We start from the raw sequence: 56,523 nt of genomic DNA, 5'->3' as shown, positions 1-56,523 counted from the left end.
GGGGAGTCATCGTCGGCCTCGATTCACTCATCGACATCGGCCTGCGGACTCCGCTCGTGCGATCTTCGGCGCCGGTCGACGAAGGCGGCGTGCCGGGTCAGGTCGCCCGCACCACGGGCGCATGAGCGCCCGGATCGGCGTGGCCGTCATGGCGGCACTGCTGGCGCTCTACATCCTGCTCGTCGGGCAGCGGGCGTGGCTGCTGCTCGGCTCACAGCAGCCCGCCGGCATCGTCATGGGGATCGCGCTCGTCGTTCTGCCGCTCATCGCCGCGTGGGCGATCTGGCGTGAGATCCGCTTCGGTATGCGCGCCTCTGCCCTGGCGGCTCGCCTCGAAGACGAGGGCGGCCTGCCCTCAGACGAGCTCGATGTCCGCCCGAGCGGCCGTCCCCAGCGCGATCAGGTCGACGAGCTCTTCCCCGCGTATCGCGCCGACGTCGAGGCTCACCCGGATGATTGGCGTGCGTGGTTTCGCGTGGGACTGGCCTACGACGGCGCGGGAGACCGCCGCCGCGCGCGGCAGGCGATTCGCACCGCGATCGCGCTCGAGCGCGGCCGCTAGGCGGCAACCGCTGCAGCGACGGCGTCCTCGACCGTGGGGTGTGTGAACGTGAAGCCGGATGTCTGCAGGGCCAGCGGCACCACGTTCATGTCGCCCGTCAGCAGGGATCGTGTCGCGTCGCGACCGAGGACGAGTGAGATCGCCCACTCCGGCGCACGCAACAGATAGGGCCGGTTCATCCGCCGTGCAAGCGCGAAGCCGAGATCGTTCGCGGTGGCGCGGGCAGGTCCCGTGAGGTTGACCGGACCTGCCAGGTCAGAGTCGATGACGTGCCGGATCGCGCGCACCTCGTCGGCGAGGGAGATCCACGGCCATACCTGCGTGCCTCGGCCGATCGGGCCGGAGACTCCGAGGTTCGTGAGAAGCATGAGCGGCTTCAGCACACCTTCGGGATGCACGATCGGCGCGGTGCGCAAGAGGGCGACGCGGCCGGGTGCGCGCTGCGCCGCGGACTCCCACTCACCGCAGAGGTCCGAGAGGAACTCATCACCGCGCGGCGAGTCCTCGGTGAGGACCGCTCCGGGGGCGGAAGGGTAGTAGCCGACGGCGGATGCCGACACGAACGCGGGGCCCTCGGGGCCCAGTTCGCCGAGCGCCGCGGTGAGAGTCTGGGTCGGGGTGAGTCGTGACCAGAGCAGCTCGCGCTTGTACCGGGCTGTCCATGGGAAGCGGCCGATGCTGGCTCCGTTCAGACCCACGACTGCTCGGGCGCCGCGCAGGATCGCCGGATTGAGGGGCGCGTTGCCTGGATCCCAGGCCCGCTCGTCAGCCGCTTCGGCCGGTCGACGTACGAGCCGGGTGACTGCGATCCCGTCGGCGCGAAGAGAGTCGACGAGCGCGCGACCGATCAACCCGGATGCCCCGGCGACGACCACTCGATCGGTGACCTCTACGAGGGTCTCAGGCAAGCGTCGCCTCGACCGTGATCTCGATGCCGCTGGGGGCGGCCGAGACGGGACCGCCGGTCTTGGCCTCCGCGGCGATCCGAGCGAAGTCATCTGCCGCAAGGCCCGGCATGACTGCGTCGACGCGGAGAGCGACGTCGCCCGCGCCGTCGGCGAGGTTGCCTTTCCAGCTCGTGCTCGCTTCGCTCGTGACGCTCATGGGCCCTCCTGTGCGGATCGGCGGAATCGACGGCGGCGCGCGCTCGCCTCTCGTTGAGCCTAGACCGCAGTCACCGACAGGGGAACAGGTGTCGTGAGGACGATCAGACCGGGGCGCGCACGGCTGTCACGCGCGCGAGCTCGAGCTCGATGACGTCGCGCCGAGGCGTGCCGCCGAAGCGGGTCTGGACGACGCCGTCGCCGTCGACGATGAGGGTGGTCGGCGTCTGCAGCACGTGGAAGTGCTGGGCGATGTCCGGGCGGTGGGTCAGGTCGACGTCGAGATGCAGCACGCCGTCGTTGTTGTCGGCGATCGCACTCAGCGTGCGATGGACGCCGGGGCACCGCGCGCACATCTCAGTACTGAACTGCAGCAGGGTTGCGCGCTCACCGAGCGCCGCGGCGCCCAGCCGCTGCGGTTGCACGATTTCGCTCGGATCCTGGTGACGAGGACGATTCTGCCGCCAGCGGAGGGAGGCGCCGATGCCGATCGTGACCACGAGCAATGCAGCGAGGATGAGGACGGCATCCGACAGGGTCATAGCGTGGCAGTCTATCCGCCCGGGTGCGCCTGGCCCTGATCCCGGCCTTAGATGACGTCACGTTTCCTCTGGCAGAAGCGTGGCGCGGGTAGTCTGACCTGCGTGAGCGCCGTCGAGGTCATCCCCACCCCTTACGAGGATCTGCTGGCCGACGTCCTTGAGCACGGTGTGCACAAGGACGACCGCACCGGGACGGGCACCACGAGTGTGTTCGGCAGGCAGATCCGCTTCGACCTGGCCGACGGCTTCCCGCTCATCACGACCAAGCGTGTGCACATGAAGTCGATCGCGTATGAGCTCCTCTGGTTCCTCCGGGGCGAATCGAACGTCGCCTGGCTTCAGGAACACGGCGTGACGATCTGGGACGAATGGGCCGATGACGCCGGCGAGCTCGGACCTGTGTATGGGGTGCAGTGGCGTTCCTGGCCGACGCCGTCCGGGGGACAGATCGATCAGATCAGCGATGTGATCGCGCAGATCCGTGCGACCCCGGATTCACGCCGTCTCATCGTCTCTGCGTGGAACCCGGCAGACATTCCGCACATGGCGCTCGCCCCCTGCCATGCCCTGTTCCAGTTCTACGTCTCGGGTGGCAGGCTCTCGTGCCAGCTCTATCAGCGCAGTGCCGACATGTTCCTCGGCGTGCCCTTCAACATCGCCTCCTACGCCCTGCTCACGCTGATGATCGCGCAGCAGACCGGTCTCGAGCCGGGGGAGTTCGTCTGGACCGGTGGCGATTGCCACATCTATGACAACCACGTCGAGCAGGTGCGGGAACAGCTCTCACGGGACGCGTTCCCCTCCCCGCGGCTGCGGTTCGCGCGGACGCCGGATTCGATCTTCGACTACGCGTTCGAGGACATCCTCGTCGAGGACTACCAGCACCATCCCGCCATTCGCGGGGACGTCGCGGTATGACCCGGGTCGGTCTCATCTGGGCGGAAGCCCGCGGGGGCGTCATCGGCGCGCGCGGCGGGATGCCGTGGCATGTCCCGGAGGACATGGCCCACTTCAAGGACGTGACGACCGGGCATCCCGTGATCATGGGGCGTCGCACGTGGGAATCGTTTCCGCCGCATTTCCGGCCGCTGCCGCATCGCCGCAACATCGTGGTGACTTCCGCGGATTCCTGGGCGTCCGACGGCGCGGAGCGCACGGCATCCCTCGACGAGGCGCTGGCGCTCGTGGCCGATGACGAGTCCGCCTGGGTCATCGGCGGTGGGCGGCTGTATGAGTCGGCGATCGGTCGGGCCGATGTGCTGGAGGTCACGGAGTTGGATATCGAGGTCGCCGGCGATACCCACGCGCCGAGGCGTGACGGCTGGGAACCGGTGGAGGCGACCGAATGGGCGCTCTCCCGGACCGGGGTGACGTACCGCTTCCTGACGCTCGTCCGCCCTTGACGACGCGGAACCGGGGTAGGCGGGAACCGGTAGCCTGGGATCATGACGCATACGGGAAACCCATTCGGACAGGTTCTCGTCGCGCTCGTCACCCCGATGACGGCCGATGGCGAGGTCGATTGGGCCGCCGTTGAGAAGCACATGGACGACGTCATCACCGCCGGTGCGGACGGCATCGTGGTCACGGGCACGACCGGCGAGACCTCGACCCTCACCGACCCCGAGAAGCTCAGACTCGTCGAGGTCGGCAAGGCGGTCGCCGGCGGTCGCGCGAAGATCATCACGGGCGGCGGGTCGAACGAGACGGCCCACGCGATCGAGCTCTATCGGGCGAGCGAGAAAGCCGGCGCCGACGGCATCATGATCGTCACGCCGTACTACAACAAGCCCACCCAGGCCGGCATCCTGACGCACTTCCGGCTCGTCGCCGACGCGACCGACCTCCCCGTCATCCTGTATGACATCCCGGGCCGCACGGGCGTCCCCATCAAGTACGAGACGATCCTGCGCCTTGCGAAGCACCCCAATATCCTGGCGATCAAGGATGCCAAGGGTGACTTCAGCGAGGTCAGCCGGGTGCTCAACCAGACCGACCTCATGTACTTCTCCGGCGACGATGCCAATGCGCTCCCGCACATGGCGATCGGTGCGACCGGACTCGTCGGGGTGACCGGGAACATCTCCGCGGCCCCCTATCGGGCGATGGTCGACGCCGTGAATCGCGGCGACCTCGCCGCGGCCACGGCGGCGCACCGGAGCGTCGAACCACTCGTCCGTGCCGTCATGACCCACGTCCCGGCGACCGTGAGCGTGAAGTACATCCTCCACGGCCTCGGCCGCATTTCGAGCCCCCGCGTCCGTCTGCCCCTCGTGGGACCGGAGGAATGGGAAGCCGCACTCATCGAGGATGAGCTGGCGCTCGTGACCAACGTCGACGGTGCAGACTTCTCGAATTTCCGGCCCGACCGCAACGCCGCCGCCGGCGGCGCATTGCCCAAGGTCCACGGCACGACCCGCTGAGACCATCCACTGAACGAACGAGCGGATGCCGTGCGCCTCCGCGAAAGGCATACGATGCCCCCGACTGTGTACGATCCGCCCACTCTCGAGTCTGGAACGCTGCGGGTCATCCCGCTCGGTGGCCTCGGCGAGATCGGCCGAAACATGACCGTCTTCGAGAGCGAAGGCAAGCTCTTGATCGTCGACTGCGGCGTGCTCTTCCCGGAAGAGCACCAGCCCGGCGTCGACCTGATCCTTCCTGATTTCGAGCCGATCAAGGGGCGCCTCGACGACGTCGTCGGACTCGTGCTGACGCACGGCCACGAAGACCACATCGGCGCGGTGCCTTACCTTCTCAAGCTCAAGAGCGACATCCCGCTCATCGGCTCGCAGCTGACGCTGGCCCTCGTCGAGGCGAAGCTCAAGGAACACCGCATCAAGGCCTACACGCTCACGGTCGCTGAGGGCGAAACGGAGCAGCTCGGCCCGTTCGACCTCGAGTTCATCGCGGTGAATCACTCGATTCCCGACGCGCTCGCCGTCGCGATCCACACGTCGGGCGGCACCGCGCTGGCCACGGGCGACTTCAAGATGGATCAGCTGCCGCTCGACGGACGCCTCACGGACCTGCGCGCGTTCGCCCGCCTGGGTGAACGGGGCGTCGATCTCTTCCTGGTCGACTCGACCAACGCCGATGTCCCGGGCTTCACACCGCTGGAGCGGGCGATCGGGCCGGTGCTCGACCAGGTGATCGCGAAGGCTCCGCGCCGCGTGATCGTCGCGAGCTTCTCCAGTCACGTCCACCGCGTCCAGCAGGTCATCGACGCGGCCGCTGCGAACGGCCGCCGTGTCGCCTTCCTGGGGCGCAGCATGGTGCGAAACATGACGATCGCCGCCGACCTCGGCTATCTGACGGTGCCCGATGGGGTGCTGATCGACTACAAAAAGGCCAAGGATCTACCCGACGACCGGATCGTCTATATGTCGACCGGTTCCCAGGGTGAGCCGATGGCGGTGCTTTCCCGCATGGCGAACATGGACCACGCGATCGAGGTCGGTATCGGCGACACCGTGATCCTCGCGTCGAGCCTGATCCCCGGCAACGAGAATGCGGTCTATCGCGTGATCGACGGACTCACGAAGCTGGGCGCGAACGTTGTGCACAAGGGCAACGCGAAGGTGCACGTGTCCGGTCACGCCGCCGCCGGCGAGCTGCTGTACTGCTACAACATCCTCCAGCCCCGCAACGTACTCCCCGTTCATGGGGAGTACCGGCACCTGACCGCGAACGCGAAGCTCGCGCAGGCCACCGGCATCCCCCCCGAGCGGACGATCCTGGCCGAGAACGGCACAGTGATCGATCTCAAGGACGGCACCGCTGCGGTCGTGGGGCAGCTTGACCTCGGTTTCGTCTATGTCGACGGTTCGACCGTCGGCGAGATCACGGATGCCGACCTCAAGGACCGCCGCATCCTCGGCGAGGAGGGGTTCATCTCGGTCATCGTCGTCGTCGATTCCGCGACCGGCCGCATCATCACCGGACCCGAGATCCACGCACGAGGATTCGCCGAACACGACAACGTCTTCGAGGCGGTCAAGCCCAAGATCGCCGCCGCGCTGACCGAGGCGGCTCAGTCGGGCGTGCGTGACCCGCATGCGCTGTCTCAGGTCGTGCGCCGTACGATCGGGCACTGGGTGAACCAGTCTCTCCGTCGCCGGCCGATGATCGTCCCTCTCGTCATCGAGGCGTAGCACCGGCGCGGTAGCCTCTGAGCATGCCCGCTTCGTTCAGCATCCGCCCCGCCGTGCAGGCGGACGGCGCGTTCCTCGCGGACATGATCGTGGAGGCTGTCAACTGGCGTCAGGGTGGCGCTCGCCCCCGGTTCGATGTGATCGCCGATCCCGATTACCGCCGCTACCTGGCCGGGTGGATGCGCCCGAGCGACGCCGGATTCGTGGCGGTTGACGGACACGACGAGTCGGTCGGTGCCGCCTGGTACCGGATGCTGCCCCGTACCGACCCCGGGTTCGCCCACGTCGGCACGGGAGTGCCGGAGCTCATCATCGGTGTGCGGCCGATCTGGCGCGCGCACGGCGTGGGCCGGGCGCTCCTGCAGCGGCTGTGTGATCTCGCGCGAGCGCAAGGCTTCGCGCGCATCAGCCTTTCCGTCGAGCGGGGCAACTTCGCCTACACGCTCTACCGCACCGAAGGCTTCGCGGTGACTCAGCCCGGCGTCGGCCGCGACACCATGGTCAAGCGCTTGCGTTGAGGCCGCGGCCAGCCGCTCGCCCACGAAGGGCCGCGTCAATCCGAGGATTCCCGGCCTTCTGCGCCTACCGTGGGGTAATGGCCAGGAGCACGCCCACGCCCACGAACGCCCGCGGGTCCGCGAAGGGAACCGCGTCGCGCGCCCGCAAGATCGAACCGGCCCCGAAGCGCTACGTCGACGAGGTCGACAAGCCGCCTGTCGCCGTCCGCGCGTGGCTCGGCTTGGCCCACGTGACCGGGGGGATGTTCCGCGCGTTCGGATTCGAAGACCTCGAGAAGGATCAGCGACGAGACGGATTTCCGTTTCTGCTGGTCCTCTTGGCGGTGGCCGGTGGAATCGTCGAGTGGTTCTTGATCGGCACGGATGCCGGCACCAGCATCAGCGCCTACACCGTGGGCGCGCTCGTCGGGCGCGAGGCGTTCGTCGTCCCCGTGCTGCTGTTCCTTGTGGCCGGCTGGTTGTTCCGGCATCCGCCCTCTGTGCACGACAACGGCCGCATCGGGATCGGTGTCGCGCTGTTCGTCCTCGCGATCGCGGGCTTCTGCCACCTCGCCGGCGGTCGTCCGCAGCCGAAGACCGGCCTGCCGGCCCTCAGCGACGCCGGCGGACTGTTCGGCTGGATGGGAGGAGAGCCGCTCGCGGCGCTACTGACGCCCGTCGGTGCATACATCGTGCTTTCGGTCGTCACGTTCTTCAGCGTTCTCATCATCACCAAGACCCCGCCCGGTCGCATCGGGAGCCGACTCGGCGAACTGTACGCGTGGATGTTCGGCGCCGAGCGCGGGGTCGCTTTCGCGGACGGGACGGTCGGATTCGCTCCGGGGGAACCGGGGGAACCGGGGGCCCATGAACCCGCACTGCCCTGGTGGCGACGCAACAAGACCGGTCGCGAGGAGGACGCCGACGGAGCTCTCGGCTCGGATGATCTGACGGCACTCCTCGACCCCCACGGCGTGGGCGGGTTCGATCAAGCGATCGCGGCGATTCCCGCGCCGCTCCTCGATGCGCCCACGGAGATCATCGACCCGGCGGTCATCGCAAACGCCAAGAAGGCTGCGCGCAGGACCGACACCGCACTCCGCGAAGACAGCGGCGAGATCGTTCTCGATGACGGCGTCCTCCCCGGACTCTCCGCTCTCGGCGACGACCACGACGGGCGACCGCCGATCGCTCCGTACCGGTTGCCGTCAGTGGGTGCGCTCGCGCAGGGCACGCCGCCGAAGGCGCGCTCGGAAGCCAACGATCGCGTGGTGGCGGCGATCATGAGTGTCTTCGAGCAGTTCTCCGTCGATGCGCGGGTGACCGGCTTCTCGCGCGGTCCGACCGTCACGCAGTATGAGATCTCGCTGGGGCTGGGCGTCAAGGTGGAGCGCATCACGGCGCTCACCAACAACATCGCGTATGCCGTTGCCTCGAACGAAGTCCGCATCCTCGCCCCCATCCCCGGCAAGAGCGCGATCGGGGTCGAGATCCCCAATGCCGACCGTGAAATCGTGACGCTCGGAGACGTGCTGCGTTCTCCGGCCGCGGCTGCCCAGACGCACCCCATGACGATCGGGGTCGGCAAGGATGTCGGCGGCGGGTTCGTGACGGCCAACCTCGCCAAGATGCCTCACCTGCTCGTGGCCGGGTCGACCGGCTCGGGCAAATCGAGCTTCGTGAACTCGATGATCACGAGCCTTCTGATGCGCGCGAAGCCGTCGGAAGTGCGGATGGTGCTGATCGACCCCAAACGGGTCGAGCTCACGAACTATGCCGGTGTCCCGCATTTGATCACCCCCATCATCACGAACCCGAAGAAGGCCGCCGAAGCGCTGCAGTGGGTCGTGAAGGAGATGGACATGCGCTACGACGACCTCGCTTCGTTCGGCTTCCGGCATATCGACGATTTCAACCGTGCCGTCGTGGCCGGCGAGATCAATCTTCCCGTCGGCAGCGAAAGAGTGCTCAAGCCGTATCCTTACCTCCTCGTCGTCGTCGACGAGCTCGCCGACCTGATGATGGTGGCGCCCCGCGATGTCGAAGACTCGATCGTCCGGATCACGCAGCTCGCGCGTGCGAGCGGCATCCACCTGGTGCTCGCGACCCAGCGCCCGTCGGTCGACGTCGTGACGGGCCTCATCAAGGCGAACGTCCCGTCGCGTCTCGCATTCGCCGTGACCAGCGTGACCGATTCACGCGTCATCCTCGACCAGCCGGGCGCCGATCGGCTGATCGGACAGGGGGATGGGCTGTTCCTGCCGATGGGCACGTCCAAGGCGATTCGCGTGCAGGGCGCGTGGGTGTCCGAGGGTGAGATCGAGAAGGTCGTCACCCACGTCAAGAACCAGGCGCGTCCCGACTACCGCACGGATGTGGCCGCCGTGGTCGAGAAGAAGGAGGTCGACGCGGACATCGGCGACGATCTCGACCTCCTGCTCGCGGCGGCGGAGCAGATCATCTCGACACAGTTCGGTTCGACGTCGATGCTGCAGCGCAAGCTCCGCGTCGGGTTCGCCAAGGCGGGACGCCTGATGGATCTGCTCGAGTCGCGCGAGATCGTCGGCCCCTCCGAGGGATCGAAGGCGCGTGATGTCCTCGTGACGCCCGATCAGCTGCCCGAGGTGCTCGCGCGCTTGCGCGGGGACGGGCCCGTCGCGGATGTCCGGGCCCCGAGCCCGCCCAAGGGCGGCACGGATGCCGTTGACGCCCAGTTCGACGGCTATGAGGTCGTCGACGGCGGTTCCGGCGACGAAGACGCCTGGGGACTGACAGGCCGGGACTAGGTAGGCTCGACGCGTGGCGATCCCGAGACAGCTCCCCAACGCGATCACGGTCGCACGCATCCTGTGCGCCCCTGTCTTCCTCTGGATGCTGCTCGCCGACGATGGCGCCGGCGGCGCTCTCCGGTGGTGGGCGGCAGTGCTGTTCATCGTCGCGATCGCGACGGACGGGATCGACGGGTACCTCGCTCGTGCGCACCACATCGTCACCGATCTCGGCAAGCTCCTGGACCCGATCGCCGACAAGGTGCTCACCGGGTGCGCTTTCGTCGGGCTGTCGATCCTCGCCGAGCTGCCCTGGTGGGTCACGATCCTCGTGCTGGTGCGCGAGATCGGCATCACCGTGCATCGTCTCCTGGTAGCCAGTACGCATGTCGTCGCGGCGGCGTGGATGGGCAAGCTCAAGACCGTCGCGCAGGCCGTCGCGCTCTCCCTCGCACTGTTGCCTTTCGGAATCGTCGTGGGGGAGTGGATCCACACGGTGAACACCGTCGCGATGTGGATCGCGGTGATCTTGACGATCGCCAGTGGTATCGACTATGTGCTCACTGAGGTGCGGGCCGCTCGGTCACGGGGACGCGTCTCGTGAGCGCGCGTCCGGGGCTGCCCGAGCTGTCCGATGAGCTGGAGAACACTCTCGTCTCCACGAGCCGCCGTACCGAGCCTGAGCGCCTTGTAGACCGCCTGAAGGATCTGGGCTGGACCGTCGCCGTCGCCGAGTCCCTCACCGGGGGACTCGTGACGGCGTCCCTCGTTTCGGTCGCGGGCGCGTCGCAGGTCCTCAGGGGTGGTGTCGTCGCGTACGCCACCGACGTCAAGGAGGGTGTCCTCGGCGTGGATCCCACGCTGCTCGAGGCGCACGGGCCGGTTCATCCGCGCGTCGCAAGACAGATGGCGGAGGGCGTGCGTCGGGTCCTCGGCCGCGACGGCGTGCCGGCGGATGTCGGGATCGCGACGACGGGAATCGCCGGCCCTCTTTCGCCGGATGGACAGCCCGTCGGCACCGTTCATCTCGCCGTCTCGACGCCGTTGGGTTCACGAGTCGAATCGCTGGAGCTCGGTGGGGATCGCGACTCGATCCGCGCCGAGGCTGCCGGTCGCGCCATCCGCTTGGCGCTGGACGCGCTGTGATCCTTGATGTCAGTGGGAATACCGGCTGTGACAACTGGGTTACGTATGAGCGATTCCCAACCATTCCACAGCGCCCGGAGGATATTGTGACCAGCAAGTCCGGTACTGTTGTCCACCCGGGACGCGGAGACACACTCGGAGGAGGGGGCCCGACATGATCCTGGTTCGTCAAGAAATCGGTGAAGTCCTGCGCGACTTCCGCCTGCAGAAGGGGCGCACCCTTCGCCAGGTCGCCGGCCGCGCCAGCGTGGCCCTCGGATATCTGAGCGAGGTCGAGCGCGGTCAGAAGGAAGCGTCGAGCGAGATCCTCGCGTCGGTCGCCGACGCGTTGGACGTGCCTATCTCGATCATCATGCGCGAGGTCGGCGACCGGCTCTCCGTGCTCGAAGGCCTCCAGGTGTTCCCGGATGTCGTGCCGGACGATCTGGCGACGCTCGAGGAAGACCTCATCCACCCCGAACTCTCGTTGCGCTGATGTGCGCCTGAGCGAATTCGGTCGAGCGGTCGCCGACGAGTTCGGCCCGCGCGGGGATTCGCTGGTCGAGGATCTGGCTTTGGCGCCGCTCGGGTACCGAACAGCCGCGCGGGCCTTGAGCGATGGTGTTCCGCCGCGCGATGTGTGGATGGCGCTGTGCGACGCCACGGACGTGTCGCCCGCTCGTCGGCACGGCGTCGGTCTGATCGACGCGAACAAGAACACACTCTGAGGTCGTGACGCGGCGTGTCGCTTTCGTATTTCTGTTCGACGCGCGCGTAGTCTCCTGCACAAGAGGCGTTTGCGAGACGTTCTCCACTGTTCGGACGGGAATCCCGATCGATGTCGGAACCCTTTCGTAGCGTGGACAGCGTCAACGGACATCCCACGTCTTGTCGCTGAATCCGCCCCGTCGGGGCGGAACGCGACAGCCTACAGGCGGCAGAACCACGAGCACGAAGGAGCACGTCATGCCCTCACCCGCAGACCGCGAGAAGGCCCTCGAGTCGGCCCTCGCTCAGATCGACCGTCAGTTCGGAAAGGGCTCGGTCATGCGACTGGGCAGCGATGATCGCGCCCCCGTCGCCGTCATCCCGACCGGCTCCATCGCTCTCGACGTCGCACTCGGCGTCGGCGGCCTGCCCCGCGGGCGCATCATCGAGATCTACGGCCCCGAGTCCTCGGGCAAGACGACGCTCACGCTGCACGCGATCGCCAACGTTCAGAGCGCCGGCGGCATCGCCGCCTTCATCGATGCCGAGCACGCCCTCGACCCCGACTATGCACAGAAGCTCGGCGTCGACATCGATCAGCTTCTCGTCTCCCAGCCCGATACAGGGGAGCAGGCGCTCGAGATCGCCGACATGCTCGTGCGCTCGGGCGCGGTCGATCTCGTCGTCATCGACTCCGTCGCCGCGCTCGTGCCCAAGGCAGAGATCGAGGGTGAGATGGGTGACACCCACGTGGGTCTGCAGGCGCGGCTGATGTCGCAGGCGCTGCGCAAACTCACGGGCGGACTCAACCAGACCAACACGACGATGATCTTCATCAACCAGCTACGCGAGAAGATCGGTGTGTTCTTCGGGTCGCCCGAGACCACCGCAGGTGGCAAGGCACTGAAGTTCTACGCGTCGGTGCGACTGGACATCCGGCGCATCGAGACTCTGAAGGAGGGGACGGATGCTGTCGGCAACCGCACCCGCGTCAAGGTCGTCAAGAACAAGATGGCGCCACCGTTCAAACAGGCCGAGTTCGACATTCTGTACGGCGTCGGGATCTCTCGCGAAGGCAGCTTGATCGACTTCGGCGTTGAGCACGGCATCGTCAAGAAGTCGGGTGCCTGGTACACCTACGATGGTGAGCAGCTCGGCCAGGGTAAAGAGAATGCGCGGAGCTTCCTGCTGAAGAACGTGGATATCGCCGCCGACATCGAAACGAAGATCAAGCAGAAACTCGGCATCGGCCAGCCCAAGGTCGTCGAAGAGCCGGCCGACGATCTGGCTGCCCGCCGTCCCGCGTGATCCGTGACTTTTGACGATCATCTCGCTCCGGTGATTCCCCTGTTCGGCGGGTCGGCTCCGGCCGCGACCCCCGAACAGGGGAGTCCCGGTGAGTTCGAGCCCGGTGCCCCCAGCGATGGCGCGTGGCATACGACGTGGACCGGGCCCGAGGGAGCCGCTGAGTCGCCGGTGGAGCCTGACGAAGCGGAGTATCGCGAGCTCGCCGAGAAACGGTTGATGAAGAAGCTTCGCGTGCGTTCCCTTTCCGAGCGCGAGGCGCGTGCGTTCCTGCGCGAGCACGACGTGTCTCCTGAGGGGATCGAGCACGTCATCGATGCTCTGCTGCGCCACGGGTATCTCGACGACGTCCGGCTGTCGGAGCAGCTGATCTATGCCGGGATCACGCGCAAGGGTCAGGGTCGACAGGCGATCTCCCTTGCTCTGGCGCAGCGCGGCGTTCCTCGAGACGTCGCCGATGCCGCACTGGCCGAACTGGCCGACGACGACGCGGAACGCGCGCTGGAGTTCGCCCGGCAGAAGGCGCGCGCGATGCGTGGCCTCGATCGAGAGGTTGCCGTCCGTCGCCTCGTGGGGCAACTCTCGCGCCGGGGCTACGGCGGATCCGCGCTCAGTGTGGCGCGTCAGGCCCTGTCCGAGCTCGAACGCCCCGCTGCACGGGGCGTTCGATTCGACTGAAGGTTCCCCGGTCCCCACCCGTTCGATGCCTCGTAGAATGAGGGCATCATGACTTCGCCGTCCGCCGCCCCCACACTCATCGCGCCGTCGTCCGCCGCCACCGCCGCCGACGGAAACCCCCGCACCTACGAGGTGCGTACGTTCGGCTGCCAGATGAACGTGCACGACTCGGAACGGCTCGCGGGCTCGATGGAGAGCGCGGGCTACGTGCGCGCCGATGCCGGTGCCGAAGCCGATGTCGTCGTCATCAACACGTGCGCCGTCCGCGACAATGCCGCCGGGAAGCTCTACGGCACGCTCGGCTATCTCAAGAGCCGCAAGGACCAGCGTGCGGGCATGCAGATCGCGGTCGGCGGGTGCCTGGCGCAGATGGACAAGGATGCCGTCCTTGTCAAGGCACCGTGGGTCGATGTTGTCTTCGGCACGCACAACATGGGGTCCTTGCCGCGTCTGCTGGAGCGCGCGCGTCACAACGGCGACGCTGAGCTGGAGATCCTCGAATCGCTCGACGTGTTCCCTTCGACCCTGCCGACCAAGCGCGAATCGGTCTACAGCGGCTGGGTGTCGATCTCGGTGGGGTGCAACAACACCTGCACGTTCTGCATCGTGCCGAGCCTGCGCGGCAAAGAGAAGGACCGCCGCCCCGGCGACATCCTCAGCGAGATCAAACTGCTCGTGGACGACGGCGCGATCGAGGTCACGCTTCTCGGACAGAACGTCAACAGCTACGGCGTGGAGTTCGGCGATCGGCACGCGTTCGGAAAGCTGCTGCGCGCGGCGGGGGAGATCTCGGGCCTCGAGCGCATCCGATTCACCAGTCCGCACCCGGCCGCCTTCACCGATGACGTGATCGAGGCGATGGCCGAGACGCCGCAGGTCATGCCACAGCTGCACATGCCGCTGCAGTCGGGCTCTGACCGCATCCTCAAGGCGATGCGGCGGTCCTACCGGAGCGAGCGCTTCCTGGGAATCCTCGACCGCGTCCGAGAGCGCATCCCGAACGCCGCGATCTCCACCGACATCATCGTCGGATTCCCGGGCGAGACCGACGAAGACTTCGAAGATACATTGCGGGTCGTGGAGCAGGCGCGCTTCGCGAGCGCGTTCACCTTTCAGTACTCCATCCGGGAGGGCACACCGGCAGCCATCATGCCGGACCAGGTCCCGAAGGCGATCGTTCAGGAGCGATTCGAGCGTCTCGCCGCCCTGCAGGACCGCATCAGCCTCGAGGAGAACCTGAAACAGGTGGGGCGTGAGGTTCGGGTGCTGGTATCGACGGGCGAGGGCAAGAAGGATGCCGCTACTCACCGTCTGACCGGCCGCGCTGAAGACAATCGCCTTGTGCATTTCGAGCTGCCGGCATCGAGCGCGCGTCCCCGACCCGGAGACATCGTGTCGGTGACCATCACGCACGCTGCGCCGTTCCATCTGCTCGCCGACAGCACTGACGGTGCGCCTCTGCGCGTCCGCCGAACGAGTGCGGGCGATGCCTGGGACCGCACACAGGCCGAGTCCTGCGGCGTTCCCGCCTCGCCGGCCGGTGACGGTTCCGCGCGGGCGGTAGGCCTCGGCATCCCCGCGCTTCGCGTCGCAGGACCTTGAGCGAGTCGGACGCACGTCGACACGTTTGTCGTCTGTGGGTCGTGGTCGGGGCCACAGGCACCGGCAAGACTGACGTGTCCCTGAGGCTCGCGGAGGCGCTGATTGCGCGCGGTCGTCCGGCGGAGATCGTCAACGCCGATGCCATGCAGCTGTACCGGGGTATGGACATCGGGACGGCGAAGCTGCCGCTCGCTGACCGCCGCGGCATTCCGCACCACCTCTTCGACGAGCTCGAGGTCACGGAGGAGGCGGCAGTCGCCTGGTACCAGCGCGAGGCGCGGCACGCGATCGAGGGGATCCTTGAGCGCGGCGGCGACGCGATCCTGGTCGGAGGTTCCGGACTGTACGTTTCCAGCGTCATCTACGATTTCCGCTTCCCTCCGCGTGACGACGACGTGCGCGCGCGGCTTGAGTCCGCGCTCGAGCGCGACGGTGTCGACGCCATGCACTCCCGTCTCCGGAGCCTCGATCCCGCTGCCGCGGAGCGGATCGATCCTCGTAACGTCCGCCGAGTGCTCCGCGCGCTCGAGGTGCTCGGTCAAGGGGAGTCCACGCACGGGGCCGCGCTGCCGAGCGCGCCCGTCCTGTGGCACGTACCGACGACGCTGATCGGTGTCCATCTGGGGCGCGCGGAGCTCGTCGCGAAACTGGACGAGCGCGTCGAGCGGATGTGGGAGCGGGGCTTGCTCGAGGAGGTGCGCCGTCTGCGTGTCCGTGGGCTCGAGGAGGGCACCACCGCTCCACGCGCGATCGGCTACGCTCAGGCACTCGCCCAACTCGATGGGGGACTACCCGAGTCACAGGCGATCGCCGAGACGCAGGCGCTGACGCGCCGCTACGCGCGCCGGCAAGTGTCGTGGTTTCGCCGCTACGCCGACGTGCGGTGGACCGATCCGGGGGCAGACGCAGGCGTCCTGGCGGAATCGCCGGCCTGATGACAGACAGACGCCCGCGTCGTAGCGCCGCTCTAAACTGAGGGCATGGCGCAGACCATCGCATTCACCAAGGGCCAGGGCACGGGCAATGACTTCGTCATCGTGCCCGACCCCGACGGTGCGCTCGATTTGACCGACGACCAGGTCGCGGCGCTGTGCGATCGGCGTTTCGGCATCGGTGGTGACGGGATTCTGCGGGTGGTTCGCTCCGACGCTTTGCGGGAGGGTGCCGCGACGCCCGGCGCCGAGTGGTTCATGGACTACCGCAACGCCGACGGGTCTGCGGCGGAGATGTGCGGCAACGGCATCCGCGTGTTCGCCCGCTACCTCGTCAGCTCCGGGCTGCTGCAGCTCGACGGCGACGCGGAGGTCCGGATCGGCACCCGCGCGGGGGTCAGGACGCTCACGCGCTCCGAGCACGGCTTCGAGGTCGACCTCGGCGTGTGGCGCCCGGACGACGCGGAGGTCCTCGTGCGTGCGAAGGGGCTGGCGGTCGCGCGACCCGGGCAGGGCATCGATGTCGGCAATCCCCATGTCGTCGTGGCCCTCTCCAGCGTCGCCGAGCTCGACGGGCTCGATCTGACGGTGCTGCCCGCGCTCGATCCCCCACCGGCGGTCGGCGCGAACGTGGAGTTCGTCGTCCCCGCCGATCCGCTCGTGCAGGCCGGGGTCGGCTCGATCCGGATGCGGGTGTTCGAACGCGGCGTCGGCGAGACGCTCTCGTGCGGTACCGGGGTGGCGGCGGCGGCGCTCGCCGTCCGTCACTGGGCCGGCGCGGGGGCCCCGGATCGCTGGACGGTCGGTATCCCGGGCGGTCGGCTGAGCGTGCGCGTCGTCGCTCACGCCGACGGCGAGCACGTGCTGCTTTCGGGCCCGGCATCCCTCGCTTTCTCCGGCGAGATCACACTGGCCTGAGAGCGCCCGGTCAGGTCGGGCTGACGGTGTCCCTGAGGGGTGTGCCGCGCCGACGCACCTTGAGCACCCGGAAGCCGCGGCCGGTCGAGGACCTGCTCACGACGTACCCGTGTTCGAACGTCGCCGCCAGCCACCGCTGCAGAGAGTCGGAGCCGAGGTTGCGCTGAACGACCAACCACGCGTCGCTTCGCTCATCCAATCGCGGGATCCACGTCTCGAGCATGCTGTGCAGTTCGTTCTTCCCGACCCGAATCGGCGGATTGGAGTGGATCGTCCGGAACATCACGTCGCTCGGAACTTCGCCGGGCAGGACCGCGTGGACGTTCGACAGGCCCCACTCCTGAGCATTGCGGCGGACGAGGTCCAGCGCACGCTCGTTGACATCGACGGCCCAGACGGTCGCGTGCGGAGACGCGATCGCGAGGCTCAAAGCGATCGGGCCCCATCCGCAGCCCAGGTCGAGCAGGTGCCCCCCGGGCGGGGGCGGGGGAGTGTTCGCCAAGAGCACCGACGTCCCCGCGTCGACGTGATCTGGACTGAAGATCCCGCCCGCAGTCGTGACCTCAGCGGTGCGCCCGGCAAGGCTCACCCGGATGCGGCGGAGGTTTTCGGCGCTGGACGGGGAGGCGGTGAAGTAGTGGTCGCTCCCCATCCTGTGAGCGTACCGGTCCTGGCGGGCGTGCGGGAGGTAGACTGCAGGGCTGACCGCGAAAGGACTGCATGATCGATACGACACCCGCCGAGAGCGCCGACGGGACCCCGACGGATCCGGTGGAGCGTGTTCTCGCCCATGCAGAGTCGCGTTCAGGACTGCGCGTGTTCGGCGCAGCCCAAGCGCTGCAGGATCAGTCCACTGTTTCGTATGGGGACACCGATGGCGAGCAATGGGACCGTGAGGAGCGTGCTGCGCTTCGCCGCGTTCCGGGGTTGTCCACCGAGCTGGAAGACGTCTCCGAGGTCGAGTACCGGCAGCTGCGGCTCGAAAACGTCGTGCTCGTCGGTGTGTACCCGCAGGGGTCGCAGATCGATGCCGAGAACTCGATCCGCGAGCTCGCTGCGCTCGCCGAGACCGCGGGCGCCGTGGTCCTCGACGGCGTGCTGCAGCGGCGTCCGCATCCGGATCCGGCCACCTACATCGGGCGCGGCAAGGCCGCAGAACTCCGCGACCTGGTCGCTGCGGTCGGCGCCGACACCGTGATCGCGGACGCGGAGCTCGCTCCCAGCCAGCGCCGCGCGCTCGAGGACGTCGTGAAAGTGAAGGTCATCGATCGGACGACCGTCATCCTCGATATCTTCAGTCAGCACGCCAAGAGCCGCGAGGGCAAGGCCCAGGTCGAACTCGCCCAGCTCGAGTACCTGCTCCCGCGCCTGCGTGGGTGGGGCGAATCGATGAGCCGCCAGGCGGGCGGTCAGGTCGGCGCCGGCGGTGCGGGCATGGGTTCGCGGGGTCCGGGTGAGACGAAGATCGAACTGGATCGGCGCCGCATCCGCACGAAGATGGCGCAGCTGCGCAGACAACTGCGCGACTTCGCTCCGGCGCGCGACGCCAAGCGCTCTGAGCGCAGGCGCAACACGATCCCGTCGGTCGCGATCGTCGGATACACCAACGCAGGAAAGTCGAGTCTGCTGAACCGCCTGACGAGTGCCGGAGTGCTCGTGGAGAACGCGCTGTTCGCGACCCTCGATGCGACGGTTCGTCGCGCTGAGGCCGCTGATGGCCGCGTGTACACGCTCACGGACACGGTCGGATTCGTCCGCAACCTTCCCCACCAGCTCGTGGAGGCGTTCCGCTCGACTCTGGAAGAGGTCGGCCAGGCGGACGTGCTCGTGCACGTCGTCGATGGCTCGCACCCGGATCCGGCCGCGCAGCTGGCCACGGTCCGCGATGTCATGGGAGACGTCGGCGCGCGTTCGATCCGCGAGATCGTCGTGTTCAACAAGGCTGATCTCATGGATGCCGACGATCGGCTTGTGCTGCGCGGTCTCGAGCCGGATGCCCTGTTCGTCTCGTCACGAACGGGCGAAGGGATCGACGAACTCCGAGCCGCCATCGAGCGGGCGCTGCCCCTGCCGGCTGTCGAGGTCCGCGCGCTCGTCCCCTACGATCGAGGCGACCTGGTCAGCGCTGTGCACGAGAGTGGCCACATCATCTCGACCTCGCACGAGGAGGGTGGCACCGCCGTTCACGCGCACGTCGGGGAGCGTCTCGCCGCCGAGCTCGCGCCCTACTCGCGCTGACGGGTGAGCTCGAGGGAAGCGACTCCAGGGGTTTCGAAGCCGAAGACCTGGCCGAGAAAGGCCAGTTCGCTCTCGAGCGCATGCACGATCGTCTCGGCTCTTCGGAACCCGTGACCTTCCCCCTCATAGAGCACGAAGGCATGAGGCACGCCTCGGGCCGAAAGCGCATCGCGAATGACCTCGGCCTGCGCGGGCGGGACGACGGCATCCTCCGCACCCTGGAGGATGAGCAGCGGCACACGGAAGCCTTCCGGTCTGCTGAGCGGCGATCGGGCCCGGTATACCGCGTCAGACTCCGGCAGCGGTCCGATCAGGCCGTCGAGGTAGTGTGCCTCGAAGTCGTGGGTGTCCGCGGCCAGCGCGCGGGCGTCACCGACTCCGTAGCGTGAGATCCCCGCGCCGAACACATCGGTTCCGACCAGGGCGGCGAGCACCGTCCACCCGCCGGCCGAACCGCCCTCGATCGCGACACGAGCGGGGTCCGCGCGGCCTTCGGCGGCCAGTCCCGCTGCGGCGGACGCCACATCCTCGACGTCGACGATTCCCCACTGTCCGCGCAGTCGTTCCCGGTAGGCGCGGCCGTACCCGCTGGACCCTCCGTAGTTGACGTCGAGCACGCCGATCCCGCGGCTCGTGAAGAAGGCCGTCTTGCTGTCGGCCACGCCAGCGACGTGTGCCGTCGGCCCGCCGTGGACGAGCACGACGTAGGGTGGCCGCTCGCCCTCCGGAGCCCGCACGTGCGGATGGGTGGGCGGATAGTCGAACGCGTGCACCGGCCCGTGCGCGCCGTCGAAGCTGACGGCGCGACTGGTCGGCAGGTAGGGCAGGATTTCCGAAGGCGGGGGCTCGCCGACGACCTGGTGGGCTGAGCCCGAGGCCTCGATGAGCCAGAGCCCGCTCGTTCCCGGCGCCGAGCCCGACACGAGGACCCGCTTCCCGTCGGTGGATTCGATGTTGAGCCTCGATCGCGCCGGCAGATCGACCGGTATGACCTCACCGTGCGCCGAGATTCGTACGAGCGCGTCGTCGCCGTCGGTGCGCACAGCGACGGCCGCACCGTCGTCGAGGGCTGCGTGCCACCGCGCACCGAGCATCCAGAGCGGTCCTCCGGTGTCGGCGTCGGCGGGAGCGAGCTGCGTCCGGGGGAGGCCCGCGTCGAGCCGCACCTGCCACAGATTCCACCGTCCGGTCGTGTCATCGAGGTAGCGCAGGTCATCGTCGCTGATCCACTCCGGTTGGAGCGCCGCCGATTCTCCCGAGGTGACTGTCGTCCACTCTGAGACGGTGCCGTTCTCGATGCGGCCGACGCGCAGTTCGGTGGCGTCCCACGGCATGTGCGGGTGATCCCATGCGACCCACGCGAGGCGGTCACCGCCGGGGGAGAGAGCGGGCTGAGCGACGAATGCGCTATCGCTGACGAGCTCCGTGACGACGAGGTCCCCCTCGGTGCCGATCGCCACGATCGCGCGCGACGGTCTCGGCCCATGGCCGTGGCGTTCCTGCACAGCGAGGAGCGTCCCGCCTTGCCAGCGCAGTCCTCCATAGCGGACGTCGGGATCGGCGGGCGTGAGTGCGTGCGGAGCCGCGCCGGGTCGCAGCATCCACACACGCTGATCGGACCACGCGACGAAGAACAGATCGCCGTTCTCGGTGGCGACCCAGGAACCGCCACCGTACTCGTGCACGCGCGAGCGCGCGTTCCACGGTGCGGGCAGCATCTCATCGATCCGGCCGTCCGGCCGCCGCCGCCGCACGGTCGTGCGTCCGCCCTCATCGGGAACCGATGCGCCCCACCACACCTCGTCGGCGACGAGTGCTCCGCCCTCCAGGCGGGGCGCGGCCTTCGCCGCCCAGGCTGCGGTCAGCGGGGAGGGCCAAGAGCCGAAGGGGAGGACGGGGACCATTGCACCACGGTACGCTCCGCTCGCTGCGGGGTCACATCGCGTCACAGGAGTGCGGTCGCGTCGCGGGGGTCGTAGAGTGGTGGCATCGACGCTCGGATCCCGCGACAGGGGTTCGGGCAGCCCGTCGGCTTCACGCCCGGGCAGGAGCGACAGCCGAGCCCGGCACCCGCCCGTGATGACACGCCATCGTGCGCGTGTCCGCGGCCGCCGGCCCATCTGATCCCCTGACCGAAAGCGCGCCATGCCCCCCGAGACCCCTGCACCCGCGGTGCCATTCTCGTTCGAGATCTATCCGCCACGTCATCCCGACGGGATGCCGGCGCTGCACGAAACGATCCAGCACCTCGCGGCCGCCGGCCCGCAGTTCATCTCGGTGACCTTCGGCGCGGGGGGATCGACGACGGATCGTTCGCTCGAGGTGCTCACGCACATTCTGCACACGACGGATGTCCCGCCACTCGCCCACCTCACGTGCGTCGGATCGACGTATGCCGACGCGACGCGGCTGATCCGCACATTCCTGGATGCCGGAATCACACGTTTCCTCGCTCTGCGCGGTGACCCTCCGGTCGGTGCCGCCGACGGCGAGCCCGATCTCGGCGACCTCCAGACCTCGGCTGAGCTCATCGAGCTCATCGGACGCGTGCACGCTGAGAGCGCGGCAGACCGCGAACGCGGCGTTTCCGCGGCGCCGGGAGCGGCGGGCGCCGGCGAGCCGGCCACGGTCGAGGTGTCGGCCGCGGCGTTTCCGAACGGTCATCCGCGATCTCGTCACCGCTACGAGGACATCGATGCCCTGTTGGCGAAACAGGAGGCCGGGGCGCGATCGGCGATCACACAGCTCTTCTTCCGAGCCGGGGAGTATCTCGACTTCGTCGCGCGTGCTCGCGCGGCCGGTGTCACGATCCCCATCCTTCCCGGGATCATGCCAGTCACGTCCCCGTCGCGCTTGCGGCGCGTCTTGGAGCTCACGGGAGACCCCCGGCCGGACGCCTTCGCCGACGCGCTCGAGCACGCACCGGATGCCGCTGCCGCCCGCAGGATCGGCATCTCCCACGCGGCCGCACTCGCGAGAGACGTGGTCGATGGGGGTGCCCCCGGCATCCACCTGTACGCCTTCAACAACCACGACACGGTACTCGCGGTCCTCCGCGACGCCGGCCTTGCCCCGCACCTCACGACTCAGGAGATCTCCGCATGACTGTCGCATTTCCCGCCGGCACGATTCTCGGCTACCCACGCATCGGACGGCGCCGTGAGCTCAAACGCGCCGTCGAGCAGTTCTGGGCCGGGGCGGTCGAAGAGCCCGCGCTCGAGGCGATCGCGGCGGATCTGAGACGCGCGACCCGCGAACGCCTGGCGTCGCTCGGCCTGGGCCAGACGGATTCGTCGATACCCGAGTCGTTCTCCTACTACGATCAGGTGCTCGACGCGACACTGGCCGTGGGTGCGCTTCCGGCGAGGTTCGCGTCCCTACGTTGCGCGGACGGATCAATTCCGCTCGAGGCATACTTCGCGGCGGCTCGCGGTGCGGGTGAGGCGGCGCCGCTCGAGATGACGAAGTGGTTCGACACCAACTACCACTACCTGGTTCCTGAGATCGGCCCCGAGACGGCATTCGCGCTGTCAACCGACCGATTCTCTCGACAGGTCGCGGAAGCGAAGGCGGACGGATTCACGGTCCGTCCGGTGCTCGTCGGTCCGGTGACCCTGCTCGCGCTGGCGAAGCCCACCGACGAGGCCCCGACGGGTTTTCGCCCGCTCGATCGGCTCGAGGACCTTCTCCCGGTGTACTGCGAGTTGATCGGGGCGCTCCGTGCGTCCGGTGCCGAGTGGGTGCAGCTGGACGAGCACGCCCTCGTGAGCGAGAGCCTCGATGTGGATGCCGGCGCCCTCTCGGCGGCGGCCGCGCGCGCGTATGCCGTGCTGGGCGCGGCCAGCGACCGGCCCGCGATCCTCGTCGCAGCAGGTTACGGTGCGCTGTCCGACGACGCGTGGCGCGCGCTGGCCGCGGCGCCCGTGGAGGCCCTTGCGATCGATCTCCATCGCGGGGAAGTGCCGGCCGGGGCCCCGGGCGTGGAAACGAAGACGATCGTCGGCGGCGTGATCGACGGGCGCAATGTCTGGCGCGGCGACCTGGTCGGCGCGGCCGACCGTCTTGCTCAGCTCGAGTCGATCGGCGCGGCTTCGGTCGCCGCCGGGACGTCGGCATCGCTGCAGCACGTGCCGCACGACACGGCCGACGAGACGAAGCTCGACCCACGGTTGCTGTCGTGGCTCGCCTTCGCCGATCAGAAGGTCGCCCAGGTCGCCACCCTCGCGCGCGGCCTCGTGGAGGGCCGCGCCGCGATCGCCGACGAGCTCGATGCCGCGACCGCAGCGCTGGCGGCGCGCACGACGGCTGCGGGCGTGCGCGACGGAGAGGTGCGCTCGCGTGTCGCCCGTCTCTCCGCCGCGGACGCCGATCGAGGCGACCTGGCGACACGCGAGCGGGCGCAGGAGTCGCTCGGACTCCCCCTCTTGCCGACGACCACGATCGGGTCGTTTCCGCAGACTGCGGAGATCCGCCGGGCGCGGGCGCAGCACGGGCGCGGAGAGCTGACCACCTCCGCATACGAAGGATTCCTGCGTGAGGAGATCTCGCGCGTCGTGGCGCTGCAGGAGGATCTCGGACTCGACGTTCTCGTGCACGGCGAGGCCGAGCGCAACGACATGGTGCAGTACTTCGCCGAGAACCTCGACGGATTCGCCGTCACCGAGCAGGGCTGGGTGCAGTCCTACGGCTCGCGGGCGACCCGCCCGTCGATCCTGTGGGGTGACGTGTCCCGACCCGCGCCCATCACGGTGGACTGGGCGCGGTTCGCTCAGTCGCTGTCCGACAAGCATGTCAAGGGCATGCTCACCGGTCCCGTCACGATCCTTGCGTGGTCATTCGTTCGTGACGACCAGCCTCTGGGTGAGACCGCAGACCAGGTCGCGCTCGCGTTGCGCGACGAGATCGCCGATCTGGAGAAGGCAGGCATCCGGATCATCCAGGTCGACGAGCCCGCGCTCCGGGAGCTCCTTCCGCTGCGCACGGCCGACCAGGCTGCTTATCTCGACTGGTCGGTCCGCGCCTTCCGCATCGCCACTTCGGGTGCGGCGCCGTCGACACAGGTGCACACGCACCTGTGCTACTCCGAGTTCGGAGTGGTCATCGAGGCGATCGCGGCGTTGGATGCCGATGTCACCTCGATCGAGGCCGCGCGCAGTCGCGGTGAAGTGATCGGCGATATTGCGGCATCCGGCTTCGCCGCCGGGATCGGCCCGGGCGTCTACGACATCCACTCGCCGCGGGTGCCCGCCGTCGCCGAGATCGAGGCGCTCCTGCGTCGCGCGGCTGATGAGCTTCCGCTGCGCCAGATCTGGGTCAATCCGGATTGCGGCTTGAAGACCCGCGGATACGACGAGACAGTGACCTCGCTCCGCCATCTCGTCGAAGCGAGTCGCAATGTTCGTCAGGAGGTCATCGCTTAGCGCCGACGACCTCCGCCGGTCGTCGCTGGCGCAGAGGTTGCCGCCTGCGGCCGGCCCCGGTTCAGACTGCCCGCAGGACCGCGACGACGCGACCCAGGACCACTGCATCGTCTCCAAGGATCGGCTCGAACGCCGTGTTGCGTGGCAGCAGCCAGGTGTGTCCGTCACGCTGCCGGAAGGTCTTCACCGTCGCCTCGCCGTCGAGCATGGCCGCGACGATCTCGCCGTTGTCGGCCGTCGGCTGCGAGCGGACGACAACCCAATCGCCGTCGCAGATCGCGGCGTCGATCATCGACTCGCCACTGACCTTGAGCATGAACAGATCACCCTTGCCGACGAGCTGGCGGGGGAGGGGGAAGATCTCCTCGACCTGCTGGTCGGCGGTGATCGGCACGCCGGCCGCGATCCGGCCGACCAGCGGCACCATCGCGGCATCGGCGACCGGCGGCGCCTCATCGGCGGGATTCTCGGTCGCGCTCCCGGGCAGGTCGATCAGGACCTCCATGGCGCGCGTCTTGCCGGGGTCCCGTCGCAGGTATCCGCTCAGCTCGAGCTGATTGAGCTGATGGGTCACGCTCGACAGCGACTTGAGCCCTACGGCGTCGCCGATCTCACGCATGCTCGGCGGGTATCCGTGTCGCGCGATCGAGCGCTGGATGACCTCGAGGATCGCGAGCTGCTTCTCGCTCAGGCTCTTGCGCCGGCGGGTCTGTGGTTTCTCGCGGGAAGCTCCGGTGCCGTCCATGTCGCGCTCCTTCTCTAGCGGCTTGCTGCAACGGCCCATCTCGCTCCGGAAAAGACATCGTCTTCGAATGTCGGAGGTCGGTGATGGGGTGTTGCTATCGAAACCGTATCCGGTATCGCCGATCTCGTCCGGCAAGCGTTCGCGTGTCGTCTTCGATTCATCTGCGAACCGAACGAACTTGACATGAAGACATCATCGAAGATAGCTTCGGAAGAGAGGTTCGCATCCTGCTCTCCCGGCCGAGAGCGTGGATGCGAATCTCTCCACTCATCCGACACATCGAACCGAGGAGCAGACATGACCGCCATCAACGTGACCGCATTCGGCGCACCGTCGACTCACGAGCATTCGACGCGCTTGCGCCTGACCGTCCGCGGCCGTCGGGTTCTGGCCCTCCTCGCCGCGTTGCCGGCTGTCGTCTCACTCGTGGTCGCGATCGTCTCGGGCGGTGGCGCGCTCGCCTCGCGTGAGGGCAGCGCTCCGCTGGGCACGTTCGATCAGCTCACCGTTGCGCCCGGTGACACGCTGTGGTCGATCGCCGAATCGGTGGCTCCCGGTGCGGACCCGCGTGACGTGGTCGACGCGATCGTCCGGCTCAATGCGCTCGACTCGGGTTTGCTCGAGGCGGGCCAGATGATCAGCATCCCGCTCGAGTATTCCGCCGGCGAGTGAGCATAAGGCTCGCACCCGCGCCGTAGCATGGTGACGTGGCTGTGCGTCTGGATGACCTTCCCCTCCGCGACGATCTGCGAGGACTGACACCGTATGGTGCTCCGCAGGCGACGGTTCCGGTGGCACTCAACGTCAACGAGAACACCCATCCGGTCCCCGAAGCGGTGGCCGACGACATCCTGGATGGCCTCGCACACGCACTGCGCGAGATCAACCGTTACCCGGATCGTGAGTTCACGGTGCTGCGAGAGGGCTTCGCTGAGTATCTCGGTCACGGTCTGACCCGCGAGCAGATCTGGGCGGCGAACGGTTCCAACGAGGTTCTTCAGCATCTGCTGCAGGCGTTCGCCGGACCCGGACGCACCGCGTTCGGGTTCGCGCCGACGTATTCGATGTACCCGCTGCTGACGCGTGCCACGGGTGCGTCTTATGTGGCCGGCACGCGGGAAGCGGATTTCACGCTGGATGCCTCCGACGCGGCACAGCAGATCGACTCTGCGGATCCGGATGTCGTGTTCCTCTGCGCCCCGAACAACCCGACCGGTACCCCCCTGCGCCTCGACGTGATCGAGGCGGTCTATGAGGCCAGTCGGGGCATGGTCATCGTGGACGAGGCATACCAGGAGTTCGCGCCGCGCGACGAGAGGTCGGCGCTGACACTGCTTCCGGGTCGCGAGCGTCTCGTCGTGTCGCGCACGATGAGCAAGGCGTTCGCGTTCGCCGGGGCGCGCGTGGGATACCTGGCCGCCGACCCCGCCGTGATCGACGCGCTGCGGCTCGTGAGACTTCCTTACCACATGAGCGCGTTGACCCAGGCGGCGGCCTCGGCGGCGCTTCGACACGCCCCCGCAATGCTGAGCATGGTCGACGACATCGTTTCTCAGCGTGATCGAATCTCCGCCACGCTCTCCGCGCTCGGGTACGAGCCCCACGTGAGCTGGACCAACTTCGTCTGCTTCGGGGGCGTTGACGATCCCGCAGCGACCTGGCAGGGCCTCTACGACCGCGGGATCCTGATTCGAGACGTGGGACTCCCACACAGTCTGCGTGTCACGGCGGGGACCGAATCGGAGTCGACGGCGTTCCTCGACGCTCTGGCATCGCTCCGGGCATGATGACTCGCGCGTCTCGCTAGAGTGGGGCCATGAGCAACCCCGCGCCGCGTACCGCGTCGATCCGGCGCGCGACGAGTGAATCGACGGTCGAGTTGGATCTCGACCTGGACGGCACCGGCCAGAGCCGCATCGACACATCGGTGCCCTTTTTCGACCACCTGCTGACGGCATTCGCGAAGCACTCGTTGACGGATCTGACCGTGCGCGCCTCCGGAGACACCGACATCGACGCCCACCACACGGTCGAGGACGTATCGATCGTGCTCGGGCAGGCAATCCACCGGGCTCTCGGCGACAAGGCCGGAATCTCGCGCTACGGCGACGCGCTCGTCCCTCTCGATGAGGCCCTGGTCCAAGCCGTCGTCGACATCAGCGGACGCCCGTATCTCGTTCATGACGGCGAGCCGGCGGGTTTCGAGACGCACCTCATCGGCGGACACTTCACCGGCTCGCTCGTGAGGCACACGTTCGAGGCGATTGCCTTTCAGGGTGCGCTGACCGTGCACGTCCGTGTGCTCGGCGGCCGCGATCCGCACCACATCGCCGAAGCCGAGTACAAGGCCTTCGCCCGCGCTTTTCGCGGGGCTAAGACGCTGGATCCGCTGGTCCACGGCATCCCCAGCACGAAGGGCGCTCTGTGACGGAGTCCGCGCGTCCGCTGGTCGCGGTCCTGGACTATGGCTCCGGCAACGTCCATTCGGCCGTCACCGCGCTCGTCGCGGCCGGTGCCGACGCGCGGCTGACCGCCGACCGTGGTCTGATCCAGGATGCCGCGGGCCTCGTCGTGCCGGGCGTCGGCGCCTTCCGGGCCGTCATGACCGCGCTGCGTGTCAGCCGTGGCGATGAGCTCATCGAGCGCCGCCTCGCCGGTGGTCGTCCTGTCCTGGGAATCTGCGTGGGCATGCAGGTGCTGTTCGGCCGCGGGGTCGAGCGTGGCGTCGACACCGAGGGAATGGGGCAGTGGCCGGGCGTCGTGACCGAACTGGACGCGCCGGTGCTCCCGCATATGGGGTGGAACACGGTTCGGGCGGGGGAAGGATCGATTCTCTTCCGCGGCATCGAGAACGAGCGGTTCTATTTCGTGCACTCGTTCGGGGCGCGGCAGTGGAACCTCGATGTCATCCGGCCGTTCCGGCCGCCGGTGCTGACCTGGTGTGACTACGGAGCACCGTTCCTCGCCGCCGTCGAGAACGGTCCGCTGACCGCAACGCAGTTCCACCCGGAGAAAAGCGGCGACGCCGGCATCCGCCTCCTGGGCAACTGGATGTCGTCCCTTCCGCAGACGGGGTAGTCTCTCTCACTGTGCATTCCGCGCTCGCGCGCCGGACGACCCCCACTTGGAGCCATGAACGATTTCGCGTCCACCCCTGAATTGATCCTGCTGCCGGCCGTCGATGTCGCCGATGGGAAGGCCGTCCGCCTCACTCAGGGTGCGGCGGGCACCGAGACCAGCTATGGCGACCCGGTTGACGCGGCGTTGACCTGGGCGCGCGATGGCGCCCAATGGGTGCATCTGGTCGACCTCGATGCGGCGTTCGGCCGAGGCAGCAACAGTGGTGTGCTGCGCCGAGTCATCAAGCAGCTCAAGGGCGTGCGGGTCGAGCTTTCCGGCGGCATCCGTGACGACGCCACGCTGGAGGCGGCGCTGGAGTCGGGCGCGGCGCGCATCAACCTCGGCACCGCCGCGCTGGAGAACCCCGAGTGGGCTGCCGACGTCATCGGGCGCTATGGCGAAGCGATCGCGGTCGGTCTCGACGTGCGCGGCACGACTCTCGCGGCGCGCGGGTGGACACGCGACGGCGGCGACCTCTGGCATGTCCTGGATCGCCTCGAAGACGCCGGTTGCAGCCGTTACGTCGTGACCGACGTCACGAAGGACGGCACACTGCGCGGGCCGAATCTCGAGTTGCTCCGCGACATCACGTCCCGCACCACCAAGCCGGTCGTCGCATCCGGCGGCATTTCGAGCCTGGATGACATCGCTGCGCTCCGCGAGCTCGTGCCCCTCGGCGTCGAGGGTGCGATCGTCGGCAAGGCGCTCTACACGGGCGCGTTCACACTCGCCGAGGCGCTGGATGTCGCCGGCGACTGACTCCGCAGCGGACTCCGCTGGAGTTCCCTGGGATGGGCGTCGCTTCGACTCCAACCCCCACGCCGGCGATGACGGTTCGGCTGACCCGGCACTGCAGGCGGCGATGATCGAGTTCCGACGGCGGACGGGTTCGGCGTCCGCGATCGTCACGGCGTATCGCGAAGCACGACTGCTGATCCCGCTCGTCGCCGACAGGGGTCACGAGGGGATCGGACCCACGGGCCTGCGCGTCGACAAGACACAGGATCTGTCGATCGTCACGGTCGCCGCTCCCGATGGTCGGCGCGTCCTGCCGGTGTTCACGTCGGTCGCCGCGATGTCGATGTGGGATCCTCGGGCTCGCCCCGTTCCTGCCGACGGTGTGCGTACGGCATTGGCGGCGACGGCCGACGACACGGACCTCATCGTCATCGATCCCGGCACCGACAACGAATTCGTCCTGCGTCGACCGGCGGTCTGGGCCATCGCGCAGGGACTCCCGTGGGAGCCCGCGCACGAATCACCTGCCGTGTTCACCGGCTTGCAGCAGAGCATCGGCGGTGAACTCGCCGTTCTCGATCTGTCTGTCTCCTCCGGCGATCCGGACGGGCGTCTGCGCGGACCCGAGCTGATCGTGCGGCTTCAGCTGGTCGAAGGCCTCGACGACACGCAACTCGACGCCGTCTTGCACCGCCTCGCGACGCGCTGGGCGGCCGATGACCGTATCGCCGTGCTGGTGGACTCTCTGACGGTCAAGCTCGTCCGCTGAGCCCCGTCAGGTGACCGGACCGGTCCACTTCTCGCCCGGGCCTTTGCCGATGGCGTCGGGAATCACCGACGCTTCGCGGAACGCCAGCTGCACAGAACGGAGCCCGTCGCGCAGCGACCGCGCGTGCATGTCGCTGATCTCCGGCGCTGCGGCGGTGATGAGGCCCGCGAGCGAGTTGATGAGTTTGCGGGCTTCGTCGAGGTCTTGTTGGTTCGCCGGGTCGTCGGCGAGCCCGACCTTCACGGCCGAGGCGCTGAGGAGGTGTACCGCGGCCGCCGTGATCACCTCGACCGCCGGAACGTCGGCGATGTCGCGAGATGCCGCGGACGCGGCGCGCTCCTGTTCCTCCCACCGTGCGATGCGCTCGGCATCCTGGGGACTGTTCGTCTGGTCGCCTGGGGCGGGGTTCGTGGCCACGTGTCGCTCTCTGCTAGACTCAGCGGGCACCGGAGTGTTCTACTCCGGATCGAAAGAGGATCACATCCCACCCGCGCTTGCCGCTCCAGGCTACCGGGTCACGCACTCCGCCTCGTCCGCGAGGCCGTCCAGAACATCGGATGCGGGTGCAAGAACTGCGAAGCCGGCGCGTGCGTCGTGCGGGGTGGACGTGATGCTCTTCCGCCCGAGACGCACTCCTGTGCGTCCGGTGGCAGCCACCCCACGAAGAGGAGTTCCGCACATCAGCGATCCCCGCACCAACGACCGCATCCGCGTCCCCGAGGTTCGCCTCGTCGGACCCGCCGGTGAGCAGGTCGGCGTCGTCCGTATCGAGGTCGCGCTGCGCCTGGCTCAGGAAGCCGACCTCGACCTGGTCGAGGTCGCTCCGGACTCGAAGCCCCCTGTCGTGAAGATCATGGACTACGGGAAGTTCAAGTACGAAGCCGCGCAGAAGGCGAAGGAAGCGCGCCGCAATCAGGCGAACACGATCCTCAAAGAGGTCCGCTTCCGCCTGAAGATCGACAACCACGACTACGAAACCAAGCGCAAGCGCGCGGAGGGCTTTCTCAAGACGGGAGACAAGGTCAAGGCCATGATCCTCTTCCGTGGTCGAGAGCAGTCGCGTCCCGACCAGGGCGTGCGCCTGTTGCGCAAGTTCGCCGAGGATGTCGCCGAGTTCGGCACCGTCGAGTCCAACCCCACCATCGACGGGCGCAACATGGTCATGGTGATCGCCCCGCACAAGAACAAGTCCGAAGTCAAGACTGAGCAGAACGCCCAACGCACGGCCCACCGCGAGGCCGCACGCCAGGCTCGGACGGGCTCGGACTCGGACGCCCCGGCCACCGCATCCGCCCCCGCGGAGTAGGGCCTCACAGACTCCGGTCCGCCCGGAACCACAACGAAGGAAGAAACATGCCGAAGCAGAAGACCCACTCAGGTGCCAAGAAGCGATTCAAGGTCACCGGCAGCGGAAAGCTCATGAAGCAGCAGGCCGGAATGCGGCACAACCTCGAGGGCAAGTCGTCGCGTCGCACGCGTCGCCTCAACCAAGAGCAGGTTCTTGCTCCCGGTGACGTCAAGCAGGCCAAGAAGCTCCTCGGTCGCTGAGCGCCGACGCACGTTAGGAAGAAGAAGAAATGGCTAGAGTCAAGCGGGCCGTAAACGCCCACAAGAAGCGTCGCGTCACTCTGGAGCGCGCCGCCGGTTACCGGGGTCAGCGTTCGCGTCTGTATCGCAAGGCGAAGGAGCAGGTCACCCACTCGCTCGTCTACTCGTACCGCGACCGTCGCAAGCGCAAGGGTGATTTCCGCCGCCTGTGGATCCAGCGCATCAACGCTGCGAGTCGTCAGAACGGCATGACCTACAACCGGTTCATCCAGGGTCTCGGCCTGGCCGGTGTGCAGGTCGACCGCCGCATGCTGGCAGAGCTCGCCGTCAACGAGCCGGCCGCGTTCGCGTCGCTCGTCGCGACCGCCAAGGCGGCGCTGCCGGCTGACGTCAACGCGCCTCGCGTCTGAACCGATACAACGCACCCGCCTCACGGGCGTCTTCCGCTCGGAAGCCGCCCGTGAGGCGCGTAACGGGGCAAGCCGCCCCCGCGCCCGTATGCTGAGAGCGTGCTCGAGAACCCGCGTTCCCCCCGCGTGCGCGCCGTCGCGAAGCTGACCAAACGCAGCGCTCGCCAAGAAACGGGACTCTTCCTCCTGGAAGGTCCGCAAGCAGCGCGAGAAGCGGTGGCCTTTCGCCCTGACACCGTCGTCGAGCTGTTCGCGACGCCGACGGCGATGGAACGGCATCCGGACCTTCGCGACGCCGCGCGCGATGCGGGCATCGAGGTCGTGTTCACGACCGAGGCCGTGCTCGACGCGATGGCCGACACGGTCACTCCCCAGGGCATCGTCGCGGTCGCGCGCCAGGCGCTCACGTCGCTGCGCGAGGTGTTCGCCGCGGCGCCCAAGCTCATCGCGATCTGCGAAGAAGTGCGTGATCCGGGCAACCTCGGCACGATCATCCGTGCCGCGGATGCCGCGGGTGCGGACGCCGTGGTGCTGACCGGGCGAACAGTCGACCCGTACAACCCGAAGGTCGTGCGCGCCACCACGGGGTCGCTGTTCCATGTGCCGGTTGCGATGAGCGCGGACCTCGCCGAGACGATCGCGCGGGCACGGGCCTCGGGGTTGCAAGTGATCGCGGCCGACGTCGGGGGAGATGACTTCCTGGCCCGCCGAGACGTGCTGCGCGAACCCACCGCGTGGTTGTTCGGCAACGAGGCGCGTGGACTCGAGGACGAAGCTCTGGCGCTGGTCGACGTGTCGCTGCGCCTGCCGATCTACGGACGGGCGGAGTCGCTGAACCTCGCGACGGCGGCCAGCGTGTGCTTGTACGAGTCCGCCTTCGCACAGCGTTCCGAGGGATGACGGATTGTTCCGGTCGGGTTACGACTGTGTCAAGATCCAGGCGGCAGGGTGGGCTGAACCCGAGCGCCCTGCTTAGGCTGAAACCATGGTGACCCCTGATCCTGCCCCTGCGACGTCGAACATCACTGTGCGGCGGGGCGATCCGCTCGTCGTCGTGAAGGACGTGCAGAAGCACTACGGTGACTTCCAGGCGCTCACCGATGTCAACCTGACCGTCAACCGCGGCGAGGTGGTCGTCGTCATCGGACCATCCGGATCGGGCAAGTCGACTCTCTGTCGCACGATCAACCGCCTCGAAACGATCACGAGCGGCTCGATCTCGATCGACGGTACGGAGCTTCCGAAGGAGGGGAAGGGGTTGGCCGCCCTCCGCGCCGACGTCGGTATGGTTTTCCAGTCGTTCAATCTGTTCTCCCACCTGACGATCCTCGACAACGTCACGATCGGTCCGATCAAAGTGAAGGGCCTCAAGCGCGCCGATGCGGAGGCGCGGGCGCAGGCGCTGCTGGAGCGGGTCGGCGTGGCCGCGCAGGCGTCGAAGCTGCCGGCTCAGCTGTCGGGCGGTCAGCAACAGCGGGTGGCGATCGCGCGCGCTCTCGCGATGCAGCCGAAGGTGATGCTCTTCGACGAGCCGACCAGCGCGCTGGACCCCGAAATGATCAACGAGGTTCTCGACGTCATGGTCGGACTCGCTCAAGAGGGCATGACGATGATCGTCGTCACCCACGAGATGGGCTTCGCTCGCAAAGCGGCCGACCGCGTCGTCTTCATGGCCGACGGCCACATCGTCGAGGAGGCTGCTCCCGATGAGTTCTTCACCCATCCGCGCAGCGATCGCGCGCGAGACTTCCTCTCCAAGCTGATCACACACTGAACCCCTACCCGGAACGTACGAACGAAGGAGACACAGCATGCGCAAGAGGACACTGATCGCCGGCCTCGGGATCACCGCGGTTGCCGCTTTGGCGCTGACCGGCTGCAACAGCGGCACACCCAGTGCCACGCCGGACGCGAGCGAGGGGGGGGCGGCGGATGTCTGGTTCACCGTCGCCGACCCGAAGCCCGCCGTCGAGGGAAGCGACACGGTCGCCGCCATCACCGAACGCGGCACGGTCAAGGTCGGCGTGAAAGAGGACCAGCCGAACCTCGGCTACCTCGACCCGACCACGGGGGAGCGCAGCGGCTTCGACATCGATGTCGCACGCTGGGTGGCGGCCTCTCTCGGCTATGACGAGGCCGACATCGATTTCCAGGTGATCGACTCCGCCAACCGTGAGCAGGCGATCATCAACGGCGACATCGACTACTATGTCGGCACGTATTCGATCACCGACAAGCGCAAGGAGCAGATCTCCTTCGCCGGTCCCTACTTCGTGACCGGTCAGGGACTCCTCGTCGCCGCCGACGATGACACGATCACCGGGGTGGACGCGCTCACGGCCGACAGCATCGTCTGCTCGGTGACCGGGTCGACGTCGATCGAGCGGATCAAGACCGAGACCCCGGCGGGGACAGTCGAGCTCAGCAAGTACTCCGAGTGCGTCGAGCAGCTCAAGAACGGCCAGGTGGACGCCGTCACGACCGACCAGGCGATCCTCATCGGCTATGCGGCGCAGGACCCCGACAACCTCAAGGTGGTCGGTGACCCGTTCAGCGAGGAGCGATACGGCATCGGTGTGCAGAAGGGTGACACTGCCTTCGTCGAGTTCATCAACACGACGCTGACCGATGGCCCTGACATCTGGACGGCGATCTTCGACAAGAACCTCGGCCCGGCCGGCGTCACCGGTACCCAGCCGGCCGTCGACGCGGCAGAGTGAGTCGCGCGAGGCGCGGCACCCCCTCCGGTGCCGCGCCTCGCGTTCTTTCGCAGCGCAGCCCCGCCGCGACCCCGCACCCGGACCCCCTGGCGAGCAGCATGAAAGGAGCCTGATGAATCAGATCTTCGACTACCCCGATCTGTGGCGCGATGCGCTCGTGGGCACCCTCGTGCTGTTCTCCGGCGGCGGGATCATCGCGATCGTCGTAGGTCTGCTCGTCGGCGCGATGCGTGTCTCGCCGGTGCCGGTTGCGCGAGCGGTCGGGGCCGTCTATGTCAACTGGATTCGCAACACCCCGCTGACGCTCGTCCTCTTCTTCTTCGCATTCGCCGTGCCGCTCTTGGTCCCCCTGCCGCGCAACAGCTTTCTTCTGCTGGCGATCATCGGTCTGGGGCTGTACACCGCGACCTACGTCGCCGAGACGATCCGCTCGGGCATCAACACCGTGCCCGTCGGGCAGGCCGAGGCAGCACGAGCCCTCGGTATGGGTTTCGGGCAGGTGATGGGACTGATCGTGCTGCCCCAGGCCGCACGGTCGGTCATCCCGCCGATGATGAGCGTGTTCATCGCCCTCTTGAAGAATACGACCGTCGCATCGGGATTCTCGGTCGTCAACCTCGGCAACGTCCGCGCCAACATGAGCGAGCAGGGTGAGAATCAGATGGTCGCCATACTCATCGTCATGGCGGTCTTCGTCGTCATGGTGCTCGTGCTGGCGAGTTTGCAGCGCTATCTCGAAAACCGATGGCGGGTGGCGCGATGACCTCTGTGCTCTACGATGTTCCCGGCCCCCGCGCGAAGGCGCGCAATGCCATTCTCGGCGTCGTGACCGTCGTGCTTCTGCTCGCTGCTCTCGGATTCGTGCTCTGGCGTTTCGCGGCGAGCGGTCAGTTCAGTGCAGAGAAGTGGAGCTTGTTCACCTACACCCGCGTGTGGCAGATGATCGGGCAGGCGACACTGGCGACGCTGGCGGCATTCGCCGCTGCCGCGGTGGGCGCGATCATCCTGGGGTTCGCGCTGGCGATCGGCCGGCTCTCCGACCATCGCTGGGTGCGCGGGCCGATCAGCGCCATCGTCGAGTTCCTGCGGGCGGTCCCCGTGCTGGTTTTCATGCTGCTGCTGTACTACGGCCTCCCCGTGATCGGCATCAAGATGCCCTCGTACTGGGCAGTCGTGATCGCGCTGATCGCCTACAACGGTTCGGTGCTCTCAGAGGTCATCCGCGCGGGCGTCGAGTCGCTGCCGCGCGGCCAGCAGGAGGCCGGGTATGCGATCGGTCTGCGCAAGGCCGGAGTGATGCGCCTGATCCTCCTGCCGCAGGCGATCCGCTCGATGATGCCGGTCATCATCGCGCAACTGGTGGTGACGCTGAAGGACACCGCGCTCGGCTTCATCATCACGTACCCCGAATTGCTCTACACGGCCAAGCTCCTCGGCTCGAATGCGGTGTACGGATCCCCGTTGATCCCCTCCGCCCTCATTGCCGGAACAATCTATGTCGCCATGTGTCTCGCGCTCAGCTATTCCGCCTATGTCCTCGAGAAGCGGTTGCGCAGTTCGCCGAGGGTCGCCGCGGATCCGCTCCACCACCCGGTCGGTGATGTGACCGACACGGAAATCATCGCTGCGCAGACGCATACAGGCGGGGGCCGTCGATAGGTCGCGGAGGAGCCGGTACGTCGCCGGTAGACTCGTTTTTTGTGTCTGACGCACTTGAGATCACCCCGGACGCCGTCGAGGCCGCCGTCACGGCGGCGCTCGCGGCCATCACCGTCGCTGCCTCTACGGGCGAGGTGAAAGTGGTCCGCGCGGCCCACGCCGGCGACGCGTCGGCCCTCGCGCAGCTCAATGCACGTCTGCGCGACGTGCCCAGCGATCGCAAGGCGGAGCTCGGCAAGCTCGTCGGGCAGGCCCGGTCCCGCGTTTCCCTGGCGCTCGCCGCCCGCGAGACCGAGCTCGCGGAGGCTGAGACGGCCGCGAGGTTCGAGGCCGAGCGCATCGACATGACTGCGCTGCCGCAACGGGCACGGGTGGGGGCGCGGCATCCGCTCACGCTGCTGCAGGACCAGGTCGGCGACATCTTCGTCGGAATGGGCTGGGAGATCGCGGAGGGGCCCGAGCTCGAGCATGAGTGGTACAACTTCGACGCACTGAACCTCGATGCCGACCACCCCGCGCGGCAGATGCAGGACACGTTCTACGTCGACCCCGTCGAGGCGCATCTGCTCCTGCGCACACAGACGAGCCCGGTGCAGATGCGGTCGATGCTGACACGCGACCTGCCGATCTATATCGTTTCGCCGGGACGCGTCTATCGCACCGATGAGTTCGACGCGACTCATCTGCCCGTCTTCAGCCAGTTCGAGGGGCTCGTGATCGACAAGGGCATCACGATGGCGCACTTGCGCGGCACGCTCGACCACGTCGCTCGCGCCCTGTTCGGCGCAGAGGCGAAGACGCGCCTGCGGGCGAACTACTTCCCGTTCACGGAGCCCTCGGCAGAGCTCGACCTCTGGCATCCGACCTTCACCGGCGGTGCGCGCTGGATCGAGTGGGGCGGATGCGGCATGGTCAATCCCAATGTGCTCCGGGCGGCGGGTATCGACCCCGATGAGTACTCTGGTTTCGCCTTCGGGATGGGGATCGAGCGGACGCTGATGTTCCGCTCGGACGTGAAAGACATGCGCGACATGGCCGAGGGCGATGTGCGCTTCAGCGAGCAGTTCGGAATGGTGGTCTGATGCGCGTCCCCCTGTCTTGGCTGCGGGAGTATGTTGACGTCTCGGCCGATGCCACAGCGGACGACGTTCTGGCTTCGCTCGTTTCGGTCGGCTTCGAAGAAGAAGATGTTCACGGGTTCGAGCTGACCGGCCCGATCGTCGTCGGCCAGGTCGTCTCGTTCGAGTCCGAATCCCAGACCAACGGCAAGACGATCCGGTGGTGCCAGGTCGATGTCGGCGCATCCGAGGGACCAGGGACCGCGCATGACATCCGCGGGATCGTCTGCGGCGCCGGCAACTTCTTCGTGGGCGACAAGGTCGTCGTGACACTTCCCGGAGCAGTCCTGCCGGGGCCGTTCGCGATTGCCGCCCGCAAGACCTACGGGCATGTCTCCGACGGCATGATGGCCTCCGCCCGCGAACTGGGTCTCGGCGACGGGCACGACGGCATCCTGCGGCTCGTCGAGCTCGGCCTCGACCCGGAGGTCGGCGCCGACGCGATCTCGCTGCTCGGCCTCGACGACGTCGCCGTCGAGATCAATGTCACCCCCGACCGCGGCTACGCGCTTTCGCTGCGCGGCGTCGCCCGCGAGTACGCCCACGCGACAGGGGCGACTTTCCGCGATCCGGGAGAGCGTGCGTTCGAGGACCTCGCGCAGCCGACGAGCGGCGTCGACGTCGCCGTCGAGGACGACGCCCCGATTCGCGGTCGCGTCGGGGCGAGCGAGTTCGTCGTGCGCGTCGTACGCGGAGTGGATCCGACCAAGCCGACCCCGCCGTGGATGATCGCGCGGTTGCAGCTGGCCGGTATCCGGTCGCTCGGCGTGCTGATCGACATCACGAACTACGTCATGCTCGAGCTCGGCAATCCGATCCACGGATACGACCTGGATCATCTGCACGGCGGCATCACCGTTCGTCGTGCCCGTCCTGGGGAGCATCTGACGACGCTTGACGGCAAGGACCGCACGCTGTCGACGGAAGATCTTCTGATCACCGACGAATCCGGCCCGATCGGGCTGGCCGGGGTGATGGGCGGCGCGACGACCGAGATGACCGATGCGACCCGGAATGTGCTGATCGAGGCGGCCGTCTTCGACACCGTCACCATCGCGCGCAGCGCCCGTCGGCACAAGCTGCCGTCCGAGGCCTCCAAGCGATTCGAGCGCGGGGTCGATCCGCTCATTCCGTTCGTGGCTGCCCGCCGCGTCGCCGACCTCATGGTCGCCTACGCCGGCGGAACGTTGAGCGACGAAGGCGGAGCACTCTTCGCCGAAGTGTTCCTCGAGCCGGTCCACCTTCCGCGAAGCTTCACCGCGGGCCTCATCGGTGTCGATTACACGGACGCCGAGGTGATCGCGGCGCTCGAGACCATCGGTGCCGATGTGGCGGAGACCGGCGAGTCGCTGACGGTGATCCCGCCGTCCTGGCGCCCGGATCTCACCGACAAGTGGACGCTGGCTGAGGAGGTCGCGCGCATCACCGGGTACGACCGGATCCCCTCCGTCTTGCCGATTCCCCCCTCGGGCCGGGGCTTCACACGCCCGCAGGCAGGGCGCCGTCGGGTCGCGAACGCACTGGCCGCGGCCGGTTTTGTCGAGACCCCGTCGTTCGGGTTCACGACCGAAGCCCAGAACGACCTGCACGGCTCACCCTCGGGTGAGCACGTGCCGTCGATCGCCCTCGCGAATCCGCTCGACGGGCAGGCGCCCTTCCTGCGGCGATCGCTCATCCCGGGACTCCTGCAGGTCGCGCACCGCAACCAGTCGCGCGGACTCACAGACCTCGCACTGTTCGAAACGGGCATCGTCTTCCACCCCGAAGCCGGCGTCGCGTACGGCACCGAAACCGTACCCCCTGCGGCGGCGCGGCCGGATGCCGCGACACTCGCTGCGCTCGACGCGGCGATCCCGCCGCAGCCGCGCCACGTCGCCGTGCTCCTGACCGGTCATCGGATCGCGAAGCAGCCGGGTCAGACGGCTGAATCGTTCGATGTGGCCGATGCGCTCGATGCCGCCCGCACGATCGCGGCCGCGGCGGGGGTGGAGATCACGGTCGTGCAGGCATCTCGCGCGGCTCTTCACCCGGGTCGCACCGGCGTGCTGCGTGTCGGCGACACCGACGTCGGCTATGTCGGCGAGCTCCTCCCGGCGGTGTCTGCCGGTGCCGACCTGCCGGGTCGTGTCGTCGTCGCCGAGATGGATCTCGATCTCGTCCTGGACCTCGCACGTGAGAGGGTCGTCGCGGCGACGCTGTCCGGGTATCCCGCGGCGACGCAGGACGTGTCGCTTGTGGTGGATGCCGCCCTCCCCGCGGCGGCCGTCCGCGCCGCGCTCGTCGACGGGGCCGGTCCGCTGCTGGAGCATGCGCGCCTGGTCGACGACTACCGCGGGTCGGGAGTGGCGGACGGGAAGAAGAGTCTGACATTCGCCCTGCGGTTCCGCGCGGCTGACCGTACGCTGACCGCAGCGGAGGCCTCGGAGGCCAAGCTCTCAGGTGTCGCCGTCGCCGCCGAGCGGCTCGGCGCCGCGATCCGCGAATAGCCGTGCAGGCGCCCGGCTGAAGCCCGGTGTTCCCGGTCGGGTCGAGACGTGGGGCTTCCCGCTTCGGGCTTTATGCAGACCACACGTCACCAGACAATAGGGTGGGACAATGACCTATTCGGTCGCCGTTTCCGGCGCTTCCGGCTACGCAGGGGGAGAGATCCTGCGGTTGCTGGGCGCGCACCCCGACGTGGAGGTCCGCACCGTCACGGCGCACTCCAACGCCGGGCAGCCTCTGATCGAGCATCAGCCGCACCTGCGCTCGCTCACGCACCTCACCCTCCAGGACACGACTCCCGAGGTGCTTGCCGGTCACGATATCGTCTTCCTCGCATTGCCCCATGGACAGTCCGGGCAGTACACGCAGGTGCTGGCCGACGTGCCACTCGTCATCGACGCGGGCGCCGATCACCGCCTCACCTCCTGGGATGCCTGGAATGCCTTCTACGGCGGCGACTTCCACGAGCCGTGGGCGTACGGCGTCCCCGAGCTGCCCGTTCGTGGCGCCAAGCAGCGCACGCACCTCGTCGGTGCGACACGCATTGCCGCGCCGGGTTGCAATGCATCGACAGTCGCGCTCTCGCTCGCACCGGGGGTCGCGGCCGGGGTCATCGACCCGGGCGACATCGTCACGGTTCTCGCAGTCGGTGCCTCCGGCGCGGGCAAGAGCCCGAAAGCGGATCTTCTCGCGAGCGAGATCCTCGGGTCGGCCAACCCTTACGCCGTGGGCGGCACCCATCGGCACATTCCTGAGATCCGGCAGGCTCTGGCTGCGGCCGGGGTCTGGCCTGGAGAGGACATACGGATCTCCTTCACTCCGGTCCTCGTGCCGATGAGCCGTGGGATCCTCGCGACATCGACCGCGCCGATCCTCGGCGACGTGTCCGATGCCCGGATCCGCGCCGCGTGGGAAGACGCCTACGGCGACGAGATCTTCGTGCAGCTGCTGCCGGAGGGGCACTTCCCCCGCACGGCCGACGTACTCGGGGCCAACACGGCGCTCATGGGCCTGGCGGTCGATCGGGCGGCGCACCGGGTCGTCGTCGTGACAGCGGTCGACAACCTCGTCAAAGGCACTGCGGGTGCCGCCATCCAGTCGATGAACATCGCATTGGGCCTCCCCGAGGGCCGCGGACTGAGCGTGAACGGAGTGGCACCGTGAGCGTGACCGCGGCACGGGGGTTCGAGGCGGCCGGCGTCGCCGTCGGCCTCAAGTCGACCGGAAAGAAGGATGTCGCCGTCGTGGTCAACCGCGGACCGCGCAAGGCTGCGGCGGCCGTCTTCACGAGCAATCGCGCCCAGGCGAACCCGATCATCTGGTCGCGGCAGGCGATCGCGGATGGTGTCGCCGAGGCCGTCGTGCTCAACTCCGGAGGGGCGAACTGCTTCACCGGGTCGTTCGGTTTCCAGACCACCCATCAGACGGCCGAACGAGCGGCGAGTCTCCTGGCGGTGAGTTCGGGTGACATCCTCGTGTGTTCGACCGGGTTGATCGGCACCGGCGACGAGCTCTTCCGCGCGAAGGTGCTCGACGGTGTCGAGCAGGCCATCGCGGCGCTTTCGCCGAGTGGCGGCGATGCGGCCAGCGAGGCGATCATGACGACGGACTCGAGGCCGAAGCGCGCCGTCCGCGCGCAGGATGGCTGGACGGTCGGGGGCATGGCCAAGGGAGCCGGCATGCTGGCGCCGGGACTCGCGACGATGCTTGTGGTGATCACCACTGATGCCGATCTCACCTCTCTCGAACTCGACAGCGCCCTGCGGAGGGCGACCCGGGTGAGCTTCGACCGGCTCGACTCGGACGGATGCATGTCGACCAACGATCAGGTGACCCTCCTCGCCAGCGGCGCCTCGGGCATCCGCCCGGAACCTTTCTCCTTCACATCCGCGCTGACGGAGGTCTGCCGCGACCTGGCGGAGCAGCTCCAGAGCGATGCGGAGGGCGCCAGTCACGACATCGCGATCGAGGTGGTCGGTGCAGCGTCTGAAACCGACGCTGTCGAGGTCGGCCGCTCCGTCGCCCGCAACAACCTGTTCAAAGCCGCGATCTTCGGAAACGACCCGAATTGGGGGCGCGTGCTGGCCGCCATCGGCACGACGACCGCTGCCTTCGATCCGTACGACGTGGACGTCTCCTTCAACGGCGTGCGCGTCTGCACCGCCGGCGGGCCCGACCGCCCACGCGAGGACGTCGACCTCACAGCGCGCGCGACCCGCATCCTCATCGACCTGAAGTCGGGCGCGGATGCCGCCACGATCCTGACGAACGACCTCACACACGAGTACGTCCACGAGAACAGCGCGTATTCCTCATGACCGACTTTCAGCAGACCACTCCCGAACAAGCGGCGGCGAAGGCCGGCGTTCTCATCGAGTCGCTTCCGTGGCTGCAGCGTTTCCGCGAGCAGATCGTCGTCATCAAGTACGGCGGAAACGCGATGGTCTCGGAGGACCTGCAGGAGTCGTTCGCTCAGGACGTCGCCTACCTGCGATTCGTCGGGGTCAAACCCGTCGTCGTTCACGGCGGAGGTCCGCAGATCTCGCGGATGCTGGATCGTCTGTCCATCCCCAGCGAGTTCAAGGGCGGATACCGCGTGACCAGCACCGAGGCCATCGGCGTCGTCCGGATGGTGCTCACCGGGGAGGTGAATCCGCAGCTCGTCGCTCGGATCAACGCGTTCGGCCCGATCGCGACCGGCGTCTCGGGTGAGGATGCCGGGCTCTTCGGCGGACGTCGCCGCGGCGTGGTCCTGGACGGCGCCGAGCACGATCTGGGATACGTCGGCGATGTCGTCGAGGTCGACCCGCAGCCGGTTCTCGACCAGCTGGCGGCCGGGCGCATTCCGGTCGTCTCATCCATCGCGCCCGACCTCGACAATCCGGGCCATTCGCTCAACGTCAACGCCGACGCCGCGGCCGCTTCGCTGGCGATCGCTCTTCACGCGACCAAACTCGTGATCTTGACCGATGTTCCCGGCCTCTATGCGGATTGGCCGAACCGCGACTCGCTCGTCTCGCATCTGACGGCGACGCAGCTGCGCGAAATGGTGCCGACCCTCGAGTCGGGGATGATCCCGAAGATGCAAGCGTGCCTGGACGCCGTCGACGGCGGGGTCGATACGGCCGCGATCATCGATGGGCGACAGGCGCACTCGGTGCTGGTGGAGATCTTCACAGAACACGGAATCGGAACTGAGGTGGTGGCCGGATGAGCGGGGAAACAGAGGCGACGAGCTGGCAGGAAGATGCGGCGCGCGATCTCGTGCGCAACGCGGGTGATCGGTTGGCGCTGTTCACGCGCGGCGAGGGCTCGCACCTGTGGGACGGAGAGGGCAAGCGCTATCTTGATTTTCTCGGCGGGATCGCCGTCACCTCGCTCGGACACGCGCATCCGGTGTTCGTAGAGGCGGTCAGTCGCCAGGCGGCGACACTGGCGCACGTCTCGAACTTCTTCGCGACGCCGCCGCAGCTGGCCCTCGCCTCTCAGCTGAAACGACTGGCCGGCACGGGTGAGTCCGGGCGTGTCTACTTCGGCAATTCCGGTGCTGAAGCCAACGAGGCTGCCTTCAAGCTCGCGCGGCTGCACGGCGGTCCGGAGCGTCCCCGCATCCTCGCGCTGCGCAACGCTTTCCATGGTCGCACGATGGGCACCCTCGCCCTCACGGGCAAGGACTACATGCAGGCCCCGTTCCTGCCGATGATCCCGGGTGTCGAGTTCATCGAATCGACGGTCGAGGCGCTTGACCAGGCGCTGGATGAGCGCGTCGCGGCGCTCTTCGTCGAACCCATCAAGGGCGAAGCGGGAGTGGTCGAGCTCCCCGAGGGCTACCTCGTCGCCGCGCGCGAGCTCACCGCCCGCCACGGTGCCTTGCTCATCCTGGACGAGATTCAGACCGGTGCAGGGCGGACTGGGGCCTGGTTCGCGTTCCAGCGCGACGGCATCACGCCCGATGCGATCACGGTCGCGAAGGGCATCGGCGGCGGGTTCCCGATCGGCGCGCTGATCACGTTCGGAGCGGCGAGCGAGCTGTTCTCGCCCGGCACCCACGGGTCGACGTTCGGGGGCAACGCGCTCGCGACGGCCGTCGCCTCGGCCGTGCTCGGCGAGATCGAGCGCGCCGGTCTGCTCGACAACGCCGCCGCTCGCGGTGAACAGCTGCGCACCGCGATCGGGGCGATCGGTTCGCCGCTCGTGACCGGATGCCGCGGACGAGGGCTCCTCATCGGCATCGCGCTGGCCCATCCGGTGGCGGGGGCCGTCGTCGCAGCGGCGCAGCAGAACGGCCTGATCGTGAATGCCGCGAATGACTCGACCATCCGCATCGCTCCCGCGCTGACGATCGGCGATGCCGAGATCGACGAGTTCATCACTCTGTTCACGCAGACGCTGCACACCGTGATCGCTGACACGCCCGCATCCACGACGCCCACGGAGGTGCCCGCATGACCCGTCACCTGCTGCGCGACGACGACCTGACCCCAGCCGAGCAGGCCGAGATCCTCGACCTGGCGCTTGCGCTGAAGAAGGACCGCTGGAAGCTGACACCGCTGGAGGGTCCGCAGACCGTCGCCGTCATCTTCGACAAGTCTTCGACCCGCACACGCGTGTCGTTCGCGGTCGGCATCGCGGATCTCGGCGGATCGCCCCTGATCATCTCCACCGCGAACAGTCAGCTCGGCGGCAAGGAGACACCCTCGGACACGGCCCGCGTCCTCGAACGCCAGGTGGCGGCAATCGTCTGGCGCACCTATGCGCAGTCGGGGCTCGAGGAGATGGCCCGCGGCACCCGCGTGCCCGTCATCAACGCGCTGAGCGATGACTTCCACCCCTGTCAGCTGCTGGCGGACCTGCTCACGATCCGGGAGCATAAGGGAGAGCTCGCCGGACTCACGTTGACATTCTTCGGGGACGGACGATCCAATATGGGTCACTCGTATCTGCTTGCCGGGGTGACCGCCGGGATGCACGTGCGGGTCGCCTCGCCCGAATCCTTCTCGCCACGCTCGGACGTCGTGGCCGATGCACAGCGGATCGCGGCGCGGACGGGCGGGTCGGTCACGCTGTCCACCGAACCTCTCGAAGTGGCCGCCGGTTCCGACGTCGTCGTCACCGATACCTGGGTGTCGATGGGCAAGGAGGAGGAGAAGGCTTCGCGCCTTCGCGACCTCGGTCCGTACAAAGTGACGGCCGAGACCATGGCGCGTGCCGATCCGGAGGCCATCTTCATCCACTGCCTCCCCGCAGACCGGGGCTACGAAGTGGATGCCGCCGTCATCGACGGGCCGCAGAGCGTTGTCTGGGACGAGGCCGAGAACCGTCTGCACGCGCAGAAGGCCCTCCTGGTGTGGCTGCTGCGCCAGCAGTGACGACGCCGTGAGGGACGGCGCGCGTGGGCGGGCATTTCTCGATGGGCCTTCCCGGCTGCAGGGAATCGATCTGGCGCGTGCGCTCGCGGTGCTCGGTATGTTCGCGGCGCACCTGATCGCTCTGCCTCAGCCCGAACTGCGTGAGCCGCTGACCTGGATCGGACTGGCGGGTGGGCGATCCTCCATCCTCTTCGCCACGCTGGCGGGCGCCTCGCTCGCCCTGATCACAGGAGGGCCGGCACCGATCACCGGGCCCGCACGCGCGACGGCGCGGCTGCGCATCCTGGTCCGCGCGGCGCTGCTGTGGATCCTCGGCATAGCCCTCATCCTGACGGGGGTTCCGGTATACGTGATCCTCCCCGCATACGCGCTGCTCTTCGCACTCGCCTTGCCGCTGCTGGGCCTCCGCGCCAGGACGCTGTGGGTGCTGACAGGGGTGGGTGCGCTCATCCTGCCGTGGCTGCAACCGGTCTGGAACGCGCTGCCGCTCTGGCAGGGGACCAGCGGCGGAGACCTCGCTCTCCTGCTCGGCTGGCACTACCCGTTCACTCTGTGGATCGTCTTTCTGATCGCGGGCCTCGCGATCGGCCGGTCGCCACTCCGGGCGCTCCGCACCCAGGTGTGGCTGCTCATCGGGGGCATGCTCGCTGTCGGCCTTTCGGTGACGGGGGGTGCTCTCGTCCCGGTGGATGAAGACGACACATATTTCGGGCTGGTGTGGACCGCCGTCGAGCACAGCGGAGGCCTCCTGGAGGTCATCGGTTCGGGTGGGGCAGCGGTCGCGACGATCGGCGCTTGCTTGCTTCTGTGCCGCACTCCGATCTCGGTCGCCCTGCTGCCGCTGCGCGCCGTCGGCGCGATGCCTCTGACGGCATACGTCGGCCAGCTCGTGGCCTGGGCGGCTGCGGCCGCGTTGCTGCTGGGCGACGTCGGAGATCTGGCGGGCTTCCGTGCGCTCGCACCGTTCTGGCCCTTCGTGACGGTGACAGTCGTCGTCTGCACGACCTGGGCGCTGCTCGTGGGGCGCGGGCCGCTCGAGCAGCTGGTCGCCGCGTGCGCGCGGCGGTTGGTGCGGGCGCCGCGGATAGGCTAGGCGCGTGACCTCCTCGACAGCCCACGGCACGAACGACGGTGCCCTTTGGGGGGCGCGTTTCGCGTCCGGACCTTCACCCGAGCTGGCGGCGCTGAGCCGCTCGACCCACTTCGACTGGGTGCTCGCGCCGTACGATCTGGCGGGCTCCCAAGCCCATGCCGCCGCGCTCGCCGCCGCAGGGTACCTCACCGCCGACGAGGAGTCGCGCATGCACGCGGGCATCACCACGCTCGCCGCCGCCGTGCGGGACGGCACTCTCGTCGCCGGGCCCGGAGACGAGGACGTCCACGGCGCGCTCGAGGCCGCGCTGATCGCGGAGGTCGGGGCCGAACTGGGCGGAAAGCTGCGGGCGGGCCGCAGCCGCAACGACCAGATCGCAACGCTCGTCCGGCTGTACCTGATCGACCACGCCGCGGTGATCGCGCGCGACGTCCTGCGTGTCGTCGATGCACTCGTCGCGCAGGCCGAAGCGCACTCCGGCGCGATCATGCCGGGTCGCACCCATCTGCAGCACGCACAGCCGGTACTGCTGGCCCACCACCTGCAAGCCCACGCTTGGCCGCTCGTGCGTGACCTGGAGCGTCTGCGGGACTGGTCCGTGCGGGCATCCGTCTCGCCCTACGGTGGGGGAGCGCTCGCGGGATCGACCCTGGGTCTGGATCCCCAGCTCGTCGCCGACGAACTGGGGCTTGCCCGACCTGCCGAGAACTCGATCGACGGCACGGCGGCGCGCGATGTCGTGGCGGAGTTCGCCTTCGTCGCGGCGATGATCGGGATCGATCTCTCACGCTTCGCCGAGGAGATCATCCTCTGGAACACGCGCGAGTTCGGCTTCGTCACGCTCGACGATGGCTACTCGACCGGCTCGAGCATCATGCCCCAGAAGAAGAACCCTGATATCGCCGAGCTGGCGCGCGGCAAGGCGGGCCGCCTCATCGGCAACCTGAGCGGACTGCTGGCGACGCTCAAGGCCCTGCCGCTGGCGTACAACCGCGATCTGCAGGAGGACAAAGAGCCCGTCTTCGACTCGGTACAGACCCTCGAAGTCGTGCTTCCCGCTTTCGCGGGGATGGTGGCGACGCTGCAGTTCGACACGGATCGGATGGCCGCTCTCGCGCCGCAGGGCTTCTCGCTGGCGACCGACGTCGCCGAGTGGCTCGTCAAGCAGGGAGTCCCCTTCCGTGACGCGCACGAGATCTCCGGCGCGCTCGTCAAGGTCTGTGAGGAGCAGGGAATCGAACTCGGCGAGGCCACCGACGCGACACTGCAATCGGTGTCGAAGGAGTTGTCGCCCGCGGTCCGGGAGGTCCTCACGATCGAGGGCTCCGTGAGCAGCCGTGACGGAGTCGGCGGGACCGCGCCGGCCAGAGTCGCTGAGCAGCGCGCCGAACTGATCGCCCGTGCGCAAACCGTCGCTCACGCTCTCGGCCTGTAGCGGCTCAGCTTTCGATCCGAGCGGCCTCGCTCAGGACCCCGGAGACATCGTCGACCTGCTCGCGCGTGCGGGTGATGAGTTCGCTGAACGCCGATGCCGTCGCGCGCAGCTGTGCGGTCGGAGCGACGCGCTGCAGGTATCCGAGGGCGACGACCGCATCCTGATGGGCGCCCAGAGCATCCTGCAGGTCACGCCGCCGCGCGATCATCTCGTCCGCCGTGACACCCAGCACGGGTTCGGCGAGCTCGACCGCGTAGCGATGGCGTTTGGCCGCCTTGCGGGCATCATGCATGAGGCGGACGGCCGCATCCTCCCCGGCATTCGCTGCGGCGGACGCCCGTCGCAAGCGTGACCGCACGCGCGCGTCCGCCTTCTCGACCTCCGCCCGCGCCTTCTTCGCGGGGCGGGCGGCCCAGAGCCCGAACGGCGGATCGTCGCGCCATCGAGCGAGCTCGGTGAACAGCGCCATGCCCCGCGGGCCGTTGAGCGCGATGGACACGTCCTGCCACGCGGAGGCGCGATCGTGTTCGGTGCGGTCGCCGAGCGCACGCTGTACGGCCGACACCGCGCCCGCCGTCGATTCGGTGACCGTCGTGCGGTCGAGGTCGGCGAAGCGCTTGGCGAGCACCTGCAGATCGCGCACGACACCCAGCAGGGCACCGGCCCAGCGAAGCTCGTGCGCGAGGCGCGCGGCGTCGTCCTCGTCGTACACCGAACCGAAAGTGCTGAGCGTGGCGCGGAGTCGTCGGATGGCCACACGAACGGGATGGACCGCAGCTTCGTCGTGCGCCGTGAGCGCTGCGCGCGCGTCCAGGATGACGCCGCACTGTTCATCGACGTACGCCTGCACGAGGGTGCCCAGCGATGCAGTCACAGGTTCGACATCGGCCATGTCAGGCCTTGCCATCCTCAGGACTCCGGCGCGCGGGCTGATCTGCGGTGATGACCGGCATGTGGTTCTCCGTCTGGTGTATCCAGGTGTGCCTGCAGACTTCACTCTATTTCCACGGCGCCACCATGCCGAATCATGCGCCGGAGTCCGACCAGCGCGGACCGGGCCCGCTGATACCCTCGAACGCGTGTCTTCTCCCGCTCTGATCCCGAGCACCCCCGCGATCGATCCGACGTTCGACAACATCTGGGACGAATTGGTGTGGCGCGGCCTCGTCCATGTTTCGACCGACCGGGATTCACTGCGCGCGTTACTCGCCGGCCCGCCGATCACGTACTACTGCGGATTCGACCCGACTGCACCGAGCCTGCATCTGGGCAACCTGGTGCAGCTCCTCACGATGCGCCGCATCCAGCTCGCCGGTCACAAGCCGATCGGCCTCGTCGGGGGTTCGACCGGACTCGTCGGCGACCCGAGGCCGTCCGCGGAGCGCACTCTGAACACCAAAGAGACCGTTGCCGAATGGGTCGGATACCTGCGCTCGCAGATCGAGCGGTTCCTGAGCTTCGACGGCGAGAACGCCGCTCGCATCGTGAACAACCTCGACTGGACCGCTCCGCTCAGCGCGATCGACTTCCTCCGCGACATCGGAAAGCACTACCGTGTCGGCACGATGCTCAAGAAGGATGCCGTCAGCGCACGCCTGAGCTCTGAGGCGGGCATCAGCTACACCGAGTTCAGCTACCAGATCCTGCAGGGCCTCGACTACCGCGAGCTCTTCCTGCAGTACGGCTGCGTGCTGCAGACGGGAGGCAGCGACCAGTGGGGGAACCTCACGAGCGGTGTGGACCTGATCCACCGCGCCGAGGGCAAGAGCGTGCACGCGATCGGCACGCCGCTCATCACGAACAGTGACGGCCGCAAGTTCGGCAAGAGCGAGGGCAACGCGATCTGGCTCGATGCGAAGCTGACGAGCCCCTACGCCATGTACCAGTTCTGGCTCAACACCGATGATGCCGACGTGGCCGATCGTCTCAAGGTGTTCACATTTCTCACGCGTGCCGAGATCGAAGAGGTCGTGGCGGCGCACAACGCCGAGCCGTTCCACCGCATCGGACAGAAGCGGGTCGCGCTCGAGGTGACGAGTCTCGTGCATGGGGGGGATGCCGCCGCCGCCGCGATCGCGGCATCCGACGCGCTCTTCGGTGGTGGTGATCTGACAGCGCTCGATCCGGACGTATTGCGTGCGGCGCTGACCGAGTTGCCGCACGCAGAGATCCCAGCGGGAACCTCCGTCGTGCAGGCGCTTGTCGACACGGGCCTCGTCGCCTCGCTCTCGGAGGCCCGGCGCGCGATCGCTCAGGGGGGGGTCAGCCTCGACGGTGTCAAGGTCGCCGACGAGGGGGCAGCCGTCACCGGCACGCTGCCGGGCGGAGTGTCGGTGCTGCGCCGGGGCAAGAAGACCCTCGCGGGGCTGTTCCTCTCGCAGGCTCCCTGAGCTCTGCTCGAGCGGTCTGTGGCTTCTGATTCGGCACGCTCCGTGCGCAGCCTGCGCCTGAGCTCGTCGTCGTTCGCCGGCGGACAGAGTGAGAATGGCGACCACCAGGATGCCGCGGTAATGTGAACGTACACATCAAGGTGAGGCGCGTGAACGAGACCCCTGGCGAAGATCGTTCGCGCATGGCGAGCATCCGTGATGTCGCCCGCGTCGCCGAGGTCTCGTACCAGACCGTGTCCCGCGTGCTGAACGGCCACCCCAGCATCCGTCCCGCCACGAAGCAGCGCGTTCTCGACGCGATGGAGGCGTTGCGCTACCGGCCCAACCAGGCGGCTCGTGCGCTCGTGACGAGCAGGTCGAGCACCCTCGGAGTGATCCTCGGGTCTCGCGGCGAGTACGGCCCGACATCGAGCCTCGCCGCGCTCGAGGATTCCGCCCGTGAGCAAGGCTACTGGGTCAACTCTGCATACCTGCGCGATACGCAGCCCGAGACCATCCGGGCCGCTGTCGAGCATCTCCGTCGACAGTCGGTCGAGGGGATCATCGTGCACGCCCCGCAAGTGCGGGTCTTCGACGTCCTCGCCGAGCTGGATGTCGACATCCCTTACCTCGGATTGCACTCGGCCGAGCGGGGGATCGCCGAACTCGCCGATGACCAGGTGCTCGGCGGCAGGCTCGCCACCGAGCACCTCATCGGACTCGGGCACGTCGAGATCGTGCACGTCGCCGGTCCGCAAGACTGGATCGAAGCGGAGAGCCGGATGCGCGGCTATCTGCAGGCTCTGCTGGATGCCGATCAGCCCACTCGTGCACCGATCCTCGGCGACTGGACAGCGGACTTCGGGTATCGAGCGGCACTGGAACTGTCTCATCGGCTCGATTTCACCGCGGTGTTCGCCGCCAACGACGCCATGGCGATCGGGCTGATGCACGGATTCCGCGATGAGGGCATCGACGTTCCGCACCGCGTCAGCGTCGTGGGGTTCGACGATATCCCGCTCGCGGCGCACAGCTGTCCCCCGCTGTCGACGGTCCACCAGCAGTTCGCGAGCCTCGGACGCCGAGCCGTCACTGAGCTGCTGCGGATGATCCGCACGGACGTCGTCGCGCCGGTCGCCTCGTCGATCGAGCCGACCCTGGTGGTCCGGGAGTCGACGGCGCAGGCGCCCCATCGCGGAATATGACGCTTTCGTAACGGCACCAGGGCTGAATTGACACGAGGGTGGGAAGGGTGCACGATGATGGAGAAATGTGAACGGTCACATTGGCTCGGTCCGCAACGAGCGCGGACCGGACGACGAGGAGGTCGCGGCGCATGACCGATGCAGTCCCGATTCTGGAGATGCGCTCCATCACCAAGGAGTTTCCCGGAGTCAAAGCCCTGTCCAGCGTGTCGATCACCGTGGGCGCGGGCGAGATCCATGCGATCTGCGGCGAGAACGGTGCCGGCAAGTCCACGTTGATGAAGGTGCTCTCCGGGGTCCATCCCTACGGCACCTACTCGGGTGAGATCTGGTTCCGCGGTCGCATCGTGGAGTTCAGGGACATACGCGCCAGCGAGCAGGCCGGCATCGCGATCATCCACCAGGAACTCGCGCTCATCCCGGAGCTTTCCATCACCGAGAACATCTTCCTCGGCAACGAGATTCAGCGTGGTGGGATCATCGACTGGTCGGCCGCACGCGGCCGAGCCGTGGAGCTTCTCGCTCGGGTCGGTCTCGGTGATGACCCCGATACGCAGATCAAGAACCTGGGTGTCGGCAAGCAGCAACTCGTCGAGATCGCAAAGGCGCTCGCCAAGGATGTCAAGCTCCTCATCCTCGACGAGCCGACAGCGGCGCTGAACGAGGACGACTCCCAGCACCTGCTCGATCTCATTCTCGGCCTCAAGGGCAAGGGCATCACGTCGATCATCATCAGCCACAAGCTCAACGAAATCGAGCAGATCGCCGACGCGATCACGATCATCCGCGATGGGCGCACGATCGAAACGCTCGACGTGCACGCCGGTGGCGTGGATGAGGATCGCATCATTCGCGGGATGGTCGGTCGCTCCCTCGAGAGCCGTTACCCCGACCGCACTCCGCGCATCGGCGATGTGTTCTTCGAGGTGCGGAACTGGACCGTTCGTCACCCGCAGATCGGCGAGCGGCTCGTGTGCAAGGGATCCAACCTCTACGTTCGCCGGGGCGAGATCGTCGGACTCGCCGGGCTCATGGGCGCGGGACGCACGGAGCTGGCGATGAGCCTCTTCGGGCGCTCGTACGGCGTCTATGAGTCGGGCCAGGTGCTCATCGACGGCAGCGAAGTCGTGCTGAGGGACGTCCAGTCCGCCATCGACCACGGTCTGGCCTACGTGAGCGAGGACCGGAAGGTCCTCGGCCTCAACATGCTGGACACGATCAAGCGGTCGGTCGTCTCGGCCAAGCTGGGCAAGATCGCGCGACGGGGGGTCATCGATCCGTACGCCGAGAGTGGCATCGCGGAGGATTATCGCAAGCGGTTGCGGATCAAGACACCCAGCGTCGATGTCGGCGTCGCCAAACTGTCCGGCGGAAACCAGCAGAAGGTCGTCCTCGCGAAGTGGATGTTCACCGATCCAGACCTGCTGATCCTTGACGAACCGACTCGCGGCATCGACGTCGGTGCCAAGTACGAGATCTACACGATCATCCAGCAGCTGGCCGCGCAGGGGAAGGGCGTCATCCTCATCTCGAGCGAGCTTCCCGAGCTCTTGGGCATCTCGGACCGCATCTACACGATCTTCGAGGGGCAGATCACCGATGACCTTCCCGTCGCCGAAGCAACACCCGAGAATCTCATGCGCAGCATGACCTCCGCACGACAGAAGGCAGGGCGATGAGCACGGAAGCGGCTTCCACGAAGGGCGAAGGCGGCTTCGCAGACCTGAAGAAGGTGTTCGGCGCAGGCACCTCGTCGCTGCGACAGTTCGGCATCCTCGCTTCTCTGATCGTGATCATCCTGGTCTTCCAGATCTGGACGGGCGGCACGACGCTTTCATCGCAGAACCTCATCAACGTCGTGAGCCAGCAGTCGTACATCCTGATCCTTGCGATCGGCATGGTGATGGTCATCATCCTCGGTCATATCGATCTGTCGGTCGGGTCGGTCGCGGCCTTCGTGGGCATCATCGTCGCGAAGTCGATGAGCGAGTGGAATGTCCCGTGGCCGTTCGCGATTGCGATCGGCCTGGTCGTGGGGGTCCTGGTCGGCGCGTGGCAGGGATTCTGGGTCGCCTACGTCGGTGTGCCGGCCTTCATCGTCACGCTCGCCGGCATGCTGATCTTCCGTGGTGCGAACCAGGCGATCGGTCAGTCGACGACGACTCCCGTGCCGCCGGAGTTCAGCTTCATCGGCTCCGGATACCTGCCCGAGCTGCCCATCGCCGTGAACTTCAACGTGCTGACGATGCTTCTGGGCCTCATCGGCGTCGGCTGGATCGTCTACAACGAGTGGCGCCTGCGCCGCCAGCAGGAGCGGATCGCTGCGCAATCCGCTCCGCTGTGGGTGTCGGTCATCAAGGTCGTCGCGCTCTCCGGCGCCATCCTCTGGGCAGCCTGGCTGTTCTCGACGGGCCGTCCCGGAACCAGCTTCCCGATCTCCGGTGTGATCCTGCTCGTGCTCGTGGTCGTCTACTCCTTCCTCACCAACAGCACTGTCTTCGGACGTCACATCTACGCCGTCGGCGGCAACCGCATGGCCGCAGCGCTGTCAGGGGTGAAGGATCGACGCGTCGACTTCTTCGTGATGATGAACATGTCTGTGCTCGCTGCGGTGGCCGGCATGATCTATGTCGGCCGGGCGACGGCTTCCGGGCCGCAGGACGGCAACGGCTGGGAGCTGGACGCGATCGCCGCCGTCTTCATCGGGGGCGCGGCCGTCTCGGGCGGGATCGGCACGGTGGTCGGTTCGATCATCGGCGGTCTCGTCATGGCGTTCCTCAACAACGGACTGCAGCTGGTCGGCGCGGGAGCGGACACCGTATCGATCACCAAGGGTCTCGTGCTTCTGCTCGCCGTCGCGGTTGACGTGATCAGCAAGCGTCGCGGTGGTCCATCGATCATCGGTCTGCTCACGCGTCGCCACGACCGGAACGCGGAGTTCTCCACCAGTGTCCCCGCTGTCAGTCCGACGTCGGGAACGAACGAGCCGAGCCGGCCGGCAGATCTACCCAAGGGCTAGTCCGGGGCAAGCTCGCCTCACCCCTCACAAGAGAAAGTGACGAATCAATGAAGAAGATCGCTCTCGCGGCGGCCGCACTGGCCACCGTCACGGCGCTGGCGCTCACCGGTTGCTCCGGCGCGCGCACCGACGCGACCAGCGGCGACACGGGTGCCGCCGGGTTCCCGGCGGACGCCACGATCGGCGTTGCGCTTCCGGACAAGACCTCAGAGAACTGGGTCCTGGCCGGTGACCTGTTCACGTCGGGGCTGACGGAGGCCGGGTTCAAGTCTGACGTGCAGTACGCGCCGGCGACGAACACGGTCGCCGAGCAACAGAACCAGATCTCCGCCATGGTGACCAACGGTGCGAAGGTCATCGTGATCGGCGCGAAGGACGGCAAGCAGCTGGGTACTCAGCTGCAGCAGGCCGCGGATGCCGGCGTCAAGATCATCGCCTACGACCGACTGATCGAGAACACGCCGAATGTCGACTTCTACGTCGCGTTCGACAACTTCAAGGTGGGCGAGCTTCAGGGACAGGCCCTTCTCGACGGTCTCGAGGCGCGCTCCGGTCACGCCGCGCCGTGGAACATCGAGCTCTTCTCCGGCTCGCCCGACGACGCCAACGCCGCCGTGTTCTTCGACGGCGCCATGAAAGTGCTGCAGCCGAAGATCGATGATGGAACGCTCGTCGTGGTGTCGGGTCAGACCGATGTCGCACAGACGGCGACACAGGGCTGGAAGGCGGAGAACGCACAGAGCCGCATGGACGCGCTCATGGTCGCCAACTACGCGTCGGCCCCGATCGACGGCGTCCTCTCACCGAACGACACGCTGGCGCGCGCCATCATCACCTCGGTGAAGCAGGCGGGGACAGACGTCACGAAGTTCACCGTCACCGGCCAGGACTCCGAGGCGGAGTCGGTCAAGTCGATCATGGATGGAGAGCAGTACTCGACGATCAACAAGGACACCACGCTTCTGGTGGCGCAGACGATCGACATGATCATTTCCCTGCAGAAGGGTGAGGAGCCCGAGGTCAACGACACTGAGCAATACGACAACGGCGTGAAGGTTGTTCCGGCCTTCCTGCTGCCGCCCGTCATCGTCACGCGGGAGAATGCGGCCGAGGCATATGCCAACAACCCGAAGCTCCTCGAGATCGTGAAGGCCGCGCAGTAACCGGCCTCCAGTCTTGACGCATGGCCTCCTCCCCGGGGGAGGCCATGCGTCATCGCTGTCCGTGTGGACTATCGCCACTCCGCGGCGTCGCCGCCCCAGGCGCTCAGGTGAAGCACGATGACCCCGGGGTGGGTGTGTGCGGGTGCCGCGGGGGATCATCCGAGCCGCCCCCAGAGCCGCGGGGTGATAGCCCAGCGCGACGATCTCGACATGGCGCACCAGCCGCGCGAGCGTCTCTGCCGCACACCGGCATCCACTGCGGGGTCCGCCGGACGCACCGCGACGCAGAGCCCGCCGGACGCGCGCGACACGCCCGGGATGCGAGCCGGATTTGCCCGATCCGAAACGTCCGCGTAGCTTATTCATTGTTCGCCCCACAGGGAAGAGCGAAAGGCCGGAAGGCCTCGCCCCCTCAAGTGGAGAACCAGCTCATCCCAGGGATCTCCACTAGAGAGAACAGGGCCTTCGGGTCTAGGATGAGATCCCGCTCCTCGAAAGCTTCCGAAGAGTGCGGTCGGAGACGCTCGATGGGTCTCAGACAGCCGACTTGACAAGCACAATGAGCGGGATAAGATGGACAGGTTGTCTGACGGACCGGCTGGAACGCCGGACCAGGGACATCGAATCCAGCTTCGTGAGATGCGTTGTCATCATCGGTCGCCAGGCTCTCGAGTCGGAACGCGCCGATTGGACATCGGGATAGCGAAGTGTAAAATAGAGAAGTTGCCCTGCAGGGGACGCCGAAAGGCTGAACGGCAGGAGCATCCGATCCTTGAGAACTCAACAGCGTGCACTTGTCAAATGCCAAAAAACCTCGATTTCACTTCGGTGAAATGAGATTCCTTTGGATCAAAGTCCGGCACTTCGGTGTCGGCAACGGAAGTCAGTAATGACATCCCTTTGGTCAGTTCAAACTCGCAAAGTCGGGCCCATTCCGGTTCGACAATGCAACATTCTTTTACGGAGAGTTTGATCCTGGCTCAGGATGAACGCTGGCGGCGTGCTTA

Annotated in this window: 56 protein-coding genes (1 of these 56 only partly in view); 48 read left to right on the top strand and 8 right to left on the bottom strand. The window is 67.5% G+C overall.

Annotated elements, in window-relative coordinates:
- Positions 1 to 125, top strand: the end of a protein-coding gene (locus QZV81_RS06860; RefSeq protein WP_292834757.1) for a dihydrodipicolinate reductase C-terminal domain-containing protein. Its footprint begins 691 nt before the window's first position; the window shows 125 of its 816 coding nt (coding positions 692-816); its start codon lies beyond the left edge, outside the window; the stop codon is at positions 123 to 125.
- The gene (locus tag QZV81_RS06855) at positions 122 to 562 is read left to right on the top strand and encodes a hypothetical protein (protein WP_292834754.1); all 441 of its coding nucleotides are present in this window, start codon (positions 122 to 124) and stop codon (positions 560 to 562) included. Before QZV81_RS06860 ends, QZV81_RS06855 begins: the two co-directional genes overlap by 4 nt.
- Here the strand turns inward: QZV81_RS06855 and QZV81_RS06850 are convergent.
- The 3 genes from QZV81_RS06850 to QZV81_RS06840 form a co-directional block, all read right to left on the bottom strand.
- Positions 559 to 1,470 carry a TIGR01777 family oxidoreductase gene (locus QZV81_RS06850; protein ID WP_292834751.1) on the bottom strand — a complete coding sequence of 304 codons (912 nt, stop codon included), beginning with the start codon at positions 1,468 to 1,470 and terminating at the stop codon, positions 559 to 561. The genes QZV81_RS06855 and QZV81_RS06850 overlap by 4 nt on opposite strands.
- The gene (locus QZV81_RS06845; RefSeq protein ID WP_292834748.1) at positions 1,463 to 1,666 is read right to left on the bottom strand and encodes a hypothetical protein; all 204 of its coding nucleotides are present in this window, start codon (positions 1,664 to 1,666) and stop codon (positions 1,463 to 1,465) included. The genes QZV81_RS06850 and QZV81_RS06845 overlap by 8 nt, the downstream gene beginning before the upstream one ends.
- A 103-nt stretch (positions 1,667 to 1,769) precedes the next feature.
- Positions 1,770 to 2,207 carry a thioredoxin family protein gene (locus tag QZV81_RS06840; protein WP_292834745.1) on the bottom strand — a complete coding sequence of 146 codons (438 nt, stop codon included), beginning with the start codon at positions 2,205 to 2,207 and terminating at the stop codon, positions 1,770 to 1,772.
- Positions 2,208 to 2,309: 102 nt separating this feature from the next.
- Between QZV81_RS06840 and QZV81_RS06835 the strand changes: the two genes are divergently transcribed.
- The 15 genes from QZV81_RS06835 to dapF all read left to right on the top strand — a co-directional run bounded on the left by QZV81_RS06835 (position 2,310) and on the right by dapF (position 16,894).
- Positions 2,310 to 3,125, top strand: a complete 816-nt coding sequence (locus QZV81_RS06835) for a thymidylate synthase (protein WP_292834742.1) — start codon at positions 2,310 to 2,312, stop codon at positions 3,123 to 3,125.
- On the top strand, positions 3,122 to 3,610 hold the full coding sequence (locus QZV81_RS06830) for a dihydrofolate reductase (RefSeq protein WP_292834739.1): 489 nt from the start codon (positions 3,122 to 3,124) through the stop codon (positions 3,608 to 3,610). The genes QZV81_RS06835 and QZV81_RS06830 overlap by 4 nt, the downstream gene beginning before the upstream one ends.
- Before the next feature lie 42 nt (positions 3,611 to 3,652).
- Positions 3,653 to 4,630, top strand: coding sequence for a 4-hydroxy-tetrahydrodipicolinate synthase (gene dapA / locus QZV81_RS06825; protein ID WP_292834736.1), 978 nt, complete (start codon positions 3,653 to 3,655; stop codon positions 4,628 to 4,630).
- Between the two features lie 54 nt (positions 4,631 to 4,684).
- A complete protein-coding gene (locus QZV81_RS06820) occupies positions 4,685 to 6,361 on the top strand; it encodes a ribonuclease J (protein ID WP_292834733.1) in 1,677 nt (558 codons plus the stop codon).
- 23 nt (positions 6,362 to 6,384) lie between these two features.
- On the top strand, positions 6,385 to 6,879 hold the full coding sequence (locus tag QZV81_RS06815) for a GNAT family N-acetyltransferase (protein ID WP_292834730.1): 495 nt from the start codon (positions 6,385 to 6,387) through the stop codon (positions 6,877 to 6,879).
- A gap of 77 nt (positions 6,880 to 6,956) precedes the next feature.
- Positions 6,957 to 9,644: a DNA translocase FtsK gene (locus tag QZV81_RS06810; protein ID WP_292834727.1), complete on the top strand. Its 2,688-nt coding sequence runs from the start codon at positions 6,957 to 6,959 to the stop codon at positions 9,642 to 9,644.
- A 13-nt stretch (positions 9,645 to 9,657) separates the two neighbouring features.
- The gene (gene pgsA, locus QZV81_RS06805; protein ID WP_292834724.1) at positions 9,658 to 10,230 is read left to right on the top strand and encodes a CDP-diacylglycerol--glycerol-3-phosphate 3-phosphatidyltransferase; all 573 of its coding nucleotides are present in this window, start codon (positions 9,658 to 9,660) and stop codon (positions 10,228 to 10,230) included.
- Complete coding sequence (locus QZV81_RS06800) at positions 10,227 to 10,772, top strand: CinA family protein (RefSeq protein ID WP_292834721.1); 546 nt, start codon at positions 10,227 to 10,229, stop codon at positions 10,770 to 10,772. The genes pgsA and QZV81_RS06800 overlap by 4 nt, the downstream gene beginning before the upstream one ends.
- A 154-nt stretch (positions 10,773 to 10,926) precedes the next feature.
- The gene (locus tag QZV81_RS06795; RefSeq protein ID WP_292834718.1) at positions 10,927 to 11,247 is read left to right on the top strand and encodes a helix-turn-helix transcriptional regulator; all 321 of its coding nucleotides are present in this window, start codon (positions 10,927 to 10,929) and stop codon (positions 11,245 to 11,247) included.
- Position 11,248: 1 nt separating this feature from the next.
- A complete protein-coding gene (locus tag QZV81_RS06790) occupies positions 11,249 to 11,479 on the top strand; it encodes a DUF3046 domain-containing protein (RefSeq protein WP_292834715.1) in 231 nt (76 codons plus the stop codon).
- A gap of 238 nt (positions 11,480 to 11,717) precedes the next feature.
- A complete protein-coding gene (recA, locus tag QZV81_RS06785) occupies positions 11,718 to 12,767 on the top strand; it encodes a recombinase RecA (RefSeq protein WP_292834712.1) in 1,050 nt (349 codons plus the stop codon).
- A gap of 3 nt (positions 12,768 to 12,770) precedes the next feature.
- Positions 12,771 to 13,442 carry a regulatory protein RecX gene (locus tag QZV81_RS06780; protein ID WP_292834709.1) on the top strand — a complete coding sequence of 224 codons (672 nt, stop codon included), beginning with the start codon at positions 12,771 to 12,773 and terminating at the stop codon, positions 13,440 to 13,442.
- 48 nt (positions 13,443 to 13,490) lie between these two features.
- Positions 13,491 to 15,044, top strand: coding sequence for a tRNA (N6-isopentenyl adenosine(37)-C2)-methylthiotransferase MiaB (gene miaB, locus QZV81_RS06775; RefSeq protein WP_292834706.1), 1,554 nt, complete (start codon positions 13,491 to 13,493; stop codon positions 15,042 to 15,044).
- Positions 15,045 to 15,118: 74 nt separating this feature from the next.
- A complete protein-coding gene (gene miaA, locus QZV81_RS06770; protein ID WP_363331609.1) occupies positions 15,119 to 15,979 on the top strand; it encodes a tRNA (adenosine(37)-N6)-dimethylallyltransferase MiaA in 861 nt (286 codons plus the stop codon).
- 45 nt (positions 15,980 to 16,024) lie between these two features.
- Positions 16,025 to 16,894 (top strand): diaminopimelate epimerase, encoded by an 870-nt coding sequence (gene dapF / locus QZV81_RS06765; RefSeq protein WP_292834700.1) that lies wholly within the window; start codon positions 16,025 to 16,027, stop codon positions 16,892 to 16,894.
- Between the two features lie 10 nt (positions 16,895 to 16,904).
- On the opposite strand, the gene QZV81_RS06760 is transcribed toward dapF, so the two are convergent.
- Positions 16,905 to 17,546, bottom strand: a complete 642-nt coding sequence (locus QZV81_RS06760; protein WP_292834697.1) for a methyltransferase — start codon at positions 17,544 to 17,546, stop codon at positions 16,905 to 16,907.
- Between the two features lie 68 nt (positions 17,547 to 17,614).
- On the opposite strand from QZV81_RS06760, the gene hflX reads away from it, so the two are divergent.
- Positions 17,615 to 19,132, top strand: coding sequence for a GTPase HflX (gene hflX, locus QZV81_RS06755; protein WP_292834694.1), 1,518 nt, complete (start codon positions 17,615 to 17,617; stop codon positions 19,130 to 19,132).
- On the opposite strand, the gene QZV81_RS06750 is transcribed toward hflX, so the two are convergent.
- Positions 19,120 to 21,036 carry a prolyl oligopeptidase family serine peptidase gene (locus QZV81_RS06750; protein ID WP_292834691.1) on the bottom strand — a complete coding sequence of 639 codons (1,917 nt, stop codon included), beginning with the start codon at positions 21,034 to 21,036 and terminating at the stop codon, positions 19,120 to 19,122. The genes hflX and QZV81_RS06750 overlap by 13 nt on opposite strands.
- Before the next feature lie 241 nt (positions 21,037 to 21,277).
- On the opposite strand from QZV81_RS06750, the gene QZV81_RS06745 reads away from it, so the two are divergent.
- Both QZV81_RS06745 and metE read left to right on the top strand, forming a co-directional pair.
- Positions 21,278 to 22,237 (top strand): methylenetetrahydrofolate reductase, encoded by a 960-nt coding sequence (locus QZV81_RS06745; protein ID WP_292834688.1) that lies wholly within the window; start codon positions 21,278 to 21,280, stop codon positions 22,235 to 22,237.
- Complete coding sequence (gene metE, locus QZV81_RS06740; RefSeq protein WP_292834686.1) at positions 22,234 to 24,552, top strand: 5-methyltetrahydropteroyltriglutamate--homocysteine S-methyltransferase; 2,319 nt, start codon at positions 22,234 to 22,236, stop codon at positions 24,550 to 24,552. Before QZV81_RS06745 ends, metE begins: the two co-directional genes overlap by 4 nt.
- 61 nt (positions 24,553 to 24,613) lie before the next feature.
- On the opposite strand, the gene lexA is transcribed toward metE, so the two are convergent.
- On the bottom strand, positions 24,614 to 25,297 hold the full coding sequence (lexA, locus tag QZV81_RS06735; protein ID WP_292834684.1) for a transcriptional repressor LexA: 684 nt from the start codon (positions 25,295 to 25,297) through the stop codon (positions 24,614 to 24,616).
- 297 nt (positions 25,298 to 25,594) lie between these two features.
- Between lexA and QZV81_RS06730 the strand changes: the two genes are divergently transcribed.
- From QZV81_RS06730 to QZV81_RS06705, 6 genes are read left to right on the top strand one after another with little or no spacing between them, the layout of a single operon-like run.
- Positions 25,595 to 25,969 carry a LysM peptidoglycan-binding domain-containing protein gene (locus QZV81_RS06730; protein WP_292834682.1) on the top strand — a complete coding sequence of 125 codons (375 nt, stop codon included), beginning with the start codon at positions 25,595 to 25,597 and terminating at the stop codon, positions 25,967 to 25,969.
- 35 nt (positions 25,970 to 26,004) lie between these two features.
- Positions 26,005 to 27,084: a histidinol-phosphate transaminase gene (locus QZV81_RS06725; protein WP_292834680.1), complete on the top strand. Its 1,080-nt coding sequence runs from the start codon at positions 26,005 to 26,007 to the stop codon at positions 27,082 to 27,084.
- A 29-nt stretch (positions 27,085 to 27,113) separates the two neighbouring features.
- Entirely contained in the window at positions 27,114 to 27,725 is a 612-nt protein-coding gene (hisB, locus tag QZV81_RS06720; RefSeq protein ID WP_292834677.1) for an imidazoleglycerol-phosphate dehydratase HisB, read from the top strand.
- Complete coding sequence (gene hisH / locus QZV81_RS06715) at positions 27,722 to 28,375, top strand: imidazole glycerol phosphate synthase subunit HisH (protein ID WP_292834674.1); 654 nt, start codon at positions 27,722 to 27,724, stop codon at positions 28,373 to 28,375. The genes hisB and hisH overlap by 4 nt, the downstream gene beginning before the upstream one ends.
- A 54-nt stretch (positions 28,376 to 28,429) precedes the next feature.
- Positions 28,430 to 29,176: a bifunctional 1-(5-phosphoribosyl)-5-((5-phosphoribosylamino)methylideneamino)imidazole-4-carboxamide isomerase/phosphoribosylanthranilate isomerase PriA gene (gene priA, locus QZV81_RS06710; RefSeq protein ID WP_292834671.1), complete on the top strand. Its 747-nt coding sequence runs from the start codon at positions 28,430 to 28,432 to the stop codon at positions 29,174 to 29,176.
- Positions 29,160 to 29,924: an SseB family protein gene (locus QZV81_RS06705; RefSeq protein ID WP_292834668.1), complete on the top strand. Its 765-nt coding sequence runs from the start codon at positions 29,160 to 29,162 to the stop codon at positions 29,922 to 29,924. Before priA ends, QZV81_RS06705 begins: the two co-directional genes overlap by 17 nt.
- A 6-nt stretch (positions 29,925 to 29,930) precedes the next feature.
- Here QZV81_RS06705 and QZV81_RS06700 read toward each other — a convergent pair whose 3' ends face one another.
- Positions 29,931 to 30,284 carry a DUF1844 domain-containing protein gene (locus tag QZV81_RS06700; protein WP_292834823.1) on the bottom strand — a complete coding sequence of 118 codons (354 nt, stop codon included), beginning with the start codon at positions 30,282 to 30,284 and terminating at the stop codon, positions 29,931 to 29,933.
- Positions 30,285 to 30,570: 286 nt separating this feature from the next.
- On the opposite strand from QZV81_RS06700, the gene infC reads away from it, so the two are divergent.
- The 17 genes from infC (at position 30,571) to argH (ending at position 47,760) form a co-directional block, all read left to right on the top strand.
- A complete protein-coding gene (gene infC / locus QZV81_RS06695; RefSeq protein WP_292834665.1) occupies positions 30,571 to 31,230 on the top strand; it encodes a translation initiation factor IF-3 in 660 nt (219 codons plus the stop codon).
- Between the two features lie 47 nt (positions 31,231 to 31,277).
- Entirely contained in the window at positions 31,278 to 31,472 is a 195-nt protein-coding gene (gene rpmI, locus QZV81_RS06690; RefSeq protein WP_292834662.1) for a 50S ribosomal protein L35, read from the top strand.
- Between the two features lie 29 nt (positions 31,473 to 31,501).
- A complete protein-coding gene (gene rplT, locus QZV81_RS06685) occupies positions 31,502 to 31,882 on the top strand; it encodes a 50S ribosomal protein L20 (protein ID WP_292834659.1) in 381 nt (126 codons plus the stop codon).
- 99 nt (positions 31,883 to 31,981) lie between these two features.
- A complete protein-coding gene (locus tag QZV81_RS06680) occupies positions 31,982 to 32,782 on the top strand; it encodes an RNA methyltransferase (RefSeq protein WP_292834656.1) in 801 nt (266 codons plus the stop codon).
- A gap of 85 nt (positions 32,783 to 32,867) precedes the next feature.
- Entirely contained in the window at positions 32,868 to 33,656 is a 789-nt protein-coding gene (locus QZV81_RS06675) for an amino acid ABC transporter ATP-binding protein (RefSeq protein ID WP_292834653.1), read from the top strand.
- A 37-nt stretch (positions 33,657 to 33,693) separates the two neighbouring features.
- Positions 33,694 to 34,602, top strand: coding sequence for a glutamate ABC transporter substrate-binding protein (locus tag QZV81_RS06670; RefSeq protein ID WP_292834650.1), 909 nt, complete (start codon positions 33,694 to 33,696; stop codon positions 34,600 to 34,602).
- Positions 34,603 to 34,714: 112 nt separating this feature from the next.
- The gene (locus QZV81_RS06665) at positions 34,715 to 35,365 is read left to right on the top strand and encodes an amino acid ABC transporter permease (RefSeq protein WP_292834647.1); all 651 of its coding nucleotides are present in this window, start codon (positions 34,715 to 34,717) and stop codon (positions 35,363 to 35,365) included.
- A complete protein-coding gene (locus QZV81_RS06660; RefSeq protein ID WP_292834644.1) occupies positions 35,362 to 36,261 on the top strand; it encodes an amino acid ABC transporter permease in 900 nt (299 codons plus the stop codon). Before QZV81_RS06665 ends, QZV81_RS06660 begins: the two co-directional genes overlap by 4 nt.
- Positions 36,262 to 36,302: 41 nt before the next feature.
- On the top strand, positions 36,303 to 37,343 hold the full coding sequence (gene pheS, locus QZV81_RS06655; protein ID WP_292834641.1) for a phenylalanine--tRNA ligase subunit alpha: 1,041 nt from the start codon (positions 36,303 to 36,305) through the stop codon (positions 37,341 to 37,343).
- A complete protein-coding gene (pheT, locus tag QZV81_RS06650; RefSeq protein WP_292834638.1) occupies positions 37,343 to 39,865 on the top strand; it encodes a phenylalanine--tRNA ligase subunit beta in 2,523 nt (840 codons plus the stop codon). Before pheS ends, pheT begins: the two co-directional genes overlap by 1 nt.
- A 109-nt stretch (positions 39,866 to 39,974) precedes the next feature.
- Positions 39,975 to 41,027 (top strand): N-acetyl-gamma-glutamyl-phosphate reductase, encoded by a 1,053-nt coding sequence (gene argC / locus QZV81_RS06645; protein ID WP_292834635.1) that lies wholly within the window; start codon positions 39,975 to 39,977, stop codon positions 41,025 to 41,027.
- Positions 41,024 to 42,181: a bifunctional glutamate N-acetyltransferase/amino-acid acetyltransferase ArgJ gene (argJ, locus tag QZV81_RS06640; RefSeq protein WP_292834632.1), complete on the top strand. Its 1,158-nt coding sequence runs from the start codon at positions 41,024 to 41,026 to the stop codon at positions 42,179 to 42,181. Before argC ends, argJ begins: the two co-directional genes overlap by 4 nt.
- A complete protein-coding gene (gene argB, locus QZV81_RS06635) occupies positions 42,178 to 43,077 on the top strand; it encodes an acetylglutamate kinase (RefSeq protein WP_292834629.1) in 900 nt (299 codons plus the stop codon). The genes argJ and argB overlap by 4 nt, the downstream gene beginning before the upstream one ends.
- Positions 43,074 to 44,312 (top strand): acetylornithine transaminase, encoded by a 1,239-nt coding sequence (locus QZV81_RS06630; protein ID WP_292834626.1) that lies wholly within the window; start codon positions 43,074 to 43,076, stop codon positions 44,310 to 44,312. Before argB ends, QZV81_RS06630 begins: the two co-directional genes overlap by 4 nt.
- Positions 44,309 to 45,232, top strand: coding sequence for an ornithine carbamoyltransferase (argF, locus tag QZV81_RS06625; protein ID WP_292834623.1), 924 nt, complete (start codon positions 44,309 to 44,311; stop codon positions 45,230 to 45,232). The genes QZV81_RS06630 and argF overlap by 4 nt, the downstream gene beginning before the upstream one ends.
- A gap of 7 nt (positions 45,233 to 45,239) precedes the next feature.
- On the top strand, positions 45,240 to 46,325 hold the full coding sequence (locus QZV81_RS06620; protein WP_292834620.1) for an acyltransferase: 1,086 nt from the start codon (positions 45,240 to 45,242) through the stop codon (positions 46,323 to 46,325).
- Positions 46,326 to 46,329: 4 nt separating this feature from the next.
- Complete coding sequence (argH, locus tag QZV81_RS06615) at positions 46,330 to 47,760, top strand: argininosuccinate lyase (protein WP_292834617.1); 1,431 nt, start codon at positions 46,330 to 46,332, stop codon at positions 47,758 to 47,760.
- Positions 47,761 to 47,764: 4 nt separating this feature from the next.
- Here the strand turns inward: argH and QZV81_RS06610 are convergent, their stop codons facing one another.
- A complete protein-coding gene (locus QZV81_RS06610; RefSeq protein ID WP_292834615.1) occupies positions 47,765 to 48,652 on the bottom strand; it encodes a CHAD domain-containing protein in 888 nt (295 codons plus the stop codon).
- A 187-nt stretch (positions 48,653 to 48,839) separates the two neighbouring features.
- Between QZV81_RS06610 and tyrS the strand changes: the two genes are divergently transcribed.
- From tyrS to QZV81_RS06585, 5 genes are all read left to right on the top strand, one after another.
- Positions 48,840 to 50,150 carry a tyrosine--tRNA ligase gene (tyrS, locus tag QZV81_RS06605; protein WP_292834613.1) on the top strand — a complete coding sequence of 437 codons (1,311 nt, stop codon included), beginning with the start codon at positions 48,840 to 48,842 and terminating at the stop codon, positions 50,148 to 50,150.
- A gap of 182 nt (positions 50,151 to 50,332) precedes the next feature.
- On the top strand, positions 50,333 to 51,334 hold the full coding sequence (locus tag QZV81_RS06600; RefSeq protein WP_292834819.1) for a LacI family DNA-binding transcriptional regulator: 1,002 nt from the start codon (positions 50,333 to 50,335) through the stop codon (positions 51,332 to 51,334).
- Between the two features lie 131 nt (positions 51,335 to 51,465).
- Positions 51,466 to 53,013 carry a multiple monosaccharide ABC transporter ATP-binding protein gene (mmsA, locus tag QZV81_RS06595; protein WP_292834611.1) on the top strand — a complete coding sequence of 516 codons (1,548 nt, stop codon included), beginning with the start codon at positions 51,466 to 51,468 and terminating at the stop codon, positions 53,011 to 53,013.
- Positions 53,010 to 54,353 carry a multiple monosaccharide ABC transporter permease gene (gene mmsB, locus QZV81_RS06590; RefSeq protein WP_292834609.1) on the top strand — a complete coding sequence of 448 codons (1,344 nt, stop codon included), beginning with the start codon at positions 53,010 to 53,012 and terminating at the stop codon, positions 54,351 to 54,353. The genes mmsA and mmsB overlap by 4 nt, the downstream gene beginning before the upstream one ends.
- Positions 54,354 to 54,400: 47 nt before the next feature.
- Positions 54,401 to 55,516 (top strand): sugar-binding protein, encoded by a 1,116-nt coding sequence (locus QZV81_RS06585; protein WP_292834606.1) that lies wholly within the window; start codon positions 54,401 to 54,403, stop codon positions 55,514 to 55,516.
- The last annotated feature ends 1,007 nt before the right edge of the window (positions 55,517 to 56,523 follow it).

The organism is Microbacterium sp. (assembly GCF_011620665.1).
Taxonomy (GTDB): domain Bacteria; phylum Actinomycetota; class Actinomycetes; order Actinomycetales; family Microbacteriaceae; genus Microbacterium.
This window is presented reverse-complemented; position numbering and strand designations above follow the sequence as displayed.

What these genes read in the sequence shown, in the direction of transcription:
- argB (WP_292834629.1), top strand. Translation starts at nt 42,178, where the DNA reads ATGACCGACTTTCAGCAGACCACTCCCGAACAAGCGGCGGCGAAGGCC.
- QZV81_RS06855 (WP_292834754.1), top strand. Translation starts at nt 122, where the DNA reads ATGAGCGCCCGGATCGGCGTGGCCGTCATGGCGGCACTGCTGGCGCTC.
- QZV81_RS06665 (WP_292834647.1), top strand. Translation starts at nt 34,715, where the DNA reads ATGAATCAGATCTTCGACTACCCCGATCTGTGGCGCGATGCGCTCGTG.
- hisB (WP_292834677.1), top strand. Translation starts at nt 27,114, where the DNA reads ATGAGCAACCCCGCGCCGCGTACCGCGTCGATCCGGCGCGCGACGAGT.
- metE (WP_292834686.1), top strand. Translation starts at nt 22,234, where the DNA reads ATGACTGTCGCATTTCCCGCCGGCACGATTCTCGGCTACCCACGCATC.
- QZV81_RS06730 (WP_292834682.1), top strand. Translation starts at nt 25,595, where the DNA reads ATGACCGCCATCAACGTGACCGCATTCGGCGCACCGTCGACTCACGAG.
- QZV81_RS06610 (WP_292834615.1), bottom strand. Translation starts at nt 48,652, where the DNA reads ATGGCCGATGTCGAACCTGTGACTGCATCGCTGGGCACCCTCGTGCAG.
- miaB (WP_292834706.1), top strand. Translation starts at nt 13,491, where the DNA reads ATGACTTCGCCGTCCGCCGCCCCCACACTCATCGCGCCGTCGTCCGCC.
- QZV81_RS06675 (WP_292834653.1), top strand. Translation starts at nt 32,868, where the DNA reads ATGGTGACCCCTGATCCTGCCCCTGCGACGTCGAACATCACTGTGCGG.
- rpmI (WP_292834662.1), top strand. Translation starts at nt 31,278, where the DNA reads ATGCCGAAGCAGAAGACCCACTCAGGTGCCAAGAAGCGATTCAAGGTC.
- QZV81_RS06845 (WP_292834748.1), bottom strand. Translation starts at nt 1,666, where the DNA reads ATGAGCGTCACGAGCGAAGCGAGCACGAGCTGGAAAGGCAACCTCGCC.
- QZV81_RS06670 (WP_292834650.1), top strand. Translation starts at nt 33,694, where the DNA reads ATGCGCAAGAGGACACTGATCGCCGGCCTCGGGATCACCGCGGTTGCC.
- QZV81_RS06630 (WP_292834626.1), top strand. Translation starts at nt 43,074, where the DNA reads ATGAGCGGGGAAACAGAGGCGACGAGCTGGCAGGAAGATGCGGCGCGC.
- dapF (WP_292834700.1), top strand. Translation starts at nt 16,025, where the DNA reads ATGGCGCAGACCATCGCATTCACCAAGGGCCAGGGCACGGGCAATGAC.
- QZV81_RS06830 (WP_292834739.1), top strand. Translation starts at nt 3,122, where the DNA reads ATGACCCGGGTCGGTCTCATCTGGGCGGAAGCCCGCGGGGGCGTCATC.
- QZV81_RS06745 (WP_292834688.1), top strand. Translation starts at nt 21,278, where the DNA reads ATGCCCCCCGAGACCCCTGCACCCGCGGTGCCATTCTCGTTCGAGATC.
- QZV81_RS06600 (WP_292834819.1), top strand. Translation starts at nt 50,333, where the DNA reads ATGGCGAGCATCCGTGATGTCGCCCGCGTCGCCGAGGTCTCGTACCAG.
- QZV81_RS06820 (WP_292834733.1), top strand. Translation starts at nt 4,685, where the DNA reads ATGCCCCCGACTGTGTACGATCCGCCCACTCTCGAGTCTGGAACGCTG.
- recA (WP_292834712.1), top strand. Translation starts at nt 11,718, where the DNA reads ATGCCCTCACCCGCAGACCGCGAGAAGGCCCTCGAGTCGGCCCTCGCT.
- argF (WP_292834623.1), top strand. Translation starts at nt 44,309, where the DNA reads ATGACCCGTCACCTGCTGCGCGACGACGACCTGACCCCAGCCGAGCAG.
- pheT (WP_292834638.1), top strand. Translation starts at nt 37,343, where the DNA reads ATGCGCGTCCCCCTGTCTTGGCTGCGGGAGTATGTTGACGTCTCGGCC.
- QZV81_RS06705 (WP_292834668.1), top strand. Translation starts at nt 29,160, where the DNA reads ATGTCGCCGGCGACTGACTCCGCAGCGGACTCCGCTGGAGTTCCCTGG.
- QZV81_RS06660 (WP_292834644.1), top strand. Translation starts at nt 35,362, where the DNA reads ATGACCTCTGTGCTCTACGATGTTCCCGGCCCCCGCGCGAAGGCGCGC.
- QZV81_RS06840 (WP_292834745.1), bottom strand. Translation starts at nt 2,207, where the DNA reads ATGACCCTGTCGGATGCCGTCCTCATCCTCGCTGCATTGCTCGTGGTC.
- QZV81_RS06585 (WP_292834606.1), top strand. Translation starts at nt 54,401, where the DNA reads ATGAAGAAGATCGCTCTCGCGGCGGCCGCACTGGCCACCGTCACGGCG.
- QZV81_RS06750 (WP_292834691.1), bottom strand. Translation starts at nt 21,036, where the DNA reads ATGGTCCCCGTCCTCCCCTTCGGCTCTTGGCCCTCCCCGCTGACCGCA.
- QZV81_RS06815 (WP_292834730.1), top strand. Translation starts at nt 6,385, where the DNA reads ATGCCCGCTTCGTTCAGCATCCGCCCCGCCGTGCAGGCGGACGGCGCG.
- argC (WP_292834635.1), top strand. Translation starts at nt 39,975, where the DNA reads ATGACCTATTCGGTCGCCGTTTCCGGCGCTTCCGGCTACGCAGGGGGA.
- QZV81_RS06795 (WP_292834718.1), top strand. Translation starts at nt 10,927, where the DNA reads ATGATCCTGGTTCGTCAAGAAATCGGTGAAGTCCTGCGCGACTTCCGC.
- hflX (WP_292834694.1), top strand. Translation starts at nt 17,615, where the DNA reads ATGATCGATACGACACCCGCCGAGAGCGCCGACGGGACCCCGACGGAT.
- rplT (WP_292834659.1), top strand. Translation starts at nt 31,502, where the DNA reads ATGGCTAGAGTCAAGCGGGCCGTAAACGCCCACAAGAAGCGTCGCGTC.
- dapA (WP_292834736.1), top strand. Translation starts at nt 3,653, where the DNA reads ATGACGCATACGGGAAACCCATTCGGACAGGTTCTCGTCGCGCTCGTC.
- mmsA (WP_292834611.1), top strand. Translation starts at nt 51,466, where the DNA reads ATGACCGATGCAGTCCCGATTCTGGAGATGCGCTCCATCACCAAGGAG.
- lexA (WP_292834684.1), bottom strand. Translation starts at nt 25,297, where the DNA reads ATGGACGGCACCGGAGCTTCCCGCGAGAAACCACAGACCCGCCGGCGC.
- priA (WP_292834671.1), top strand. Translation starts at nt 28,430, where the DNA reads ATGAACGATTTCGCGTCCACCCCTGAATTGATCCTGCTGCCGGCCGTC.
- QZV81_RS06810 (WP_292834727.1), top strand. Translation starts at nt 6,957, where the DNA reads ATGGCCAGGAGCACGCCCACGCCCACGAACGCCCGCGGGTCCGCGAAG.
- mmsB (WP_292834609.1), top strand. Translation starts at nt 53,010, where the DNA reads ATGAGCACGGAAGCGGCTTCCACGAAGGGCGAAGGCGGCTTCGCAGAC.
- QZV81_RS06760 (WP_292834697.1), bottom strand. Translation starts at nt 17,546, where the DNA reads ATGGGGAGCGACCACTACTTCACCGCCTCCCCGTCCAGCGCCGAAAAC.